The organism is Marimonas lutisalis, assembly GCF_005434965.1.
Lineage (GTDB): Bacteria > Pseudomonadota > Alphaproteobacteria > Rhodobacterales > Rhodobacteraceae > Marimonas_A > Marimonas_A lutisalis.
Window position 1 is genome coordinate 866,557 of sequence record NZ_SKCI01000001.1, and the last position, 54,232, is coordinate 920,788.

Consider the following 54,232-nt stretch of genomic DNA (forward strand, 5'->3'; position numbering starts at 1 on the left):
GAGCGCGCCCGGGCCCATGACCACCTTGAGCCTGTCCCACAAGGCACGCAGTTGATCCGGGTCATGTGCCAGCAAGCGCCAGAAATTGTTGACATAATCGGTGCCACGCGTGGCGCGGATGTCATCGAAGACCGCGCGCGCTGCGGGCGATGCCTGTTCGTCTGTGAGCGGGGAAAGAACTGCCATCTGGGGCCTCCTGAAAGCGGGATGTCAGGGCCGCAGTGGGCGGCAGGACGGGACAAATGTCAAACCATGCGAACAAAGAAAAACCGCCGCAGGCATGGCCGGCGGCGGTTCTCGTTCCTCGAAAGACGGGGTCGGCTCAGAAGCCGAGACCTTCGTATTTCTTCTTGAACTTCGACACGCGGCCGCCGGCATCGAGCAGGCGGGCGCTGCCGCCGGTCCAGGCCGGGTGCACGGTGGGATCGACGTCGAGCGACAGGGTGTCGCCTTCGTTGCCCCAGGTCGAGCGCATCTTGATCACGGTGCCATCGGTCATCTTGACGTCGATGAAGTGGTAATCGGGGTGGATATCCTTTTTCATCGTGCGGCTCCTTATGCTTCGGCGCCCGACTTGGGCTTGTAGTTGCTGTCCTCTGCGATCCGGGCCGATTTGCCGCGGCGCGAGCGCAGGTAGTAGAGCTTGGCGCGGCGAACGCGGCCGCGGCGCACCACCTCGATCGATTCGATGTTGGTCGAGTAGAGCGGGAAAACCCGTTCCACGCCTTCACCGAAGGAAATCTTGCGAACGGTGAACGATCCGGCAATGCCTTCGCCGTTCTTGCGGCTGATGCACACGCCTTCGTAGTTCTGCACCCGGGTGCGGGTGCCTTCGGTCACCTTGTAGCCAACGCGCACGGTGTCGCCGGCCTTGAAATCGGGGATCTGTTTCCCCAGCGAAGCGATCTGTTCCGCCTCGATTTGCGCGATCAGGTCCATTGACCTAACTCCTTGTAATGCTTGCGGTTTTTTCCGCAAAGGTGTTTGCGCCTCAGAGCTGCGATCTTCATCCGGGTCCGCCTCTGCGCCCGTCGCAGGTCAGGTCAACGTTTCTTGGCCTCTTCGTCTGCGCCGCGGCGGGGGCCGGGGAAGAACCCGGGCGCCATGGGACGGCGAAACGAAATCGCCGGGAAAGGGCAGGGCCGATTCCCGGACGTGCGCCCGTATAGTGCGCACAGTCCTTTTAGGCAAGGGTTAATGGGCCGCGCTCAGCCCCTGTCGCGGCGGTAGGCGGCCCAGAGATCGGGGCGGCGCCGGCGGGTGATCTCTTCGGCCTGCGCGCGGCGCCATTTCTCGATCTCGGCGTGGTTGCCCGAGAGCAGCACATCCGGGATCGCGCGGCCCTTCCATTCGGCCGGGCGCGTGTATTGCGGATGTTCGAGCAAGCCGTTGGAAAAGCTTTCTTCTTCGGTGCTGTCGGCATTGCCCAGCACGCCGGGCAGAAGGCGCACGGTTGCGTCGATCATCGCCTGCGCGGCGATCTCGCCGCCGGTGAGGACGAAATCGCCGAGCGAGACCTCTTCGATGTCGTAGTGATCGAGCACGCGCTGATCGACGCCTTCGAACCGGCCGCACAGCATGGTCAGCCCGGGCAGGGCGGCAAAGCGGCGCGCGGTGGCCTGGTCGAACGGGCGGCCGCGCGGTGAAAGATATATGAGTTTCAGGGGGTTGCGGGCAAGACTTCGAGCATGCTCGATCGCCGCCGAGAGCACATCGGCGCGCAGCACCATGCCCGCCCCGCCACCCGCCGGCGTGTCATCGACGTTGCGATGCTTGCCGATGCCGAAGGGGCGCAGGTCGACGGTTTCCAGTTGCCAGAGCCCGTCCTTCAGCGCGCGCCCGGTCAGGCTTTCACCCAAGACACCGGGAAAAGCGTTTGGAAACAGGGTGATAACCTGCGCCGTCCAGGCATGCGCAAGGCGGTTTTCCTCCATCAGGTCGCGCGGCTTGAGACTGGCCGTGATCGACTTGCGGCCATGGGATCTGGGGGTGTCGTTCATGGGGTTGTCATAGGGCAAAGCGGTGGATTTGCAAACAGATGGTTATCCCAACGTTTCGACGGGTTAACGCGATTTTTCGGCGAAAAATCGGGGGGTGATTTCCGGCTGACATCCGGCTGACATGCGTGCACCGCCGCAGTGCAGCGAAATCTGCGGCGCCAATACTTACCCGACCGCGCGGTAGGTGGCCGCCCCGGCAACGCCGAGACGCTCGGCAATTGCCCGCGGCAGGAGCCTGGACGTGGAAATACGCGGATACGCCAGTTCCGGGATGGTGCGGGTCTCGCCATAGAGGTCGAGATACTCCTGGAAGTTGTCAAAGGCGGTGCGGTCCGTGTGGTCGATATAGGTTTCCGCGGCGGTGCCTTCGGCCAGGATCAGATCGTGGTTTTCAGTTTCGACATGGAAGACGGTCTCGCTGTCGCCGAGCTCGGACAGCGGCACCCGGTAGATCGAGGTGCCGTTCACGAGTGTGCCGGCGGTGATAAGAAGCCCGTCGATAAACAGCGCATGATCGGCCGTCAGCGTCAGATCGCGATAGGGCAGCCCATCGCCAAGCGCGCCCGCGCGGATGCGGACGGGCATGAGGCGTTCGGCGGGGCCGAAGCGGGTCGCGATCGTCTGGCGGCCGATCCATTTGACGGGGACGGCGCGGCCGCTTGCCGTTTCGACCAGATCGCCGATGGCCAAGTCCTCGACAGCCACCTCTTGCCCGGGCGTGGCGATGCGGGTGCCTTCGGCAAAGCAGGAAATGTCGAACGCCACGCTGTCCAGATCGTATCCCAGGAACGTGTTTGCGCCGATAACGTCAAAGGATATCACCTGTTCGCCCCCGTTCGCGACGAACGCATCGGCGGTGAAGGTGAAGCTGAAGCCGCCGGTGTTCCCGTCAAAGCTGAAGTTCCCCCAGGACGGCATGGGGCTAACGGGCGTGTAACTGGTGGGATGGAGAGTTGGCGGGTAAACTGGAAAGAGATATGTCAGTGCCGTTCGCGAGATTGAAATTCCCCGACAGGGACACCGTCTCTCCGGGCGAGACATGCACGCTGTAGGTGTAGGTATCGGTGAGCGGATCGCAGCCGATGCTGTCCGCCCCTGTCATGGCGTCGAGCTCGATCATGGTCGTCGCTCAGCCCCGGCACCGGAAACACCGCGCGCGGCCGTTCTACAAAAAATCACTCGGCTCAAATGTGGACCTGTCACCTGAATTGCGCGCAGCTGGACTGCGCCACACGGCGTCACCGTATCGACAGCCACCTTGCCGCGCAAGCGCGCAGCGGCCGGACCGGGCGCGCCCGACGGCCGGCAGGACGTCGGGCCGCCAAATCATCATCGCGGGCCAATGAAAAAGGGCGCCCGAAGGCGCCCTGATCCGAACCGGTCGGGCCGCGGTCTATTCCGCGGCGACGGGCGCCTTGGCCAAGTTGCGCAGCACGTAGTGCAGCACGCCGCCATGCTCGATGTATTCGATCTCGATCGCGGTATCGATCCGGCACTTGAGCGTGATGGTTTTCACCGTGCCGTCGGCGAAGGTGATCTCGCAGGGTACCTCGGCCAGAGGCGTGATCGTGTCGAGCCCCTGGATCGACACCGTTTCCTCGCCGGTGAGGCCCAGCGATTTGCGGGTGTCACCGCCGGTGAATTCGAACGGAATCACGCCCATGCCAACGAGGTTCGAGCGGTGGATACGCTCGAAGCTTTCGGCGATCACGGCCTTGACGCCTAGGAGCGCGGTGCCCTTGGCCGCCCAGTCGCGCGAGGAGCCGGCGCCGTATTGTTCGCCACCGAAGACGACGAGCGGCGTGCCCTGATCCTGGTAGGCCATCGCGGCCTCGAAGATCGAGGTCTGCGCGCCATCGGGGCCCTTGGTGTAGCCGCCTTCGACGCCATCGAGCATCTCGTTGCGGATGCGGATGTTGGCGAAGGTGCCGCGCATCATCACCTCGTGGTTGCCGCGGCGCGAGCCGTAGGAGTTGAACTCCGACACCGGCACCTGGCGGTCGGTGAGGTACTTGCCGGCCGGGGTGTCGGGCTTGAACGACCCGGCGGGCGAGATGTGGTCGGTGGTGACCATGTCGCCGAGGACGGCCAGAACGCGCGCGCCGTCGAGATTGGTGATCTTGCCCGGCTCGGTGCCCATGCCCTGGAAGTAGGGCGGGTTCTGAATATAGGTCGAGGAAGCGGGCCAGTCATAGGTCTCGTCCCCGGTGGTTTCGACCGCCTGCCATTTCTCGTCGCCCTTGAAGACGTCGGCGTATTTCGACTGGAACGCTTCGCGGGTGACGGTTTCGTGCACCAGATCGGCGATTTCCTTCGATGTGGGCCAGATGTCCTTGAGGTAGACGTCCTTGCCGTCGGGCGTCTGGGCCAGCGGTTCGTTTGCGAGGTCGATGTTCATGTCGCCGGCCAGCGCGTAGGCTACGACAAGCGGCGGCGAGGCCAAGTAGTTGGCGCGCACGTCGGGCGAAATGCGGCCTTCGAAGTTGCGGTTGCCCGAGAGCACCGAGGTGGCCACCAGGTCGGCCTCGGCGATGGCTTCGCTGAGTTCCTTCTGGATCGGGCCCGAGTTGCCGATGCAGGTGGTGCAGCCATAGCCCACGAGGTTGAAGCCGATGGCGTCGAGATGTTCGGTCAGGCCAGCGGCATCGAGATATTCGGTCACCACCTGCGAGCCGGGGGCGAGCGAGGTTTTCACCCAGGGTTTGCGGGTGATGCCCAGCTCATGCGCTTTCTTGGCGACAAGGCCGGCGCCGATCATCACGTAGGGGTTCGAGGTGTTGGTGCAGGATGTGATCGAGGCGATCACCACCGAGCCGTCGCGCAGCTCGTACTCCTCGCCCTTGACCTTGATGGATTTGCGCGGGTCGATCAGGGCGTCGGGCGCCGGGCCTTCTGCGGCCATGTCGGTGGCGTCCTGGCCCTCGTCCTCGCCGCGATATTCGGCGACCACATCGAAGAAGGCGCGGGCGGCCTGATCGAGCGGCGTGTAGTCCTGCGGGCGTTTCGGGCCGGAGATGGCCGGCACGATGGTGCCCATGTCGAGTTCCAGCGTGTCGGTGTAGATCGGATCGTAATCCGCGCCTCGCCAGAAGCCGTTTTCCTTGGCGTAGGCTTCGACCAGGGCGATGCGGTCTTCGTCGCGCCCGGTCTGGCGCAGGTAGCGCAGGGTTTCGCCGTCGATCGGGAAGAAGCCGCAGGTGGCGCCGTATTCGGGCGCCATGTTGGCGATCGTAGCGCGGTCGGCCAGCGGCAGGTGATCGAGACCGGGGCCGTAGAATTCGACGAACTTGCCGACAACGCCTTTCTGGCGCAGCAGTTCGACAACCTTGAGCACGAGATCGGTGCCGGTGGTGCCTTCGACCATTTCGCCGGTCAGCTTGAAGCCGATGACTTCGGGGATCAGCATCGAGATGGGCTGGCCCAGCATGGCGGCTTCAGCTTCGATCCCGCCGACGCCCCAGCCCAGAACGGCCGCGCCGTTGACCATGGTGGTGTGGCTGTCGGTGCCCACCAGCGTGTCGGGATAGGCCACGGTTTCGCCGCCCTGGTCGCTGTCGGTCCAGACGGTTTGCGCCAGGTATTCGAGGTTCACCTGGTGGCAGATGCCGGTGCCCGGGGGCACGACGCGGAAGTTGTTAAAGGCCGACTGGCCCCATTTCAGGAACTGGTAGCGTTCCATGTTGCGTTCGTATTCGCGGTCCACGTTCATCTGGAAGGCGCGGGGATTGCCGAACTCGTCGATCATCACCGAGTGGTCAATCACCAGGTCAACCGGGTTGAGCGGGTTGATCTTCTGCGGGTCGCCGCCGAGTGCCTTGATGCCGTCGCGCATCGCGGCGAGATCGACCACGGCGGGCACACCGGTGAAGTCCTGCATCAGCACGCGGGCGGGGCGGTAGGCCAGCTCGCGGTTGGCCTTGCCGCCATTGGCCGCCCAGTCACCGAAGGCCTTGATGTCATCGGTGCTGACGGTCTTGCCGTCTTCGAAGCGCAGCATGTTTTCCAGCACCACCTTGAGCGCGGCGGGCAGGCGCGAGAAATCGCCCAGGCCGGCCTCTTGCGCGGCGGGGATCGAGTAATAGGCGACGGTCTGGCCGCCGGCACTGAGCGTGCGGCGGGTCTTGGCAGTGTCCTGTCCAACGATGATGGGCATGTCTCTCTCCCTGCGGAAAACGGTTGGGGATTCAATTCGGGGCTGCTTTTCGCCCATGAACGGCGGGGGTTCAAGGGGGATGCGTGGTTTTTTGTATACTATTGCACACAATTTTTCAAGCCCGGCCGGAGCAACCGGGCCACGATCACCGGTGTCTCGCAAAACGTTGATTGGTTATTACAGTCGCGAGCGCGTATCAGGGCAAAGGGGTGAGACCAAAGCAAGGGAACGGAAACCGGTGATGATGCGTGTTTGGGGATGGATGGCGGCGATCTGGATGGCCCTGGCGGGCGTCGTGGCCGCCGAGGAGCGCCCGCTGATCGTGGTGGAACTGTTTACGAGCCAGGGCTGTTCCAGCTGTCCGCCGGCGGATGCGTTCCTGCACGAACTCGCGAAGCGCGACGATGTGCTGGCGCTGAGCCTGCACGTGGATTACTGGGATTACATTGGCTGGAAGGACGTGTTCGCGCAGCCGAAATTCACCAAGCGGCAGCACTCCTATGCCCATGTCGGAGGCCGGCGGTCGGTTTACACGCCGCAGATGGTGATCCAGGGGCAGGATCACGTGGTGGGCAATCACCCGATGGACGTGACCGAACTGATCCGTCTGCACCAGGAGCGCGGCGTGGAGGTTGCGCTGGTGGCGCAGCGCAACGGCGGGCAGGTGACGATCCGTGCCGACGCGCGCAAGCCCGGCAAGATGCTGGTGCAGTTGGTTCAATATGCGCCGCAGGAGAAAGTGAAGATCAAGCGCGGCGAGAACGCGGGCCATACGCTGAGCTATGCCAATGTTGCGCGGGACTGGACCCAGCTTGGCCAGTGGGACGGGCGCGCGCCGCTGGAGATGACGGCAAAGCTGACGGGCAATCTGCCTGCGGCGGTGATCGTGCAGAGGATCGAGAACCGCGGATTCGGGGCGATCGCGGCGGCGGCGCGGGTCAAGTAGATGCGCGCCCGGGTTTCGGCGCCGTGTCGGGCACGGGAAAAACCAGGTCGTAGGCCCAGTTGAAGGCGAAGGCGTAGACCACGTAGAACCCGGCAAAGCTGAGGTCGATCAGGAAGGCCTCGAGCCAGCTGACCCCGAGATACCAGGCGATGAACGGCATCAGAAGCAGCAGTAGCCCGATTTCGAATAGCAGGGCATGGCCGACGCGCAGCAGGACCGATTTCCTTGTATGCCCGGCCAGCCGGCGCATCGCGTGGTCGAACCCGAGATTGTAGAGATATGTCCAGACCATCGCCATGGTGGCGCTGGCGACGACAACGACACCGATATGGAGCATTTCGAACCCCAGAAGGCGTGCGCCCAGCGGGGTGACCAGAATGAGCCCGAACAGCTCGAAGCTGATGGCGTGGCGGATCCGGTCTGGTGTGGTGCGCATGGCGGCCTTGGGCCTGTCCTGGGGCAGGGGCGGGTGTGTGCCGGCAGCATAGAGCGATGGGCACATGGTGCAAGCAGGCGCTGTCAGAGGGTGAGCATCAGCAGGGGCAGGCGGCGCCCGCGGATCGAGCCCGAGGGGGCATCGCCCACGCACCGTGCGCCCATCGCTCGATAGAACGGCAGGGCGCCGGGATCGGCCTCGATCCGGAGCGCGCGGGCGCCCCGGGCGCGCGCTGTCTGCGCGCTCCAGTCGAACAGCCGCCGCCCGAGACCGGTGCCGATACGGGGTGGATCGACGAAGAGTTTCAGAAGCTCGGCCGGGTCGGCCCGCAGGTCGACCTGGGCCAGTCCGACCGGTGTGCCGGCGGTTTCGGCCATGATGAGCGCGGTGGTCGCGAGGTCATCGGGCGTGAGGGTGAGTTCATCGCGGCAGGCGGCGAGGAACGCGGCGTCGTAGCCCCAGTGCCCCTTGGAGCGCAGGCAGAGGGCCGAGAGCGCGGCCAGGTCGGCGGGCATGGGCGTGCGCAGGGTGACGGGCATGGCCCTAGTTGCCCATCGCGATTTCATCGGCCAGCGCGTCGCGCAGGCGGAACCAGGCAGAGAAATCGGTGGTGAAGCTGCCCGAAGGCGCGTGCACCGCGGTGGCGATTCCGAGAAGGCGCAGCCCATCGGCCCCGTCCCAGAAAAGCGGCGCGCCGGAATCGCCCGGCATGGCCGAGCAGGCGGCCATCAGCCGCCCCGCCACGGCGAGCGGGCGGCCGCAATCGCGCGCGACCGACAGCACATGCGGGGTGAGCCCGGCATAGCCCGGCATGAAGGCGCGGCCCGCCCCGGCAAGGCGCAGCTTGCCCGAGAAGAGCCGCACGTGGCCGTGGGTGTCGCCCAGCGGCTGGTCGAGCACCAGAAGCGCCCAATCGCGGGTGGGATCGACGCGGAAGGGCGCGGCAGGGTCGAGCTGTGGCGGGAGCACGATGCGGGTGACACGCGCGACCGCGGACGACGTGCCGCGCTGGTACCCGGTGACGAAGCGCAGGCTACCTGCCGGGATCCAGCGTTTGCGCGCCCCGTTCCACAGGCAATGCGCCGCGGTCAGCGCCAGCCGGCGCGACACCAGCACCCCGGTGCAGTGCGAGCGGATGTCGGTGGAGGCGAAATTGACCCGGCCGACCGTGGTGAAGGGGGCCATGGTGGCATCGACCACCTCGCGCGCGCGGATCGCGTCGCAGCCCGCTGAGCGGGTTTCGCCCAGGCTGCAAATGGCATCGAGCGTGGGCTGGAAGGGGGCATCCTGCGCGGCAAGCGGCAGGGCGGATAGGAGAAGCGCGCCAAGTGCCCCGGCGAACCGACGCGCGGTTCGCCCGGGGGATGGTATGGCGGGTGGTTTCAGCGCTGGCTTCTGGCCATGAAGGCCAGCCGTTCGAACAGGTGCACATCCTGTTCGTTTTTCAGAAGCGCGCCGTGCAGCTTGGGCAGGGCGGTCTTGCCGTCGCGCTTGAGATCCTCGGGGTCGAGATCCTCGGCCAGCAGCAGCTTGAGCCAGTCGAGCACTTCGGACGTGGAAGGTTTCTTCTTGAGCCCCGGGGTTTCGCGGACTTCGTAGAACTGGGTCAGCGCCGTGGTCAGGAGCTTTTCCTTCACGCCGGGGTGGTGGACCTCGACGATCTGGCGCATCGTATCGTGATCGGGAAACGCGATGTAGTGGAAGAAACAGCGGCGCAGGAAGGCGTCGGGCAGTTCCTTTTCGTTGTTCGAGGTGATGATCACGATCGGACGCTGGCGGGCCTTGATCGTCTCGCCGGTCTCGTAGACGAAGAATTCCATCCGGTCGAGTTCCTGCAGAAGGTCATTGGGGAACTCGATATCGGCCTTGTCGATCTCGTCGATCAGCAGCACGACCTTTTCGTCGGCCTCGAAGGCCTCCCAAAGCTTGCCCTTCTTGATGTAGTTCTTCACGTCATGCACGCGCTCGTCGCCGAGCTGGCTGTCGCGCAGGCGGCTGACGGCATCGTACTCGTAAAGGCCCTGCTGGGCCTTGGTGGTGGACTTGATGTTCCATTCGATCATCCGAAGCCCCAGCGCGCCGGCGACCTGGCGGGCCAGCTCGGTCTTGCCTGTGCCGGGCTCGCCCTTGACCAGGAGCGGGCGTTCCAGTGTCACCGCGGCGTTGACCGCGACCTTGAGGTCATCGGTGGCGACGTAGGACTCGGTTCCTTCGAATTTCATCGGCGCGTTCCATTTCCTTTGTGCAGATTTCGGCGGCACCCTAATGCAGTCATAATCCTACCGCAATGCACTGATAAAAGGCGGTTCGGACCACAGCTTTCATAATCCTCCGGAAAGGTGTTTTCGGGTAGTGACAATCCCTTGGGAGGGGAGTAAGAGGCAGGCGCGAGAGGGGAGCCAATGAACCAACTTGGCAAAACTGAGGGAGCGGAGATGAAAGCGGAGAACTTTCTGCCAGAGGACTACCGTCCGGCCGAAGACGAGCCTTTCATGAATGAACGCCAGATGGAATATTTCCGGCGCAAACTGTTGGCCTGGAAGGCCGAAATCCTGGATGACAGCCGCGACACGATCGAAGGGCTGCAGGAAAGCACCCGCAACATACCGGACGTGGCCGACCGCGCCAGCGAAGAGACCGATCGTGCGCTGGAACTGCGCACCCGCGACCGCCAGCGCAAGCTGGTCGCGAAGATCGACTCGGCGCTGCGCCGCATCGACGAGGGCGAATACGGTTACTGCGAAGTGACCGGTGAGCCGATCAGCCTGAAACGACTGGACGCGCGCCCGATCGCGACGATGAGCCTGGAAGCGCAGGAGCGCCACGAGCGCCGCGAGAAGGTGCACCGCGACGACTGATCGCGGGCAGAGCGACGAAATGACCGGCGCCGGGGCTTTCGCTCCGGCGTTTTTCGTTTCACTGTGCGGGCATGAGTGAATTGCAGGGCATGACAGCCATCGTTGTGGGCGGTGGTATTGGCGGTCTGGCGGCGGCGCGGGCGCTGGCGTTGCGCGGCGCGCATGTGAGCGTGCTGGAGCAGGCGCCCGAGATCAGCGAAGTGGGCGCCGGCCTGCAGATCAGCCCCAACGGTTTTGCCGTGCTGCGCGCGCTGGGACTGGGCGAGGCGCTGGAGAGGCACGGGGCGGTGCCGGCCGGGGCCGTCCAGCTGAAGGATTACCGCGGCGCCGCGGTGGCGCGGCTGGACCTGAGCCTGCTGGAGAACCGGAACTACTATTTCATTCACCGCGCCGACCTGATCGGCCTTCTGGAGGAAGGCGCACGGGCGGCGGGTGTCAGCATCCGGCTGGGCAAGCGCGTGATCGAGATCGCCGACGGTGCGCGGCCGGTGGTGACGCTGGAAGGCGGAGAGACGCGGGACGCCGACTTGCTGGTCGGCGCCGACGGTGTGAAATCGAAGCTGCGCCCGGTTCTGAACGGCGAGGAGACACCGTTTTTCACCGGGCAGGTGGCCTGGCGGTCGGTGATTCCCAACAGCATGGGGCGCGGTTCCGAGGCCTGGGTGCATATGGGACCGGGGCGGCACCTGGTGAGCTATCCGCTGCGCAGTGGCACGCTCTTGAACCTCGTGGCGGTCGAGGAGCGGCGCGGCTGGACCGAGGAGGGCTGGAACCGGCGCGACGACGTGGCCAACCTGCGCGATGCCTTCGCCGATTTCGGCGCAGACGTGCAGACCATGCTGGGCGCGGTCGAGGAGACCTATCTGTGGGGGCTGTTCCGCCACGCGGTGGCGGAACACTGGCACGGGCAGGCGGTGGCGCTGCTGGGCGATGCCGCGCATCCGACGCTGCCGTTCCTGGCGCAGGGGGCGAACATGGCGCTGGAGGATGCCTGGGTTCTGGCGCATGCGCTGGCGCGTGCCGACACGGTGCCGGCGGGCCTGGCCGCCTATCAGGAGCGCCGTCGCCCGCGGGCCGAACGGGTGATCAACACCGCCACCGACAACGCGTGGAAATATCACCTGAAATTCCCGCCGCTGCGGTTTGCCGCCCATTCGGTTCTGCGGTTGGGCAGCCGGATCGCGCCGGGCCGGATGATGCGGCAGTTCGACTGGCTTTACGGGCATGACGTGACCAAAGGCTGATGCGGCCCGCCCCGGTGGGCGGGTTTGCGGGATCACGCGATATCGAAGCCCGGCGGCGCAAGGATGAAATGTTCGAACATGAACCCGGGGCTGACGGTGCAGCCCGCCAGCGTGTAATCGCCGGTGGTTTCGGCCCGCTGCCAGTGGCCCGGCGGCACGATCAGCTGCGGCGCCTGACCGGCAAAGAGATCGAGGCCGAGCATTTGATCGTGGCGCGGACCGGTATCCGAGGGCGCGGTGGACAGGAGTAGCGGCGCGCCGCGGTAGAAATGCCAGATCTCGGCGCTGTCGACCTTGTGCCAGTGGCTGCTTTCGCCGGCGCGGAGCAGGAAGTAGATGCAGGTACCGGCGGGACGATCCCAGCCATCGGCGACCCAGGTCTGGCGGTAATGCCCGCCTTCGGGATGCGGTTCGAGCCCCAGATGGGCGATGATCTCGTCGGCTTCGCTCATGCCAGCCTGGCCGCGAGATCGTTGAAATCGGCCGCGACGATATCCCAGTCGCCATCTGGGGCGAGATCGGTTGCCTGGTCCGGCCCGTGTTCGGTGAGGCGCGGCACGAAAGCGGTTCTGAGGCCTGCAGCACGCGCGGCATGCAGATCGCCATTGTGGGCGGCTACCATCATCACCTGGTCGGGCGGCAGGCGCAGCGCGGCGCAGGAGGCAAGGTAGACCTGCGGCTTGGGCTTGTAATCCTGTGCGATCTCGGCGCCGAGGATGCAATCCCACGGCAGGCGGGCATAACGCGCGAGCCGCGTCATCAAAGCGATCGAGCCGTTAGAGCAGGACGCGATGATGCGGGTTTCGCGCAGCTTTTCGAGGCCGGGCACGGTGTCGGGCCAGGGATCGAGCCGTTCCCACGCCGTGTTCAGGCTGTCGGGGGCGGTGACGCCAAAGCGCCGGGCCACGCGGTGCAGGTTTTCGAGATGCAGATCGTCGAGCGCCACGTAGCCGCGTCCACCTTCGCGGATGCGGGCCATGGCGGGATCATACTCGGCCCGCCAGGCATCGGCGAAGGCCAGCGCGTCGATACCGGGCAGGGTGGCGGCGACATCGCGCGCGACAGAGCTGCGCCAGTCGACGCAGGTGCCGAAGACATCGAAGATGAGGGCGTGAAGGGTCATAGCGGACGCTCGAAATAGCGGATGAAGGGCGCGTAGTCGGCGCCCATGTCGTTGAAGGGCTCACAGGGAACAAAGCCGAGCTTGCCGTAAAGTTCAATCGCTTCGGTGAGCCAGACGAGCGTATCGAGGATTGCGCGGCGATAGCCATCGGCGCGGGCCCGGGCCAGCGCCGCGCGCACAAGCGCGGCGGCAATGCCGCGTCCACGTGCATGAGGTTGGACGTAGAGGCGTTTGATTTCGCAGGTTTTCCCGCCGACGCCATGGGTCATGCAGCAGCCAACGGGCCGATGATCGAGATAGGCCAGGAAAATGGTTCCCTGCGGGCGAGCGTGCAGGCGCGGGAGGGAAAAGAGAAACGCCTCGAACGCGGCCGAGGCGTAATACGTTTCGATGATCTCGGGCTTTGCCACGCGCTGAATGAGGAAGTCGCGGTAGTTGCGGCACAGGTGCCGCACGGCGGCCTGTTCGGTGAGCGAGCTGACCTGGCGCAGGGCGATGTCATTCATGCGGGCGAGTCTAGCCGGAGGGGCGGGGTCGGAAAAGCGCCGCGTGGGTCTGCGCGCGATCTCTGCGCATCCGTGGCGTGCCGGCCACGGGGGCAGAAACGCAAACGCCCGCGCGGGTGGCGGGCGTCGCAATTGAGTATTTTTGCCAAGAAAGACCGTCGGTTACTTCAGGATCGAGCGACCGGCATATTCGGCGGTTTCGCCCAGGGCTTCCTCGATGCGGATGAGCTGATTGTACTTGGCCAGCCGGTCCGAACGGGCGAGGCTGCCGGTCTTGATCTGGCCGCAGTTCGTGGCCACGGCGAGATCGGCGATGGTGGCATCCTCGGTTTCGCCGGAGCGGTGCGACATCACGTTGGTCATGCGCGCGCGATGGGCCATGTCGACCGCTTTCAGCGTTTCGGTGAGCGAGCCGATCTGGTTGACCTTGACCAGCATCGAGTTGGCGCAGCCGCGTTCGATGCCCATCGCCAGCCGCTCGGGGTTGGTGACGAAAAGGTCGTCGCCCACCAGCTGGATCTTGTCGCCGAGCGCGTCGGTCAGCGCCTTCCAGCCGTCCCAGTCATCTTCGCTCATGCCGTCTTCGATCGAGATGATCGGGTAGTCGGCGCAGAGTGCCGCGAGATAGGCGACATTTTCGTCGGAGGAGAGCGTTTTACCTTCGCCGGCAAGGACATACTTGCCGTCCTTGAAGTATTCGGTCGCGGCGCAATCGAGCGCGAGATAGATGTCTTCGCCGGGTTTGTAGCCTGCGGTCTCGATGGATTTCAGGATGAAATCGAGCGCGTCGCGGGTGGAGCTGAGATTGGGGGCGAAGCCGCCTTCGTCGCCCACGCCTGTGGCGAGACCAGCGGCGGAGAGCTCTTTTTTCAGGGTGTGGAACACCTCGGCGCCCATGCGCACGGCATCGCGGATGTTGCCCGCGGAAACCGGCATGATCATGAATTCCTGGATGTCGATCGGGTTGTCGGCATGTTCGCCACCATTGATGATGTTCATCATCGGCACCGGCAGCATGCGGGCCGAGGTGCCGCCCACGTAGCGGAAGAGCGGTTGCGTGGTGAAATCGGCCGCGGCCTTGGCGGCGGCGAGCGAAACCCCGAGAATCGCGTTGGCACCCAGCCGGCCCTTGTTGGGGGTGCCGTCAAGCTCGATCATCGCGGTGTCGATCAGCACCTGTTCGGTAGCGTCCATGCCGACGAGTTCCTCGGCGATTTCGCCGTTCACGGCGGCGCAGGCTTCGAGCACGCCTTTGCCCATGTAGCGGGACTTGTCGCCGTCGCGGCGCTCGACCGCCTCGTAGGCGCCGGTGGAGGCGCCCGAGGGCACAGCGGCGCGGCCCATGGTGCCGTCTTCGAGGATCACGTCGACCTCGACCGTGGGGTTGCCGCGGCTGTCGAGGATTTCGCGGGCGTGGATGTCGATGATGGTGCTCATGGGGATCCCCTTGGGTGAAAACTGGCAGTTGGGGCGGCTTTTAATGGGACGGGGGAGCAAGGGGAAGGGCTGCGCGCGGTGTTTGCGCAAACGTGGGGTTATGTCGCGTTCGGGCTTTCCTTTCCGCGGTTCTGGGATAGGGTTTCGCGGGAAAGGACAACGCATGACCCTGATCACGACGCCCTATTGGTGGGACGGCGCTGCGGAATTGCCCGCGCCCTGCGAAAGAGCGCCCGAGCGGGTGGAGGTGGCCGTGGTGGGCGGCGGGTTTACCGGGCTCTCGGCCGCGCTGACGGCGGTGGAGAAGGGCGCGCAGGTGGCGGTGTTCGACGCGCTTCAGCCGGGGCAGGGCGCCAGCACCCGGAATGGCGGCATGATCGGCGCGCCGCACCGGCCGGAACTGGCGCGCGAGCTTGAAACCTATGGCCGCGATTTTGCCGGGCGGCTTGTGCGCGAGGGCGTGGAGGGGTTCGAGTATACCCGCGCCCTGCACGAGGCGGCGGACGTCTATCAGCCGACGGGCCGGGTGATGATGGCCTATACCAGGGCGCAGCAGGAGAAGCTGAAGCGGCAGGCCGATCTGCTGAACGGGCTGTCCGACCAGGGCATCGAGGTGCTGAGCGCGGACGAGATGCGGGCGCATGTGCGATCTGAGACGCATTTCGGCGGCATCTATTTTCCGCGCCACGGGGCGGTGCAACCACGGCTGGCGCATGATGCGATGAAGGCGCGGGCGATGGCCGCCGGTGTGGAGATCTGCGCCGAATGCGGTGTTCATGGGATCACGCCCGAGGGGGATGGATTTCGCCTGAGCACCGAAAAGGGCAGCACCTGGGCGCGCCGCGTGGTCTGGGCCGGCAATGGGTATACCGGGCGGGTGATGCCGTGGCTGGCGCGGCGGATTTTCCGCATCCCCAGTTTCATCATCGCGACCGAGGAACTGGCCCCTGGCGTGATCGACCGGCTGGCGCCGGGGCGGCGGATGATGGTCGAGACGCGGGCGCGGCATTCCTATTTCCGGCCCAGCCCGGACGGGAAACGCATCCTCTTTGGCGGGAGGGCGGCGCTGGTGCCGATTTCGCATGAAGAGGCGGCGAAACGGCTGCAGCGGACGATGACGGAGATCTGGCCCGAGGCGGCGGAGTGGAAGCTGACCCACAGCTGGCAGGGCTTTGTCGGGTTCACCTTTGCGCTGACCCCGCATGTGGGGAGCCACGAGGGCGTGCATTTCGCCTATGGCTATTGCGGCAACGGCGTGGCGCTGAGCCCCTGGCTGGGTCGCAAGGCGGCGCTGCGCGCGATGGGTGATTCCGAGGGCGCGACCGCCTTTGCCGAGATGCCGGTGCAATCGCGCTTCTATCACTGGGGCGGCTGGCCCTGGTTCATGCATCTGGCGAGCCCCTGGTGGCGTTTCGTGGTCGATAGCCGCGAGATGGCGCAGGCGCGGCGCGACCGGGCGGGCTAGGCAGGCCTTCAGAGAGCGCGCGCCGCCGCGCGGCGCGGCAGCGACAGGACGAGCGCGAGGCCGATGGCGGCCATGGTGGCCAGCATCAGGAAGGCCAACCGGTAGCTGTCGGTCGTGTCGAATATCCAGCCCACGGCGATGGGGCCCAGCGAACCGCCGATGGTGCCGAAGAACAGGATCGTGCCGAAAATCGCCCCATGCGCGCGCATGCCGAAATATTCGGCCACGGTGGGCGAGACCACGGTGAAGAGGCCGCCATGGCTGAACCCGTAGAACGCCACGACAAGGTAGAGCAGGCCATGCGCGGTGGTGGCGGCGAAGGCCAGCAGGCTGCCCAGCAGGATGGAAAAGCACATCAGGAAGGCACGCTTGCCGCCGATGCGGTCGGTCACGGTGCCGACGGTCAGCCGCCCGGCGATCGAGGTGGCGCCCAGAACCGAGAGCAGCGTGGAGGCGGTGGCAGTGCTCATCCCCAGGTCGGTGCCATGCACGGCAAGGTGCATGGGCACCGACATCATCGAGGGGAAAAACAGGAACTGGATCAGGCAAAGTGCCCAGAACACGCGGTCGCGGCGCACCTCAGCAAAGCTGTGGCCTGCGTCGGTGTTGGCGTTTTCGGGCGTGTCCCGTGGGGTTGGCGGGCTTTCCATCGAGCGGGCGGCGATGAGCAGCAGCACCAGCGCGGCGAGACCCAGAAACACCAGCGCCTGGCGCCAGCCATAGGCCAGAAGCAGCGCCGCGGCGATGGGGGGCATGGAGATCTGGCCGAGCGCCGTGCCGGTCTTGACCACACCCGACATGATGCCGCGGCGGCGTTCGAACCAGCGCGCGATGGTGCCGAGTGTGACCACGTCATGCGTGCCCAGGCCGAGCCCCATGAAAATGCCGAAGACCAGGAACATCTGCCAGGGCGCGGTGACCTGTGACAGGAGCAGGAAGCCCACGGCATAGGCCGTGCCGGTGACGGTCAGAACCACGCGCGGGCCGAAGCGGTCGTTCAGGCGGCCGCCGGGGATGGCCAGCACGCCCATCATGAAGAACGAGAGTGCCGAGGCGCTGGAAATCAGCGTGCGGGACCAGCCGAATTCTTCCTGCAGCGGGTTGAAGAAGAGCCCGAAGGAAAACAGCAGCCCGATGATGGTAAACTGCGTGAGGCACGCGCCGAAGACGACCCGTGTGCGTGTTTCGATGTGCGGCATGGCCGTCCCCCCTGTTGCGGGCGTATCGGAGCACGCGCCCGGGCAGGGGGCAAGCGGAACGTTCCGGCAAGACCGGCCTAGTCGACGATTTCGAAATCGTGGGTCAGGGTGGCCGTGGCCGCCATCATCGCCGAGGCCGAGCAGTATTTCTCGATTGAGAGGCTGATCGCGCGTTCGACCTTGGCCGGGTTAAGATCGCGGCCCTTGACGATGAAATGCATGTGGATCTTCGTATAGACCTTTGGCTCGGTCTCGGCCCGGGTGGCGTCGATCTCGACCTCGACGCCTTGGACGGGTTCACGCCCGCGTTCAAGGATATGCACAACGTCATAGGCCGAGCAGCCACCGGTGCCCAGAAGCAGCAGTTCCATCGGACTGGGCCCGGGTTTCAACCCTTCGTAGGGCGCGCCAAAGGCAATGGTGTGGCCGCTTTCGGTCTGGCCCAGGAAGGTGCGGTTTTCTGCCCATTTGACGCGTGCTTTCATCGGTACTCTCCCGCTTCGTCAGTGTGTCTGGCGCGCGACGCGGCGGTTGAGCCGGGCTTCGCGCAGGAAGGAATAGAGGCCCGCGCCGATGGTGATGGCGCAGCCGAGATAGGTGAGCGCGTCCGGCCGCTCGCCGAAGATCAGATAGCCGATGGCGAGGGCAAAGAAAATCCGGCTGTAGCGGAACGGGGCCACGACCGAGATTTCGCCGGTGCGCATGGCCTGCACGATGCAGTAATAGCCAGAGGCGCCCAGACTGGCGGCCGCGACCATCAGCATACTGGAGGAGAGCGACATCGGCACCGGGCCGCCCTGAAGCATCATCCATGCCGCGCCGGAGGGCACCAGCACGATCATCGCATAGGCCGCGATCCGGAGCGAGGGCGTGGAGGGCGGCATGAGGCGGGTGGAGACATCGCGCAGCGCCAGAAAGAGCATGCCCGCCACGGCCCAGAGCGCATTCGGATCGAACGCATCGGCGCCGGGGCGGATGATAACAAGCACGCCGGCAAAACCGATGGCAATGGCGCTCCAGCGCCGCCAACCGACCTTTTCGCCCAGAAGCACCACGGCCAGGCCAGTCACCGCCAGCGGCGTGGCCTGCAGGATCGCCGAGGGGAGCGCGATGCCCACGGTAGACAGCGCGGTGAGAAAGCAGAACGTGCCCAGCACGTCGACGGTGTTGCGCATCAGAAGCGTGGGCGCGAAGAAATCGGCGGCGAAGACGCGCTTGCCCTGATAGCGCAGCAGCGCGGAGAAGATCAGTGCTCCGCCCAAGCCCAGGAACATCAATACCTGGCCCTTGGGCATCGCCTCGGCGCCCAGTTTCACGCAGGCATCAGTGGCGGCAAAGAACGCCATGGCCGTGATGATGAGCGCGATGCCGCGCAGGTTTTCGGAGTGCATCGGGGGCCTTTCGGGTGCCGAATGTGGTCTCATTGGCCTCAAGCCACGGGATTGTCTAGGCCGATAGGGGAAAATCCCGATGGATTTGCCCGGGGGCCGTTGCGAGACCGCCGGCAATTCAGCCGGACCGGGCATCGGGGGACAGGTGCGACGCGGACCCGTTGCCGGGCTGGACACCGGAGCGGCGCAGCGAACCAGTCTGCCGCAAGACGGATGCCGCCTCCTGAAACCGGAAGCCCGGACCCCAAGGCGTGGCGGCATTCTGCCAAGGGATCGGCAAAGCTTCGCCGAGAGCGGCATTTGCCAAGTCCCGAACTCATTTCCGGCAAATTTTGAACAACATCTGGGAGCCTTTTGAAACCGTCATGAAATCGTTAACGAGGCCGACATGAGCGCGCAGTATTTCGGAGCCGTCACCGCCCTTCAATTCGACGTATCGTCCAGTGAGTTGTTCAAGGAGATCGTCAATGACCTTGATGTTGCCTTCCGGCCCTACGGTCTGGCCCAACACGGCCCGAACTGGTGCGGCGATAACATCGCGATCATCGGACGCGATAGTCTTCAACTCGTGCTTGGCTGGCTTCCCGCGAAATCGGATGGCGAGCCCAGCTACATGGTCCTGGCCGCAGGCCACGCGACGGATGGTGGAAATCTTCTTGTCACCCGCGAAACCTGCGAGTTTGTCAGAGACGTGTTGGTGGGCCATCTGGCAAGCTACCTGACGTTCGACACGGTCTTTCGCGCTGACGCGACTCAACCCGTGGACGCGAATCTGGTCACGATCGTTGCGGAAATCCTGGATCGGGATTGCGCGGCCACGCTGCCGGACAGTTTGCCCGACTTCGACGATCACCCGCAGATGTTCAAGGAGGCGGGCACGCGAGAGATTCTGCCACCGTCCACGGCGCTTGAACCCGCCCGGTATCCTGCCTTTCAAGAACTCAATGACGTTGCCAATGACAACTGGAAGACGGACGTTTCCTCCGAGGAAGAAGCCTCTTTGCCGAAGCGCCTGACGATCTGTGCGCTGGGGGCCACGATACTGATCCACACGCCTCCGGTTGGCGCGACGTTGTTGATCTATACGGCGCTCAGAGGGTTCTCCTCCTCCCAGCAGCAGCCCGGCCCGATCGCTGCCTGAGCCAGCGCGGAGTCGTGCGACACGCCGCCACCGACGGCAAGCGCATTTGACGAATCCCGGTCGGAGGGTTCGGCCCTTTCACGACGCCGGGACCTTGCGGCCAGGGCATGCCCTTGGTCGTGGGCGCGACCGCTTGCGGTGTTGCCTGGCGGTTCGCCGCGGGGACAAAACGGGGGAATTCTCGCCCGGTCACTTGCCGGGTTTGTTGATTGGCACACCATAGAGTTCGAGCCGGTGACCCTTGAGCCGGTACCCGAGTTTCTCGGCGATCTTTTCCTGCAGCGCTTCGATTTCGGGATCGACGAATTCGATCACTTCGCCCGAATTCATGTCGATCAGGTGATCGTGGTGGTCGCGTTCGGCGTCTTCATAGCGCGCGCGGCCATCGCCGAATTCCAGCTTGTCGAGGATGCCTGCCTCTTCGAAGAGTTTTACCGTGCGATAGACGGTGGCGATGGAAATGCCGGCGTCGCGGGCGCTGGCGCGGGCATAGAGTTCTTCCACGTCGGGGTGATCGTCGGAATCTTCCAGAACGGCGGCGATGGTGCGGCGCTGGCCGGTCATGCGCAGGCCCTTGGCTTCGCAGCGTTCGGTGATGGTTTCGGTCATGGTGGATGCTTGGCCCCGGGTCGTGCGTTTCGGAGTCACGGTTTAGCCGCATGCCGGGGCGATTTCCACCCGCTTGGGCAATCCGCGATTGACTTTGCGGGCCCGAGCCCCCATGTCCGCTGCAACCGACGTTTTCTGCCGCGTGAGCAGTCAAGCAACATCCGGGCGATACCGGAGCCGAAACGAAACGTCGCGGAATGTTCCCAAAATCACGCGTGGGGCCAGCCGCCGGGACGGCGAATGCGGGCACGAGGCCCCTTCGTCAGGCCAATGGCGCAACCACGAGCGGGCCGGCCCATGCGGGGCGCGGCCCCGAATTTGCATATGACGTGCCACCAGACGGTGCCGCGTTCGAAAGGACAAGATGAAAGATTTCAACGAACTGGGCCTGCCCAAGGCGCTGCTGGCGCGGGTGGCCGAAATGGGGCTGAAGCAGCCCACGCCCATCCAGGCACAGGCGGTGCCGCACGCGATGGCGGGCCGCGACGTGATGGGCCTCGCGCAGACCGGCACGGGCAAGACCTTTGCCTTTGGCCTGCCGCTGGTGGCGGCGATGCAGCGCGATGGCGGACGGCCCGGCAAGCGCGCCGTGCGGGGCCTCGTGCTGGCGCCCACGCGCGAGCTGGCCAAGCAGATCGCCGAGAGCCTGCGCGCGCTGGTCAAGGGCAGCCCGCTCAAGGTGGGGCTGGTCGTCGGCGGCGCCGGCATCGTCGGCCAGATCAACCGTCTGGAGCGCGGCACCGACCTGTTGGTGGCCACGCCGGGGCGGCTGATCGACCTGCTGGACCGCAATGCCGTGCGGCTGGATGCCACGGACTTCCTGGTGCTGGACGAGGCTGACCAGATGCTCGACATGGGGTTCATCCACTCCTTGCGCAAAATCGCGGCGCTGTTGCCGAATGAACGCCAGACCATGCTGTTTTCCGCCACCATGCCGAAGCTGATGGCGGAACTGGCGCAATCCTACCTGAGCGATCCGGTGCGGGTTCAGGTTTCGCCCCCGGGCAAGGCCGCCGACAAGATCGACCAGGTGGTGCATTTCGTCGAGAAACCCGGCAAGCTGGATCTGTTGATCGAGCTTCTCGACACCCACCGGGACGAGCGCGCGCTGGTTTTCGGCCGCACCAAGCACGGTTCGGAAAAGATCAAGCGGCAGCTGGAGAAGGCGGGTTTTGCCGCCGAGTCGATCCATGGCAACAAGAGCCAGGGCCAGCGTGACCGCGCCCTGACCGCGTTCAAATCAGGCGAGGCGCGGGTTCTGGTGGCGACGGACGTGGCGGCGCGTGGTCTGGATATTCCCGAGGTGCGCCATGTCTACAACTTCGACCTGCCCAACGTGCCCGACAATTACGTGCACCGGATCGGCCGCACAGCGCGCGCGGGCGCCGATGGCGCCGCGATCGCCTTTTGCGCGCCCGACGAGATGGGCGAGCTGAAGGCCATTCAGAAGGTGATGGGCATTTCCATTCCGGTCGCCTCGGGCGAGCCGTGGGAGCCGGTCGAGCCGCCGAAGCGGCAGGGCCGGGGCGGTGGCAAGCCCGCGGGCGGCACGCCTTCGGGCAACCGTCAGCGCCGGCGGCGCCGCCGCGGTGGCGCTGGCAAGGCGGCGCAGAAAGCCGCCTAAACCAGCAGCTGACCTTCCATCACGGGACAGGCCGCACCGGAAACGGTGACGGCCTGTTTTTCCGTGCGGATACCGATCTGCGACGGGCGGCCCATGTCCTCGCCCTGCCAGATCGTCAACTCCTGGTCGGCGCCGTCGATCTGCGCCAGCAAGGCGCCCAGTGTCGCCGCGGCCGAGCCCGTGGCGGGATCCTCGGGGATGTTGTCCAGGGGCGCGAACATGCGGGCATGGATCGCGTCCGCCCCGCGCCAGTAGACGAACTGCGCGAAATCCAGCGCGCCGGGGTATTTCGCATTGCCGGCGCGGAAGGCCGCGATGTCGCTTTGGCAGGCGGCCAGCGCCTCGCGCGAAGCGAGCTCGCTGATGGTGAAGGGCAGGCCCAGCGAGGCCATCACCGGGCCGTGCCGCGCGGTCTCGATCTGATTGGGATCGAGTGACAGCGCGGCTGCGATTTCCTCCACTGTCGGATGGGCGAGGGTTTCCAGCGGCCGGCGCGTGGTGAAACAGGCCTGCGTCGGCGTGGCATGGGCGGTGATCGGCCCCACGCCCAGTTCCAGCACCATTTCCGGCCCGTGCCCCATAACGGCCAGCGCCACGGCGGTGCCGATGGTGGGGTGGCCGGCAAACGGCACCTCCATCGTGGGGGTGAAGATGCGCACCCGGGCGGTATGGGCCGGGTCGGTGGGCGGGTAGACGAAGGTGGTTTCCGAGTAGTTGAACTCGGCCGCGATCCTTTGCAGCGCGTCCTCGGGCAGGGCGGTGGCATCGGGGATTACCGCCAGTTGGTTGCCGCCAAAGGGCGCGTCGGTGAAGACATCGAAGGTCAGGTAGCGGGTCATCGGATCACACCAGGTCCGGCTCGCGGCCGATGCGGTTGGCCAGGCGCGTGATGGTCAGGCCCTGCACGACGATCGAGAAGATCACGATGACATAGGTCACGGTCAGGATCATTGGTTTCCATTCGCCTTCGGGCAGCGACAGCGCCAGCGCCACCGAGATGCCGCCCTTGAGCCCGCCCCAGGTCATGATCGGGATCACACCGCGCGAGAATTCGCGGAAGGGCCGGAGCAGCAGCACCGGCACAGCCACGGCGGCGAGCCGCGCCAGAAGCGCCAGCGCGATCGACAGAACCGCGACCAGCAGGAAATCATCGAGCCCAGCCGATACCGCGAAAACCTCGAACCCGATGAGCAGGAAGAGCACCGCGTTCAGGATCTCGTCGATCAGCTTCCAGAAGGCATCGACATATCGGCGGGTCTCTTCGCTCATCCCGTGGCGCGCGCCGATATCGCCGATCAGCAGCCCGGCACAGACCGCCATGATCGGGGCCGAGAGATGCAAGTAGAGCGAGACCTGGTAACCGCCAAAGGCCAGGCCCAGGGTGATCAGCACCTCGAGCGAGGGATCGTCGATCCGCCGCATCAGCCGGAAGGTCAGCCAGCCCAGCAGGATGCCCATGACCGCGCCACCCACGGCCTCCTGCACGAAAAGCTTGATCGCTTCCTCGAGGCCGGCGCCGTGATGGTCGCCCGAGGGAAAGGCCAGCCCCAGCAGGACAAGGAAGACGACATAGCCCACGCCGTCGTTGAACAGGCTTTCCCCGGCAATCTTGGTCTCAAGGCTTTTGCGCAGGTTCGCCTCGCGCAGCACGCCCAGAACCGCGACGGGATCGGTGGGCGAAATCAGCGCGCCGAACAGCAGCGCGATCAGGATCGGCGCGCCGGTCAACCAGCAAAACCCCATTCCCACGATCACCGTCGAAAGCGCCACGCCCATCGTGGCCATCAGGAACACCAGCCGCCACTGTTCGCGAAGATCGGACAGTTTGACATGCAGCGCGCCCGCAAAGAGCAACAGGCCCAGCATCCCCTCCAGCAGCGCGTCGGAAAAGTCGATGCCGAGGATCAGGTTGCGCATGGTTTCGGCGATGATCAGCTGTGGCCAGATCAGATCGGTCACCAGAACGCCGAACGAGGCCAGCAGCGCCACGACAAGGATGCCGATGGCGGCGGGCAGCTTCAGGAAAAGATAGTTGATGGCCCCGAACGCGCCGGCCAGCACGATCAAGAGCGAAGTGATCTGAAGAAGGTCCATGGTATCGCACGCCTGTCCCTGGTGTCATTGACCTGCCCCTAGCATCTTGCGCCGCGCCTGCAAAGCGCGGGCGCATGTCCCATGGAGCATGCCGGGCCGTGTTCCGGCTCTTTCTTGGCAAAAATACTCATTTGCCTGACAGGGCGGTCCTGCCGGATGCCGATGGAGAAGCGCGCCATCGCTCCGGCGCAATGCCTGCGTGTGCTCAGCGCCGGGCGAGCTCGGCCCAGACCGGCAGGTGATCGGAGGCGACCCGGGCCGGGCGCCTGGAATGCGTGCCGTGATCCAGTGTCGAAAGCTCGCTCGAAATGGCAAAACGATCAAGCGGGGCGACGGGCCGGGGCGAGGGGAAGCTGGGCCGTTCGGGCAGGATCAGCAGCCCCGGCGTGGCAGCGTCAAGCGCCCGTGCAGGGCCCCATTCGTTGAAATCGCCCGCCAGCACCGTGGGCTGCGGCGCCAGCCGTGCCAGATGCCGCATGATCGCACGCAGCTGCATCAGCCGGTAGCGCCGCACCAGCCCCAGGTGCAGGCCGACCACGCGCAGGGGGCCGATCGCGGTCATCAGGTCGGCACGGATGGCGCCGCGCGGCTCAAGCCCCGGCAGGTCGATATGGGCGGTGTCCAGCACCTCAAGCTCCGGGCGCAGCAGCATCGCGTTGCCGTGCCAGCCAAGCGAGCCGCCGGGTTCGCCGAAATCGACGACGCGCCAGCCTTCGGACTCGGCCATCTCGTGGGGCAGGGCCGCCGGGCGGGGCGGCAGGCGCTTGTCGGCCTCCTGCAGAACGACGATCTGCGCGGCCAGGTCCTCGATCACCTGCAGCGACCGGTCGGGCCGGCGCCGCAGGTCGAGACCCACGCATTTCTGCAGGTTGTAGCTTGCAATTCTGACGCTGGCTGCCTTCATGGGGACTGTATGCAAGGCAAATGCGGGGTTGTCACGGGGTGTTGCGCGAACAGACATTGCTGACCAAGCTTATCTGGGCGGCGCTGCTCATTGCGGCGGCAGATGCGCTGTGGAACGGGCAGTTTTCGCTTCTGTTCATTGCGCTTGCCACGCTGGCGCTGTCGATGGCGCCGGTTTTCGTGGCGCGCTGGGCGGATGTGCATGTGCCCGCGACCTTCATGCTGGCGGTGGTAGCCTTCGTGGGGGGCACGCTGTTCCTTGGCGAGGTTTACGGCTTCTATGATCGGTTCTGGTGGTGGGACATCCTGATGCATGGCGGCAGTGCGGTGGGCTTCGGTCTGATCGGCTTCGTGCTCGTTTTCATGTTGTTCCAGGGGGACCGCTTTGCCGCGCCGCACTGGGTGGTGGCCGTTTTCGGCTTCTGCTTTGCCGTGGCGATCGGGGCGGCCTGGGAGGTGTTCGAGTTTGCCATGGACCAGCTGTTCGGCATGAACATGCAGAAATCGGGCCTGGTCGACACGATGACCGACCTGATCGTCGACATCATCGGCGCGCTTTTCGGCGCGCTGTCGGGCTGGCTCTACCTGAAAGGGCTGTACGCGCCGGGCATGCAGCGGCTGATCGACGAGTTCATCGAGCGCAACCCGCGCTACTTCACCCGGCTGAAACGCCCCGAGGTGCATAACGTCGGACGTAACGACGCGGATTGACCTTTCGCCGCGCATGCCCCCTTGATGGCGGGCATGGAGAGGAAAGACAGCATTGACGCCACGGGCGTTGCCGCGCTGGTCGCGTTCGCGTTCCTGCTGGGATTCAACCAGGTCGTGATCAAGGTATCGACCGGCGGGTTTCAACCGGTTTTCATGGCCGGGCTGCGCTCGGTCGGGGCCTGCGTGGCGATCCTTCTGTGGATGCGGATGCGCGGCATCACCATCCACCTGCCGCGCGAGGCCTGGGCCGGGGCGATCATGCTGGGGCTGCTCTTCACCTCGGAATTCGTATTCCTCTACCTCTCGCTTGACCGTACGAGCGTGGGGCGGGCCTCGATCATCTTCTACTCGATGCCAGTCTTCGTGGCGCTGGCGGCCCATGTGCTTCTGCCGGGCGAGCGGATCAACGGCAAGCGCGCGCTGGGGCTGATCCTGGCCATGGCCGGCGTCGCCTGGGTGATGGCCGACCAGGGCAGCGGCGAGGCGAGCCTGGGCGGCGATATCATGGCGCTGCTGGCGGCGATTTCCTGGGCCGGTATCGCGCTCGTGGTTCGGGTGACGCCCCTGTCGAAGGTCGCGCCCGAGATGCAGCTTCTGAGCCAGCTGACGATTTCGGCGGTGCTGTTGATGGCGCTGTCGCCCCTGTTCGGACCGTTCATCCGCGAGCTTTCGGCGATCCACTGGGCCGGGCTTGCCTTTCAGACGCTGGCGATCGCGAGCTTCGGCTACCTCTTCTGGTTCTTCCTGATGAAAATCTATCCGGCCTCCGGCGTCGCGTCGTTTTCCTTTCTGTCGCCCGTGTTCGGCGTGGTGCTGGGCTGGCTGATGCTGGACGAGGCGGTAGGGCCGCACATCATCGGCGGGCTGGTGCTGGTGGCGGTCGGGATCACCTTGATCAACCGCCGGTAAGGCCGGCCGCCGCCCCGGCGCGCCCACCCGCCCACCCCGCGCCGGGGCGGCGGCCGGCTCTGCGCGACGGGAAGTACGTGGCAGAAGGGGCGGGCCGGTTGAGTATTTTTGCCAAGAAAGAGCAGGGCAGGGTCCGTTTCAGGTGCCGCAGAAGGTTTGCTGCACCCGTTCATGCGGTTGCGGCGGTCGAGTGAGGTCGGCGGCGTCGGGCTGATCGGTAAAGGGCGCTGCGAGCACGCGGTTCAGCCGCTCGAACGGGGCGAAATCACCGCTCACCGCGGCCTCGATCATTTCCTCGACTCGGTGGTTGCGCGGGATGAAGACCGGGTTTGTGCGTGCCATTAGGGCCTCGGGCTGCGGTTCGGAGGCAAGCCGGGCCTGCCAGCGCACATGCCAGGCGTCGAAGGCGGCACGGTCGGTGAACTGGTCGCGGGCCTGTCCATCGGTCAGGGCGCGGAACGTGTTGGTGAAATCGGCGCCGTCGCGGGCCATCAGATCGAGAAGCCCGGTGATCAGCGTGCGGTCGGCCTCGACCGGGGCCGAAAGGCCGATCTTGGCGCCAAAGCGGGTGAGCCATTCCGCTTCGATCCTGGCGGGCATGGCGTGGACGGCCGCGGTGAAGCGCTCCACCGCGGCATCGGCATCATCATAAAGCGGCACGAGGCAGGTCGCCAGCTGCGCCATGTTCCAGACGATCACGTTGGCCTGGTTGTCATAGGCATAGCGGCCGTGCCGGTCGATCGAGGAAAACACCGTCTGCGGGTGGTAATCGTCGATGAAGGCGCAGGGGCCGTAATCGATGGTTTCGCCGGACAGGGTGGTGTTGTCGGTGTTCATCACCCCGTGGATGAACCCCAGTGACAGCCAGTGCGCCACAAGCGCCGCCTGCGCATCGATGACCGAGACCAGCAGATCGTCAGGCGTTTCGGCATCCGGGTAGTGCCGCGCGCGGGTGTAGTCGAAAAGCGCCTGCAAAGCCTCGAGATCGCCGCGGGCGGCGAAGAACTGGAACGTGCCCACGCGGATATGGCTGGCAGCCACGCGGGTGAGCACCGCGCCGGGCAGGGCGGTTTCGCGAAACACCGCATCACCGGTGGCGACAGCGGCCAGCGCGCGGGTGGTGGGCACGCCGAGCGCGGCCATCGCTTCGGAGACGACATATTCGCGCAGCACGGGGCCGAGCCAGGCACGGCCGTCGCCTCCGCGCGAATAGGGGGTGCGGCCGGCGCCCTTGAGCTGGATGTCGCGGCGCGTTCCGTCAGGCGCCTGCACCTCGCCCAGAAGAAGCGCGCGGCCATCGCCCAGCTGGGGCGAGAAGCCGCCGAACTGATGCCCGGCATAGACCTGCGCCAGCGGGTCGGCGCCGGGCGGCACCTCGTTGCCGGCAAAGATGCGCGCCATGTCGTCGTCGCTGCCGCGGGCGATGCCGAGCGTTTCGGCCAGCGCGTCGTTGAAGGCGATGAGCCGCGGGGCCGAGACCGGCGTGGCTGGCTGGCGCGAATAGAAGCGTGCGGGCAGTTGCCCGTAGCTGTTGGAAAAGGGGATCTGGATGCTCATGCGGGAAATATAACCTTTGGGCACATCTTTTCCAGCGCTTCGATGAAGGCCACCGGCCGGACGCGCTGATATCAGGCGGTACGGGTCATCAGGTGGTACTTTTCGCGCGCATCAAAGCCCGCGCGTTCATAGAGCCGGCGGGCGCGGGCATTGTCGCGGTCGATTTCGAGATGCAGCGCCTTGACGCCGTGCTGCGAGAGCGCGGGCAGGAGCGTGTGCAGCACCTCGGAGCCCATGCCGCGGCCGCGGACGCGCTCGCGGATGAAAAACTCGTCGACGAAGCCGTCGATGCCGCCCAGTTCGACCGAATAACCGAAGGAAATGACGATATAACCCACCGGGGCGCGGCGCGGTCCGATGAGGTAGGCCACGCCGTGTGGCGTGCCGTCGAGCAGCGGGGCGAGGGCGGCGCGGCGGGCCTCTTCGTCGCTGTCGATGCCTTCGAAGGCATGGTAGGCCGCGACCAGCGGTTCGAGCTTGTCGATATCCTCGGGGCGGGCGAGTTGCAGGGTGCTCATAGGCGGGCGAGCCTTTCGGTCAGCAGGGCGAAGAAGCCGTCGGCATCGACGTCGCCCATGAAGGTTGCGTTGGGTGCGCGCCCCGAGACGCGCCACCAGTCGGCGACGGTCATGCCCATGGTCAACTCGGATCGGGTCTCGATCTCGACATTGATGAAACGGCCCGAGAAGAGATCGGGCGCGATCAGGTAGGCGGTGACGCAGGGATCATGCAGGGGCGCGCCGGCGGAGCCGTATTTTTCCTTGTCGTAGCGCTCAAAAAAATCGGTCATCTGCGAGACGGCGACGCCGACCGCGTTGCCGAGTGCGCGGAAGGCATCGTTGCGGGGCTTGGTGACCAGCGCCTTGTGCGTGACATCGAGTGGCATGACGGTCAGTGGTGCGCCGGATTTGAAAACGATATTCGCGGCTTGCGGGTCGACGTAAATGTTGAATTCGGCCGCGGGCGTGATGTTGCCGACTTCGAAATAGGCGCCCCCCATCAGCACGATTCCGGCGACGCGTTCAATAATGTCGGGCGCCTTTTCGAAGGCCATGGCGATATTGGTGAGCGGGCCCAGCGGGCAGAGCGTGACGGTGCCGGGGGCGTGGGCGCGCAGCGTGTCGACAATGAAATCGACCGCGTGCTGATCCTGCAGCGGCATCACCGGATCGGGCAGGTCGGGGCCGTCGAGACCGGTCTTGCCGTGCACGTGCTCGGCGGTGACCAGATCACGGCCCAAGGGGCGGTCACAGCCAGCGAAGACCCGGGTGTCGGGCCGGCCGGCCAGTTCGCAGACAATGCGGGCATTCTTCGAGGTGAGCGGCAGCGGCACGTTGCCGGCGACGCAGGTGATGCCCAGTACCTCGATCTTGTCGGGGCTGGCCAGGGCCAGCAGGATCGCGACGGCGTCGTCCTGGCCCGGGTCTGTGTCGATGATGATCTTGCGCGGTGGCATGGGCCCCTCCCTTTATGCGGGGAGAGTGGCAAGCGGGGGCGGGGAAGTCCATAAGCGGAATGCGACCGGGCGGCGGATTGCCGGGGCCGGAACGGAAAACGGGGCGCCGGGAGGTGGCGCCCCGCCTGTGGCGACGGATGTCTGGGAGGTTATCCGTCGAAATCGACCTGTTCGATCAGCTTGAGCGCGGCCGGGCGCAGGGCGGCGAGATCCATCAGGTTCACATCATCGGGCGTGAAACTGCCCCAACTGGCAACCAGCGCGTCGGGCTCGGCGCCCGGGGCGATGGGATATTCGTAATTCGCCTCGGCATAGATTTTCTGCGCCGTGGGCGAGGTCAGGAATTCGATCATTTTCAAGGCGTTGTCGCGGTTCGGTGCAGCGGCCGTCATGGCCACGCCTGAAATGTTCACATGCGCGCCGCCATTCTCGAAGGTGGGAAAGGCAAGCCAGACCGCCTCGGCCCATTCCTTCTGCTCGTCATCCTTCAGCATTGCGCCCATGTAATAGGTGTTGCCGATGGAGATGTCGCATTCGCCGGCCCAGATCGCCTTGACCTGGGCGCGGTCGTTGCCCTGCGGTTTGCGCGCGAGGTTGGCTTTCACGCCTTCGAGCCAGGTCTTGGTGGCCGCTTCGCCGTGATGATGCAGGTAGGCCGCCACAAGTGCCACGTTGTAGGCGTGAGTGCCCGAGCGGGTGCAGATACGACCCTTCCATTTCGGATCGGCAAGGTCCTCGTAGGTGGTGATTTCCCCTTCGGCGACGCGATCGCGGCTGGCATAGATCACCCGTGCGCGGGTGGTCAGGCCCCACCAGTGGCCGTCGGGATCATGGAACGCGGCCGGCACGTTGGCCGAGAGCGTTTCCGAGGTGACCGGCTGGGTCAGCCCTGCCTCGACGATGGCCGCGAGCCGCGAGATGTCCACGGTAAAGGCGAGGTCGGCGGGCGAGCGCTTACCTTCCGCCTTGAGGCGTTCAACCATGCCTTTCTCGAGGTAGGCGACGTTGACGCTGATGCCGGTTTCCTCGGTGAAGGCGTCGGTCAGCGGTTTCAGGAGTTCCGGCTGGCGGTAGGAGTAGATGTTGACCTCCTGGCCAAGGGCCGGCGTGGCGGCAAGCGTGGCGAGAAAGGCGAGGCGAGCGAACATGTCGATCTCCGTGGGTTGGTGTTGCGTCGCAGGTGTTAAACCTGAGTTTAATTGTCGGGTCAATACCTGTGTAAGTTAGTCAGGTATTTGTGATCCCTGGCTGCGCCCAGGCCGAGATTGGGGGCGCTGCCCCCAAGCTCCCGGGATATTTAAAGCAAGATGAATCTTGGGATTCCAAGGAGTTAGCCTGCGTTCTTTTCCTCGGCCTTGGCTTCGTTCCAGAGTGCGTCCATTTCCTCGAGATCGCTTTCGTCCGGCGTCTTGCCGCGGTCTGCGAGCCGCTCTTCGATGCGGCGGAAGCGACGGGTGAACTTGGCATTGGCCGCGCGCAGCGCCGATTCGGGGTCGATTTCCAGGTGACGGGCGAGGTTGGCGATGACGAAGAGCAGGTCGCCGAATTCCTCGAACACCTCTGCCTCGGTCATGGTCTCGCGCGCCTCGTGCAATTCGCGCGCTTCCTCGACGATCTTGTCGATCACCTCGCTGGTCGAAGGCCAGTCGAAGCCCACGCGCGCCGCGCGTTTCTGCAGCTTGACCGCGCGCAGAAGGGCGGGCAGGCCGACAGCGACGCCGTCGAGCACGCCGTGCTGTTTCTTTGCGGCGCGTTCCGCCGCCTTGATGGTTTCCCAGTCGCGGGTCTGTTGTTCGGCCGACTTGTCGCGCGATTCATCGCCGAAGACATGCGGATGGCGCGCCACCATCTTGTCCGACATCGTGTCGGCGACCTCATCGAAGGTGAACAGGCCCGCCTCGGCCGCCATCTGGGCATGGAAGACCGATTGGAAGAGCAGGTCGCCCAGCTCTCCCTTCAACTCGTCCCAGGCCTCGCGCTCGATCGCGTCAGCGACCTCGTAGGCCTCTTCGATCGTGTAGGGGGCGATGGTGGCGAATGTCTGTTCGATATCCCAGGGGCAGCCGGTTTCCGGATCGCGCAGGCGCCGCATGATTTCCAGAAGGCGCGGCATGCCTCCATGGGGGTCGTGGATCAGATCGTCATTGGGCATTGCGCGGGACTCCTTTCCGGGGTTCTAGTTGTGGCCGGGGACAGGAAGGGAGTCCAGAGATGGCCGTAATCAACCGCATTGCCGGCTTTGCCGGGGAAATGGCTGGGTGGCGGCGCCACCTGCACATGCATCCCGAACTGGGGCTGGAGTGCCACGGCACGGCGGCTTTCGTGGCGGCGCGGCTGCGTGAGTTCGGTGTGGACGAGATACATGAGGGCATCGCGGAAAGTGGCCTGGTGGCCGTGATCGAGGGCAAGGGGCCCGGTCCGGTGACAGGGCTGCGCGCCGACATGGACGCGCTACCGATGGAGGAGGCCACCGGCGCGGACTGGGCCAGTACGGTGCCCGGGCGGATGCACGCCTGCGGCCATGACGGGCACACGGCGATGCTGTTGGGGGCGGCGAAATACCTGGCGGAGACGCGCAATTTCAGCGGCAAGGCGGTGCTGATCTTTCAGCCGGCCGAGGAAACCATCGGCGGCGGGCGGATCATGGTGGAAGAGGGCATCATGGACCGGTTCGGCATCAAAGAGGTGTATGCGCTGCACACCGATCCCTTCGGGGGGCTGGGTGAGTTTCGCACCTGCCCGGGCCCGATCATGGCGGCGGTGGACGATTTCGAGATTCACCTGACGGGCAAGGGTGGTCATGCGGCCTATCCAGATACCTGCATCGACCCGCTGCCGGCGGCCACGGCGATTGCCCAGGCGATGCAGACTATCGTCAGCCGCAACCGTCCGCCGCTCGAGGCGTTGGTGGTGTCGGTGACGCAGATTCATGCCGGAAGTGCGATGAACATCATTCCCGAAACCGCCTATCTGGCCGGCACGGTGCGCAGCTTTGCCCCCGCGATGCGCGACATGGCCGAACGCCGGATCGGTGAGATCGTGGCGGCCCAGGCCGCGGTTTTCGAGGTGGAGGGGCGGCTGGACTACCAGCGCAACTACCCGGCGACGGTGAACCATGCCGCGCAGGTGGACAAGGCGGCCGAGATCGCGCGCGACGTGGCGGGGCCAGACAACGTGCTGACCGCGCTGCCGCCCGAGATGGGGGCCGAGGATTTTTCCTACATGCTGGAGGCGCGGCCGGGGGCGTTCTTTTTCCTCGGGCAGGGGGCGGGGCCGTCGGTGCACCACCCAGAGTTCGATTTCAACGACGAGGTGGCGCCGATCGGGGCGAGCTTCTTTGCACGGCTGATCGAACGGCATCACCCGGTCGGCTGAGGCTTGCCGCGGGGGCCGGATTGGGATTGAGTGAAGCAAGGACAACAAGGGAGCGCCGCAAATGGCCGTGATCAACCGTATTGCCGGTTTTGCCGAGGAGATGACCGCGTGGCGGCGGCACATTCACGAGAACCCGGAACTGGCCCGGGATTGCCACGAAACCGCGGCCTATGTCGTAGAACGGCTGAAGGAATTCGGCATCACCGAGATCACCACGGGCTGGGCCGAAAGCGGTGTGGTCGCCGTGATCGAGGGGCAGGGCGAGGGCCCGACGATCGGGTTGCGTGCGGATATGGACGCGCTGCCGATGACCGAGATCACCGGGCTCGACTATGCCTCGAAGGTCCCCGGCAAGATGCATGCCTGCGGCCATGACGGGCATACCGCGATGCTTCTGGGGGCGGCGAAATACCTGGCGGAGACGCGCAATTTCGCGGGCCGCGCGGTGCTGCTTTTTCAGCCGGACGAGGAAGGCGGCGGTGGTGGCGAGGCCATGGTGCAGGAAGGCGTGATGGAGAAATACGCCATCGACGAGGTCTATGCGATCCATAATGGACCGGGGCTCGAAGCGGGGATGATCGCGCTGGCGCCGGGGCCGTTGATGGCGGCGGTTGACAGTTTCTATATCGATATCCAGGGCCGGGGCGGGCATGGGGCGATGCCGCATGAATCGGCCGATCCTGTCGTGGCCGCGGTGGGAATTGTTCAGGCAATTCAAACGATTGTCAGCCGCAACAACGATGCGCAGAAACGCCTGGTGGTGTCGGTGACGAAGATCGATACGGGCACGGCCACCAACATCATCCCCGACACCGCGCATATCTGCGGCACGGTGCGCACCTTCGACCCGGAAGTGCGCGACTTGGTCGAGCGCCGCATGGGCGAGATCGTGGCGGGCCAGGCGGCCAGCTTTGGCGTGGAGGTGAAGCTGAATTATGACCGCGGCTATCCACCGACAGTAAACCACGAGAAACAGGCGATTTTCGCCGCCGAGGTGGCGCGCGACGTGGTGGGTGAGACGCTGGTGGATGACAATGCCACGCCGCTGATGGCGGCCGAGGATTTCTCCTACATGCTGGAGGCGCGGCCCGGCGCTTATGTCTTTGTCGGCAATGGCGTGGACGGGGCGATGGTGCATCACCCAGCCTACGATTTCAACGACGAGATCGCCCCGGTGGGCGCGTCCTTCCTGGCCCGGCTGGTGGAAAAGGCCGCGCCGCTTTAAACAAGGCTGAAGGCAGCGTCCCGCGCGGTTAACGCGATTTTTCCGCGAAAAATCGGGGGGTGACTCCCGGCTGGCATCCGGCTGACATGCGTGCACCGCCGCAATGCGGACTGTTTTGCGCACAGAGTGTTTAACCCATCGCGCGGTGCGTGGAGCCAGGACAGATGCGAGGGGCCAGCCCCTCGCGCTCCCCGGGATATTTTTTGCAAGATGAACGACGGGGCATCGGGTTCTCGGTGCCCCATATTTCATCTTGCCTTAAATATCCCGGGGGTTTGGGGGCAGAGCCCCCAACGCCTGCGCGGCCGAACGGCGCCGGGCCCCGCATTTCAGGCGTGCCGTTACCAGGTTTCGCCGAAAGGGCGCAGGTCAAGCTCGAAGCTCCAGGCCTGGCGTTCCTGGTTTGCCAGCATCAGCGCGGCGTCGGCCACGCCCTCGGCGGTCAGAAAGAAGCTTTCGGGCTTGTCGGGGAAGCGGGCAAGCGCGCGGGGCTTGTCGACGATGCCGTCGAGGATCAGGTAAGCCACGTGGATGTTCTCGGGGCCAAGCTGACGGGCGAGTGACTGGGCGATGGAGCGTTGCGCGGCCTTGGCGGCGGCGAAGGCGACCGAGCCGGGGCGACCGCGCAGCGCGGCGCCGGCACCGATGACGAGGATCGTGCCCCGCCCGGCGGCGCGCATGTCGGGCAGGGCCGCCTGCGCGGCGTGGAAAAGGCCGAGCGCGTTGACGGCGAAATTGTCCTGCAGAGCCTCGGGGCCGAGATCGTCGATGGTGCCCCAGATCGCGTTGCCGGCATTGTAGACGAGGGTGCTGGGCGGGCCCATCTGTGCGCGGATCGTGGCGATCGTATCGGCGACTGCGCCTGCATCGGTCACATCGCAGGCATAGCCCTGCGCGCCGTCGATTTCGGCGGCCATGTCCCGCATTTTCGCGCCGTCGCGGGAACAGAGCGCCGTGGCGTGGCCTGCGGCGGAAAAGCGGCGCGCGAGGGCCAGGCCGTTGCCGGGGCCCACGCCGAGGATCGCGCAGACGGGTTTACCTGTGGTCATTCGGGGCTCCTTTCGCGGTGAATGCGCTTGACCTTGAGCCTGAGGGTGCCAAGCATTGGCGGCAACGACAAGGGGAGGCCGCGATGGCGCTGGAAGATGCAAAACACATGGTGGACCAGGCGTTCACCCGCGACAGCCACCGGGGGCATTCCTTTGAGAATACCTTTGCCGGGGCGACATCCTTTTTGCGCCGGCGCTACAGCAAGGACCTGACCGATGTCGATATCGCGGTCACCGGTATCCCGTTCGACATGGCGGTGACCAACCGCCCCGGCACCCGGCTGGGCCCGCGCGCGATCCGCGAGGCGAGCGCGCTCCTGGCGCCGGATCCGCCCTATGGCTGGGGATTCAGCCCGGTCGAGGAGTTCAACATCGTCGACTATGGCGACCTGGCCTATGACTATGCCGATATCCCGGCCTTTCCGGGCGCGGTGCAGGCGCATATCGAGGGGATCCTGAAGGCCGGCGCAGCCAGCGTGTGCCTGGGCGGGGATCATTACATTTCTTTCCCGATCCTGAAGGCTTATGCCGAGAAGTTCGGGCCAATCTCGCTGATCCAGGTGGATGCGCATACCGATACCTGGCCCGATGACAACATGGAGCGCGTCGATCACGGCACGATGTTCTACAAGGCGGTGAAATCGGGCATCGTCGATCCTGCAAGCAGCGTGCAGGTCGGTATTCGCACGGTGAACGAAGAGACGCTGGGCGTGAACATCATCGACGCGCGCGAAGTGCATGAAAAGGGCCCGCAAGTCGCCGCCGCGAAGGCGCGCGAGATCGTCGGCGACCGGCCGGTTTACCTGAGTTTTGACATCGACGGGCTGGACCCGGCCTTTGCCCCCGGCACGGGCACGCCGGTCTGGGGTGGGCTGTCGAGCGGGCAGGCCTCGATCCTGCTGCGTGACCTGGCGGGGATCAACCTGGTGGGGGGAGACGTGGTGGAAGTGTCACCGCCCTTCGATACTTCGGGCGCCACGGCGGTGGCGGGCGCGCATGTGGCGATGGAGATCATCTGTCTGTGGGCCTGGACGCGGCGCGGAAACGGATAGCCTGCGCGTGGCTGCCAGCGGTCGACAGATGAGTAGTTTTGGCAAGATGAAGCAATGGGTTGGAAGATGATCTTTGCGTGGATCCTGTTGGCGGCGATCGTGGCGTTCGGCGCCTGGGTGCGCCTGGCGCCCAGCGATCCGGCACGCTGGCACCGGATGCCGGAAAACGTGGCCGACAAGACATTCGAGGGCGGCGCGATGCGCGTTGTCCAGGCCGGGCCCGGGGCGCTGGCGCGGCTGGACAAGATCGCGCGCGCCTGGCCGCGCACACGAGTTCTGGCCGGGTCGGTGGACGAGGGCATGGTGACCTATGTCACCCGCACGGCGCTGTGGGGCTTTCCCGATTACACCACCGTGCGGCAGGTGGGCGACCGGCTGGAGCTTTATGCGCGGCTACGATTTGGGCGCGGCGACATGGGCGTCAACCGGGCGCGGCTGGAGGCCTGGCTGGCCCAGTTGTGAGCTGAGGCAGCCATCGGAGATCTTGCGCCACATCGGTACATTTAGGCTCATCTGGCATTGCGCCATGAACATCTTGCCATCGACCTGCAGGCAGATGGTTTCGCCCAGTTCGACGCGCGCGCCGCTTTTGTCGGTGCAATAGCAATCGACCGTCTTGCCACCGATCGTGGCGTCGGCGAACGCGGGCATGGGAAGCGCCGCTAGTATCAGGGCCAACCTGCGCATATCTAACACTTATCACGAGGCGCGGCCTTGACCAAGGCCGGGCAATAGGAGACAGGAACGGCCATGGTGCCCTTGGACAGATTGCAGCAGATAACCGGACGGTTCGAGTTTCTCGAGGCGAAGATGGCCGAGGGGGGGGCGGATATTGCCAAGCTGGCCAAGGAGTATTCCGACCTGAAGCCGGTGGTCGAGGAGATCGGCGAGTATCGCCGGCTGCTGGACGATATCGCCGAGGCCGAGGCGATGCTGGACGATCCGGAGATGAAAGCGCTGGCCGAGGAGGAACTGCCGGAACTGCGTGCACGCCTGCCCAAAGTGGAAGAGGCGCTGCAACTGGCGCTTCTGCCCAAGGACGAGGCGGATGCGCGCCCGGCGCTGATCGAGATCCGGCCCGGTACGGGCGGGGACGAGGCGGCGCTGTTTGCGGGGGACCTGTTGCGTATGTACCAGCGCTATGCCGAGGCGCGGGGCTGGAGATTCGAGATCCTGGAGCAGAGCCTGACCGAGCTGGGCGGGATCAAGGAGGTGGTCGCGCGCGTCAGCGGCGACAACGTCTTTGCGCGGCTGAAGTTTGAGAGCGGCGTGCACCGGGTGCAGCGCGTCCCCGAAACCGAGAGCGGCGGGCGGATTCACACCAGCGCGGCGACGGTGGCAGTGCTGCCCGAGGCGGAGGACGTGGATATCGAGGTGGATCCGGGCGACATCCGCATCGACACGATGCGTGCCAGCGGGGCCGGGGGGCAGCACGTGAACACCACCGATTCGGCGGTGCGGATCACGCATATCCCGAGCGGAATCGTGGTGACGAGTTCGGAAAAATCGCAGCACCAGAACCGGGCAATCGCCATGCAGGTGCTGAAAACGCGGCTTTTCGACATGGAGCGCCAGCGCGCCGCCGATGAGCGTGCGGCGGACCGCAAGGCGCAGGTGGGCAGCGGCGACCGCAGCGAGCGGATCCGGACCTACAACTTTCCGCAGGGGCGGATGACCGACCACCGGATCAACCTGACGCTTTACAAGCTGGACCAGGTGATGGCGGGGGACCTGGACGAGGTGATCGACGCGTTGATCGCGGATCACCAGGCCAGCCTGCTGGCGGAGATGGCGGAGTGAGCGGCACGGTCCGCGACATGACCAAAGCCGCACGCGAGGCGCTGGAGAAGGCCGGTATTCCCGGGGCGGCGCGCGAGGCGCATATCCTGGTGGCCATTGCCACGGGCATTCCGCGTGACCGGCTGAGCCTGTCGATGCAGGATGCGGTGGAGCAGGCGCAGTGGGATGCGTTGAACGGGATCCTGCCCGAGCGGCTGGCGAGAAAGCCGTTGTCGCATATCCTGGGACAGCGGGACTTTTTCAAACACAACTTCAAGGTCTCGCCGCAAGTGCTTGATCCGAGGCCGGAAACTGAAGTTTTGGTTGAGCTGGCGCTGGCCGCGCCCTTTGCGAGTGTCCTGGACCTTGGCACCGGGTCGGGTGCGATCGTGATCTCGCTTCTGGCCGAGCGTCCGACCGGGCAGGCGGTGGCGACCGACCTGTCGCCCGCGGCGCTGGACGTGGCCCGCGAAAATGCCGAACGGATCGGCGTGGCCGACCGCTGCACTTTCCTTTTGTCTGATTGGTTCGCGGCGGTCGACGGGCGGTTCGACCTGATCGTGTCGAACCCGCCCTATATCGCGGCCGATGAAATGAAGGGACTGGCGCCCGAACTGGCGCATGAGCCGCGCCTGGCGCTGACGGACGAGGGCGACGGGCTGAGCGCCTACCGCGCGATCACCGCAGGCGCGCCAGCGCATCTGGAGCCGGGCGGGCGGCTGATGGTGGAGATCGGGCCGACGCAGGGGGCGGCGGTGGCGGAGATGTTTCGCGCGGCGGGGCTTGAAAACGTCGCCGTGCATCCCGATCTTGATGGAAGAGACCGCGTTGTAAGCGGTCGAATGCCACAAAAGCGCGACTGAATCGCAACGAATGCGGCGAAAAACCGCGTGAATTGCCCGGGAAACGGGCAGTTAGCTCTTGTTAATCGGAGCGTGGCATGTTTACTCACATGTATCAGCGCGGTGAAAGCGATGCTCGCCCTCCCCCTGATACCAAGCCAGAAAAGTTTCGATCCGGAAGCATTCAAGGCGCCTGCGGCGCAAGACCGGGAAACAAAGGCCAGACAGTTAACTGGACCAAGGACAACATGAGATCATCGAAATCCCGCTCGCGGTCGAAGAGCAACCGCAACCGCCCGTCCGGCAATATCGTTAACCGTGTGTTCGACAGTTCCGGGCCCGAGGGCAAGGTGCGCGGCACGCCGCAGCAGATCATCGACAAGTACAACCAGCTGGCCCGCGATGCGCAGCTGGCGAATGACCGCGTTGCGACCGAGAACTTCCAGCAGCACGCCGAGCACTACCTGCGGATGCTGAGCGAAGCCCAGCGCGAGCAGGATGCCCGCCGCGAGGAGCAGGAGCGTCAGAACCGCGACCGCCAGGCCGAGCGCGACCGCGAGCGCGCCCAGCGGCAGGAACGCGAGATGAACGGTGGCCAACTGGTCGAGGATCCGGGCGCGCGGCCGCAACCGGACGTGATCGAGGCCGGCGGCAGCGATGACAGCGGTCTGGTGGAAACGCCCGAGAGCGGCGCGGAGAAGCCGCGCAGCCGGAAGCCCCGGAAAGACAAGGCCGAGGCCGACACCGAGGCGAAGGCGGCCGAGTAGGCCTGCCACGGTCTTCGCGCGTCAGCCTTCGAGGCTGCGCGCGAGGGCGCAGAATTTCTCAAGCGAGACGGTTTCGGCGCGGTCGGTGGGCGCAATGCCCGCCGCGATCAGCCGATCCTCGATATCCGGGGCAAGGCCCTTCAAAGCCGCGCGCAGCATCTTGCGCCGTTGGTTGAAGGCCATCGCCACGACCTTTTCCAGCAGTTTCGGATTGGCCGGGTAGCGCGGTTCGGGCAGGGCCGTGAGGTGCACCACCGCCGAGGAGACCTTGGGCGGGGGGGTGAAAGCCTGTGGCGGCAGGTTCATCACGATACGGGCGTTGCTGCGCCACTGGGCGAGGATGGCAAGCCGACCGTAAGCCTTGGAGCCGGGCTGGGCCACGATGCGCTCGGCCACCTCGCGCTGGAACATCAGCGTGAGGCTGGTCCAGAAGGGCGGCCATTTATCCGGGGTGAGCCAGCGCACCAGAAGCTCGGTGCCGACGTTGTAGGGCAGGTTGGCGGCCACGCGAATAGGCGGCGTGAGATGTTCCAGCGGGTCGATCCTGAGCGCATCACCCTCGATCACCGTCAGGCGGCCGGGATAGGCGGCGGCGATCTCATTCAGCGCCGGCAGGCAGCGGGCATCCTTTTCGATCGCCAGAACGTGACGCGCGCCTTCGGCCAGCAGGCCACGGGTGAGCCCCCCGGGACCGGGGCCGATTTCCAGCACGTCGCATTCGCCCAGATCGCCGGCCGAACGGGCGATCTTGGCGGTGAGGTTGAGATCCAGCAGGAAGTTCTGCCCCAGCGATTTGCGCGCCGAAAGGCCGTGCGACGCGATCACCTCGCGCAGGGGGGGCAGGGTGTCGATCGCGCTCATCGCGTGCTTCCGGCCATGCGCCAGGCCATGCGCAGCGCCTCGATCGTCGAGGACGGGTTGGCGATGCCCTGGCCGGCGATGTCAAACGCCGTGCCGTGATCGGGCGAGGTGCGGATGAAGGGCAGGCCGAGCGTGACGTTCACCCCGCGGTCGAAATCGAGCGTCTTGATCGGGATAAGCGCCTGGTCGTGATAGGCACAGATCGCCGCGTCATAGCGGGTGCGGGCGGCGGCGTGGAACATCGTATCGGCGGGCAGCGGGCCGGTCAGGTCAAAGCCGTCGGCGCGCATCCGGTCGAGCAGCGGGATCATCATCTCGATTTCCTCGCGGCCCATGGCGCCGCCTTCGCCGGCATGGGGGTTCAGACCGGCCACGGCGATGCGCGGCGCGGCGATGCCGAACTGGCGTTTCAGACCGTCATGGGTGATGCGGATCGTGGTTTCCAGCAGGTCGCGGGTAAAGCGTTCGGGCACTTCGGACAGCGGGATGTGGATCGTCGTGGGCACGACGCGCAGCTGATCGGAGGCCAGCATCATCACGACGTGGTCGATCCCCGCCAGCGCGGCGAGGTATTCGGTATGGCCCGGATAGAGAAAGCCGGCGCCGTCCTTGAGCGCCTTCTTGTGAATCGGTGCGGTGCAGACCGCGCCCGCGGCGCCGCTCTGCGCGAGGTCCACGGCGCGGGCGATCACGTCGATCACGCCCTGGGCGTTGGCGGGGTCGGGCCGGCCCGGGGTGGCGGGGCCGGCGAAATCGTGTCGCAGCACGGGCAGGGCGGTTTGCATGGCCGCGGCGGCGGCCGCGGGCGTGTCGATTTCGGCCACCGGGCAATCGGCGGGCAGGTGGCGCGGGTCGCCCATCCAGGCGAGTGTGATCTCGCCCCTGAGCGCGGCCCAGGCCTTCATGGCAAGCTCGGGGCCGATGCCCGCGGGCTCGCCGCAGGTCAGGACGATCGGCGCGGGGCTCATTTCTCGATGATGCGCGCCTCGGCCCGAAGCTCTTCGAGATAGCCGCGGGCAAAGCTGTCGAGCCGGCGGTTCTGCAGGCTGAGCGTCACGTCCTCGCGCGAGATGCTTTCGGCGATGGCGGGGGTGCGGCCGCAGAGCATCAGGAAGACCAGCGTCTGGCCGCCCGCACGGGTGAGATTGGTCGAGACCTCGTGCTTGTCGAGCTTGGCCAGTTCGATGGCGATGTCGGTGGGGATCTCGGCGGGGGCCTTGGAGCCGCGTTCGAGCACCTGTTCCGGCTGGCCCTTGGCGACGCCGTAGAGATCATCACAGGTATCGACGCTGTCGCGGATTTTCTGCGCGGTGGCCAGCGCGCGTTCGCTGCGGCCGCCGTCAATGTAATAGGCGGCATATTCGATCGCGGCGTATTCGGGCGCCTGCGGGGCGCCTTCCTCGATCTCGCGCATCTGGAAGAGCGCGATTCCGCCCTGGATCGGGATGGGTTGCGTGACCTGTCCGGGGGCGAGGCCCAGAACCATGGTTTGCACCTGCGGCGGCAGGTTGGTGATGGGCATCCAGTTCAGCCGCCCGCCGCGCCCGCGCGATCCGGACGCCGAATAGCGCCGTGCGGCGGAGGAAAAGGCCGAGACCGACGTGATCTGCGAGATTTCCTGCGCACGGGCCTGGGCTGCGGCCTCGCGTCCCGGCTGGGCAGGCAGGATGATTTCCGACAGGAGCACGCGCACGCTGCCGGCACCGGTCGAGCTGAGCGCACGGTCGACCTGCGCTTCGGAGATCTGCACGCGGGGGGCGAAGCGGGCACGCACCAGCTGGCGCCAGGCGACACCGGCGGCAACGAAATCGCGGAAGGTCTGTTCGGCGACACCGCCGCCTTCGAGCGCGCGCAGGAACTGCTCGGCGGTCATGTTGGCGCGTCCGGCGAATTCCTCCATGCCGGCCGCGATATCGTCCTGGGTTGGGCTGATGCCGCTGGTTTTGGCGGCTTCGAGCTTGAGCCGCTCTTCGATCAGCTGGCGGCGGGCCTCCGCTACGGGGTCGCCCGGGGCGCGGAACAGTTGCAGCATCCGGGCGCGCTGGTTCAGCTCGTACTGGGTGATGACGCTGTCATTGACGCGGATGGCCGGGGCAAACAGGTTCTGCGCGGCCACAGGCGCGGCCAGGCCGGCCATGGTGATCAGCGCCAGCGCGAAAAGCGCCGCCAGCCGCGTGAGAAGGTTCATGCTCTGCAAAGTTCTGCCCATGGTTCTGCCTAGTTCCTGCAAGTCCGGGTGTAGCTCTTGTCCTGTGTTTCGGCGCTAAAGCCATTGATCCCGATCGTAAAGCTGAAATCCGTCGATGGTTCGAGGATAGCGGATGAGGTGAAGCGACGCGAGACCGAAAGATCAACCGTGACGCATTCATTTCGGTATTGCAGCCCCACGGCGGCCTCGGCCGCCTTGTTCGAGACCACGTCGTAGCGCATGTTGGCGTTGCCCGACCAGTGGCGGCTGATCCGGTAGAGCCCGTCCACCGACCATTCCGAAATCGTCGCGGGGCGGTTTTCCAACGGGTCGAACCCGAGCCACCCATAGCTGGCCCCGACCGCCAGGCGCGGGGTTTGCCAGGTGCCGCGCGCCTCGCCCTTGGAGAGGTTGAGGTTGGAATCGAACAACGCGCGGGCGGTCAGCGACAACCCGTTCGTCGACATCACCTGGCCGGCGACCAGCAGGGCCGAGGTGGTGCCGCGCAGCCCCGAACTGGTCGAGAAGTTGGGGTCCGCGGTTTCGCGCGTGATCTGGCCCAGTGTCAACCGCGAGGTCCAGCCCTGTGGGCCCATGCGGGTCCAGTGCAGGCCGTAGGCGGCCACGAGCCCGCGCTCGCGCCGATCGGGGGCGGGAAAGCGCGAAAGCGACAGGAGGTTGCCTTCGTCGAATTCGACCCGGGTGCTTTCATCGTTGGCGACGTCGAGATGCGACCCGCCGGTCCATCCCAGCTGAACCATCGGCTCGATCACGTGGAGAGCGCCGTTGCGGGTGACCTTCTGCATCGGCCAGCGCAGCGACACGGCGGCCATCGGCGTGACCTGCGTGGCCTGGGACGGGCGGGCGGCATCATCGGCAGTATAGAACTGATCGAAGGCGACGCCGGCCTGAATACCGGTGCGCAGACCCATCGCCAACGTCCAGTCGCGCCGCCAGAGCGCCGTGGCGTTGAGCCGGGTGACATCGCGGCCATCGACGATGGTATCGGCATCGGGCCCGTCGATATCCGTGTCCGAGTAGCGGAAATGCGAGTGCAGGGCGGCGCCGAGCCGCAACTCGCCGCCTGTGAGCCGCGGGAAGTGGCGGGCTTCATACGAAAAATCGCCGATCAGCGAAGGGATCGTCGAGGCATCTTCGCCCAGCCGCAGCGAGTGATAATGCGCCAGCGACGCAAGCAGGGCTTCATCGCGGCGGGTCCGGCTGAGGCGCAGTTCGCTCGCCATCGTGTCGTTGTCGGAATAGCCATAGTCGAACAGGTAGGTCTTGTCGCTGACCACCTGGAGGTCGAAGTCGAGTTTGAAATCGTTGCGCAGGTTGAAATGGCCCTTGCCGTAAACGTAGGAGCGCAGCGCGGCGGTGCCGAGATTGTCGCTGGAAACGGCGCCGTTGAACTCGATCCGACCGTTGCTGAAGGCCTGGCGGTAGCGCAGTTCGAGCGTGCGGGAGTTCTGGGTGAGGAACGGGACGATGGTCAGGTCGCGATGATCGCCCAGGCGGATGAAATAGGGAACGCGGATCCCGCTGCCCAGCTGCGAATTGCCGGAAAAGCTGGGGATCAGGAAGCCGGTGGCGCGCTCCAGCGTGGGATCGGGCAGGCGCAGGCGCGGCAGGTAGAAGATGGGCACGTCGAGCACCCGGAACTGCGCATCGTCGAAATAGAGCTGTCGTTCGAGCTGGTCATGGATGACGCTGCGCGCCCGGATCTGCCAGAGCGGCGGGGTATCGGCACCACACACCCGGCAGGAGGTGACCGCGGCCTTGTAGAGCTGGGAATAGCGGCCGTTGTAGCGGCCCAGTTGCAGCGCGGCGAGTTGCAGTTGCTGGCTGAGCACCATGCGCGCGCCAGTGAGCAGCCCGTTGCGATAGGCGGCATCGATCTCGGCGCCATTAGCGAGGATCAGGGCCTCGGCCCCCTCTTGCGTGATGGTGATCGGCCCCTCGATGGTGAGGGTATCGGCTTCGCGGTCATAGATGATGCGGCTCGCCTGGATCCGGGCGTCGCCGTGCAGGGCTTCGACATTGCCTTCGGCCACGAGTCGGGTCTTGCCGTCGAGATAGACCTTGTCGGCCACCAGAACCGAGGGGCCCGTGTCAGTCGCGGTTTCGTCAATCGGTGCGGTGGTATCGTCCGGGGCCTCGTCGGGGGGCTGGGCGCGGGTGGCCAGAGGCAGCAGGCACAGCGCCAGGGCGAGGCAGGCGGCAATCAGAGGAGAGAGACGCATGGTCAGCCATCCTCCGTATGCAGGAGCAGGCCGAGGCCCAGAAGCACCGAGGCGACGGGCGGCGCCCAGGCGGCCAGCATCACCGGGATCTGTCCGTTTTCGCCCAGGATTTGCGCGAAGTTGCGGATGTAGTAGAGCGTGAAACCCAGCATCAGCGAGATCAGCACCGCCACGCCCGTGCCGCCGCCACGCGCATGGCGCATGGTGAAGGCCGCGCCGATCAGCACCATCGCGGTGAGAAAGAGAGGTCGGGCCAGCTCCATCTGCAGCCAAACGGTGTGACGGCGGGCCGAGAATCCCGACTCTTCGAGCTGGTCGATATAGTCGGGCAGGTCCCAGATCGAGATCGCGCTGGGTGAGCCGAAGCTGTTGCGGATGCGTTCCTGCGTCAGCGTCGATGGCAGGGTGAAGTTCTCGTGTTCGACTGCGCTGCCCTCGGGGTTCTGCCCCGGCGCCAGTGGCCAGACCTTGGCCTCGCGCATCGACCATGCCCCGTCGATCAGCTTGGCTTCGCGGGCCTCGATCCGTCGCAGGGGGCCGCCTTGGGGCGAGTAGGTAATAAAGGTCAGATCATAGAGCACGGTCGCGTCCGGATTGGCCGAGGTGGCGCGGATCACCGTCTGGCCTTCGGGTCCGCCCTGGCGCAGCCAGAGCCCTTCGTAGGAGATCGACAGGATGTCGGTGCCGCCGGAAGCGAATTTCTGAAACAGCTCCTGATAGCGCTTTGAGGTGGCCGCGACGATTGGGTTGAAGGTGCTGACAGCCAGGACCCCAATGAGCAGCGCAACGGTGACCGGCGCGGCCAGCGCCTTGAGCCCAGAACGCCCGGTGGCGCGCACCACCACCAGTTCGGAACTGCGCGCCAGCCCGATGAACAGCGCCACGGTGGCCAGGATCATGATTAAGGGCAGGATCGTATCCAGCCCGCTTGGCGCGTTGAGCAGCGTGAGGATCATCATGTCGGAAAAGGCCGCGGTCGAGCTGTCGAGCTTGCGCACCTGTTCGATCAGGTCGACAAGTGCCTGCAACAGGAAGAACACCGCGAAAATGCCGAGGAACATCCAGAGGAACTTCCGCGCGAAATAGAGGTGCAGGGTCATGCCGGCACCTCGTCCTGTAGCGGGAAGGCGCGCCGCGACCGGCGTGGGCGCGCCGCGAGCCATAGCAGGACAACGGCGGCGCAGATGCCCGCGACGGGCGGCAGGTAGAGTAGCGGCCAGCGGTCGGGTTCGGCCAGCACCGGGTCGGTGACGAAGCCCTCGACCAGTTTGAGCGAGACCAGCAGGAAGATCGCGCCGACGATCTGTTTCCACACGCCGAAGCGGCTGAAACCGCCGACAAGAAGCGAGGAAAAGCCGATCAGCGCCGCGGCAACGCACAGGAGCGGCTGGGTGAAGCGCAGGTGAAGCTGTTCCATCGCGCGGCCCAGCGTGCTGCCCGCGCGTTCGGCCTCGGCCGCGGGATCGCGCAGCAAATCGAGGGTCGCGGCATGTTCGAGGCGGAAGGGCTGTATCGGCGCGGTACCGACCAGGCTGCTGATATCGTAGGAGAAATCATCGAAATGCGTGGAGATGAGCCGGCCGGTCTGGTTGTTGAGCGCCTGTGACAGCCCGTCGATCATCACCAGTTTGGAGCTGTCGCCATCGCGCACGAGGAACGCTTCGCGCGCTGTGTAGGTGTAGGTGGTGCCTTCGGTGCCGCGGCGGCGATCCGACAAGAAGACATCGCGCAGCGCGCCCTCGGGGGTGATTTCGCGGATGTAGAACGTCACCCAGGGAGAGGGATGCAGAAAGGCGCCTTCGGTCAGGAGCTTGGCAGTGACATTGCGCGATATCTCGATCTCGCGCTCTTTCAGCTGCGCGGTGGACATTGGCACCAGCAGGTGGGTGAGCACGGTCATCATCCCGGCCACGATCAGCCCGAACACGGCCACGGGCCGCGCCAGCCGCCACGGCGAAAAGCCGGTGGCCTGCATCACCGTCAGCTCGCTTTCGGTGTTCAGCCGGTTGGTCACGTAGATCGCCGCGGCAAAGCCCGCGACCGGCAGCACCAGGCGGATCACGTTGGGCAGGGTGAGCGCGGTGAACTCGGCGAAGACCCAGGCCGTCTGTCCTTCGCCGATCAGCACGTCGAAGAGCTTGACCGCGCGGTTGATCCAGTAGACCGAAACGAGCACGAGCGAAAAGAACCCGAACAGCACCATGAGTTGCGACAGTATGTACCTGTCGAATCTGGCCAAAATGCACTCCCCCCGGGGCAACAAGATATTGCGTGGACATTACAGGAAAGCGGCAGGGGTGGTAAACTGCTATCTGGCCAAGTCGGCGGCTCCGCGCTAGGTATTCTGGCAGGATATTCACACGGGAGCCGCGCGCCATGACACAACCGATTAGTTTCACCTTTGCCGAGACCGAAGTCGACGCGATCGCCGGGGCCGAGGGCCGGGTCGCGGTTCTGGTCGATGAGGGCGGACGGCTCGATATCGTTGCGCGGCGGGCGAACCGGCTGACCAAGGGCGCGGTGAAGCGCCTGATCGAGGGGGAACGCTTTGCCAAGGCCAAGCCGGGCGACGTGCTGAGCCTGGCCTATCCTGTCGGCATGGCCGCCGAGGCGCTGGACGTGGTCAAGCTGGCCCGGCGCCCCAAGGTGGAGGAGGCGCGCAAGGCGGGGGTGGAGCTGGCCAAGCGCATGGGCAAGGCCGACCTTGTGCTGGCTGCGGGCAGCAACACGCGCAGCGACGAGATCGTGACCGGGTTGGCGCTGCGCGCCTACGGGTTCGACACGCACAAGACGGCCGAGCCCGAGCCGCGCGGCGCGGTGACGGTGATGTGTTCGAAACCTGACGAGGTGAAAGCCGACTGCGCCGCGCCGCTGGCGGTGGCCGAGGGCGTGCATTTCACCCGCGACCTGGTCAACGAACCGGCCAACCACCTGACCACGACCAGCTTTGCCGAGCGGCTGAAGGATATGGAGAACCTTGGCCTGAAAGTCGAGGTGCTGGAAGAGGCGGAGTTGGAAAAGCTGGGGATGGGCAGCCTTCTGTCGGTCGGTCAGGGCAGCGACAGCCCGTCGAAAGTTGTTGTCATGCAATGGCTTGGCGGCAAGAAGGGCGAAAAGCCGCTGGCGCTGATCGGCAAGGGCGTGGTGTTCGACACGGGCGGCATTTCACTGAAACCCGCCGCCGGCATGGAAGACATGACCATGGACATGGGCGGCGCCGGGGTGGTGTCGGGCGTGATGCGCGCGCTTGCGCTGAGGAAGGCCAAGGCCAATGTCGTGGGCGTGGTCGGGCTGGTCGAGAACATGCCCTCGGGCCGCGCCACGCGTCCGGGCGACGTGGTGACCTCGATGAAGGGCGACACGATCGAGGTCATCAACACCGATGCCGAGGGGCGGCTCGTCCTGGCGGATGTGATGTGGTACGCGCAGGACCGGTTCGAGCCGGTGGGCATGGTCGACCTGGCCACGCTGACCGGGGCGATCATCATCGGGCTGGGGCATGAGAATGCCGGGGTGTTTTCCAACAATGACGATTTCTGCAAAAGCTTCCTGAAGGCGGCCGAGGCCGAGGGCGAAGGCGCCTGGCGGATGCCGCTGGGCCAGGCCTATGACGGCATGCTGAAATCGCGCATCGCCGACATGAAGAACGTGGGTGGCCGGCCCGCGGGGTCGATCACCGCGGCGCAGTTCCTGCAGCGTTTCGTCAAGGAGGACACGCCCTGGATCCACCTCGATATCGCGGGTGTCGCCAGCGTGAAAACCGACACCGCCTATGCGCCCGAGGGCGCGACCGGCTGGGGCGTGCTGGCGCTGAACCGGCTGGTGGCCGACAATTACGAGGGATAACAAAGCCTTATGGGCGAGGTATTCTTCTATCACCTGACGCGCCGCCCGCTCGAGGCGGCGCTGCCCGAGTTGCTGGAACGCTCGCTCGGCCGGGGCTGGAAGGTGCTGGTGCGCGGCACCGATGCGGCGCGCATGGATTGGTTGGACCAGAAGCTGTGGCTGGGCCCCGAGGACCGGTTCCTGCCGCATGGACAGGCGGGTGGCGCGCACGATGCGATGCAACCGGTGCTGCTGACCACCGCCGGGGACAATGCCAATGCGGCGGCCTGCCTGATGGCGGTGGACGGTGCCGAGGTAAGCGCCGAGGAAGTGGGCGCGCTGGACCGGGTCTGCGTTCTGTTCGATGGAAATGACGACAGCGCGCTGGCCCGCGCGCGGGCGCAGTGGAAGGCGCTGACCGATGCGGGATGCGCGGCGCAATACTGGTCGGAAGAATCGGGCCGCTGGGAGATGAAGGCGCAGAAGGGCGGCTGACCCGGGCGGGTCTGCCGGTTTCGGGGGCAGGAGCGAGGGGCCAGCCCCTCGCGCTCCCCGAGGTATTTTCGGTCAGATGAAGACCGGATCGTGATTTGTGGGCGCTAGATGCCCAGCCGGTCGCGCAGCGCGTACCATGTCATCGCCAGGGTCAGCAGCGGCGTACGCATCGCCGGTCCGCCCGGGAAGGGCCGGCTGGGAATGCGCGAGAGCGTGTCGAACCCGTCGGTTTCGCCCTGGATCGCGCGGGCCATGACCTGCCCGGCATGGGTGGCACTGCCCACACCGTGACCTGAATAGCCCGAGGCCGACAGGATGTTGGGCGCGACGCGCGCGACGTAGGGCAGCCGCCGCATGGTGATGGCGAGCGTGCCGCCCCAGGTGTAGTCGAAGGGGATGTCGGCGAGATGGGGAAAGATCTCGGCCATCGGTTTGCGCACGGTGCGGCCGATATCGGGGAAGCGGTAGCCATAGCTTTCGCCGCCGCCGAAGAGGAGCCGCTTGTCCGGCGTCAGGCGGAAATAGTTTACCACGAATTTCGTGTCCGCCACCGCGACGTCGCGGGCCAGGACGCGGGCGGCATCATCGCCCAGGGGGGGCGTGGCGGCGATGAAATTGTTGATCGGCATGACCCGGGCCGCGACCTTGCGGTTCAATCCGCCGAGATAGCCGTTCGCCGCGAGGATCACGTGTTCGGCCCGAACCTTGCCGGCATCGGTGCGGACTTCGATCGGGCTGCGGCCCTCTGTGATCGTATGCACGTGGGTGCCTTCGTGAATGCGCGCGCCGGCCGCAGCCGCGGCGCGGGCGAGACCGATTGCATAGTTCAGCGGGTGCAGGTGACCGGCGCCCATGTCGAGCGTGCCGCCCACGTATTTCGGAGACGGGCAGACCGCCTGCATGCCGTCGCGGTCGAGCGGGGTGATCTGGTCATAGCCGTAACGGGTTTGCAGGTGCTCGGCATAGGCGTGTTCATGTGCGACCTCGCCCCTGGTGAAGCAGGCATGCGCCACGCCCGGTTTCAGGTCACAGTCGATCGCGTGCTCGGCCACGAGTGATTTGACAAGCGCCTTGGCATCCTGGGCCAGCGACCAGAGTTTCGCGGCATCGTCCGGCCCCAGCATTCTTTCCAGCTCGGTCTGTTCCACGCGCTGGCCCGAGCCCAGCTGCCCGCCGTTGCGGCCGGAGGCGCCAAAGCCCACGCGGTGGGCATCGACCAGGACCACATCGCGGCCCGCCTGCGCGAGGTGCAGCGCCGCCGAGAGCCCGGTGAACCCGCCGCCGATGACGCAGACATCGGCCCGGGTTTCGCCCTTGAGCATGGGAAAGCGTGGCAGGTCCTGCGCGGTGGCGGCATACCAGCTGGCGGGATACTCGCCGCGTTTGTCGTTGGAAAAGAGCAGGTTCATACGTTCAGCAGCAGATGTTCACGCTCCCACGGGGAAATCACCTGCAGGAATTCCTCGTATTCGGTGCGCTTGACGATGGAGTAGACGCGGGCGAAATCGGGGCCCAGCACCTCGTGCAGCTTTTCGGCCTCGTCGAAGATGTCGAGCGCGGCACCCATTTCGCGCGGGATGTCCTCTTCGCCCTCATAGGCGTCGCCCTTGTATTGCTTGTCGGGGCGTTCTTCCTCGAGCATGCCGAGATAGCCGCAGGCGAGGCTGGCGGCGATGCCGAGATAGGGGTTGCAGTCCATCCCCGCGAGCCGGTTTTCCACCCGGCGCGAGTCAGGCCCCGACAGCGGGATGCGGATGCCGGTGGTGCGGTTGTCGCGGCCCCATTCCAGGTTGATCGGCGCGGCATGTTCGCGGACGTAGCGGCGATAGGAGTTCACGTAAGGTGCAGTGAGCGCGATGGCCGAGGGCATGTGGTTCTGCAACCCGGCGATGAAGTGGAAAAAGGCATCCGTTTCACCCCCTTGCGGGCCGGAGAAGATGTTCCTGCCGGTTTCGATATCGATCACCGAGTGGTGGATATGCATGGCGCTGCCCGGCTCGTCGGCGATGGGCTTGGCCATGAAGGTGGCGAAACAGTCGTGCCGCAGCGCCGCCTCGCGGATGAGGCGCTTGAAGTAGAACACCTCGTCGGCCAGTTTCACCGGATCGCCGTGGCGCAGGTTGATTTCCAGTTGGCCGGCGCCGCCTTCCTGGGTGATGCCGTCGATCTCGAAGCCCTGGGCCTCGGCGAAATCGTAGATGTCGTCGATCACCGGGCCGAATTCATCGACCGCGGTCATCGAATAGGCCTGGCGCGCCGCTGCCGGACGGCCCGAGCGGCCCATCATCGGCTCGATCGCCTTGGCGGGATCTAGGTTTCGGGCCACGAGGTAGAATTCCATCTCGGGCGCGACCACCGGTTCCCACCCCTGTTTGCGGTAAAGGTCGACCACGCGCTTGAGCACGTTGCGCGGTGCGAAGGGAATGGGATTACCCTTGCGATCAAAGGCGTCGTGGATCACCTGCAGCGTCCAGTCGCCCGTCCAGGGGGCGGCGGTGGCGGTGTCGATATCGGGCTTGAGGATCATGTCGCGTTCGATGAAGCCCTCGTCGCCGGCGGCTTCGCCCCAATCGCCCGTGATCGTCTGATAGAAGATCGAATCCGGCAGGTGGAAATAGGCCTGGCGGGCGAATTTCGAGGCCGGCACCGCCTTGCCGCGGGCAATGCCGGGCAGGTCGGCGATAATGCATTCGACCTCGTCCAGGCGGCGATCGGTGAGGTACTCCTGCGCGGCCTCGGGCAGGGTGGATTGCCAGTCGTTGCTCATTTGGAATGCTCTTTGAAAAGGGTAATCATCATCTCGGCGAAGGCGGCGTTGTCGGTGGGATCGTCGAGCTGCGCCGCGGCGCGGTCGATCAGCTCGGGCGGGACGAGGCCGCCGGCGCGGTGGCGGATCAGGCCGTCGATCATGGCCGAGGTGAATTCGGGATGGGGTTGAATCGTCAGTATCGTGTCCCCAATCATCAGCGCGGCATTGGCGCAGAAATCGTTCGAGCCGATCACCTGCGCGCCCGGGGGCAGTTCGACCACCTGGTCCTGGTGCCACGCGTTGAGGTGCATAGGTTTGCCATTGATCGTGTACTCACGCCGCCCGACCGACCAACCCCCTTGAAATTTCTCGACTTTTCCGCCGAGCGCCTGGGCGATGATCTGGTGGCCGAAGCAGACGCCGATGAGGGGAAGGCCCGAGTCGCGGATGGCGCGGATCAGCTCTTCGAGGGGGGCAATCCACGGGTGATCTTCGTATGCGCCGTGTTTCGAACCGGTTATCAGCCAGCCATCGGCGGCCTCGGGGCCCGGGGGAAACTCGCCATCGACCACATTATATGTTTTGAAATCAAAGCCCTGGCCCGAAAGCAGGCGGCGGAACATGGCGTCGTAATCGCCAAGCTCGCCCTGAACCTCGTCGGGGGCGTGGCCGGTTTGCAGGATGCCGATTCTCACGGGTATCTCCGGATTTGATCAAATTTTGCGGCCCGTTGCGGAACGGGCGGCGCGGGGTTCAGACGGTTTCGAGATAGGGTTTCCATTGCTCCTCGGCGGGGATGGATTGCATCCCCTCCAATTCCTGCCGCTTCGTATAGCACAGGTTGGTGATGAGGTCTTGGGGGAGAATGCGGGCGATCATCGGGTCGCGTTCGAACACGTCGATGGCGCTAGCCCAGTCCGGGGCCAGCCCGTCGAGATCGAGATCATAGGCATTGCCGGTGATCGGCGCGGGCGGCTCGGCGCCGTCTTCGATCCCGGCGAGCGCGGCGCCCAGGATCACCGCAAGCGTGAGATAGGGGTTGATGTCGCCCCCCGAAACGCGGTGTTCGATCCGCCGCGCGGCGGGCGGGCCCGAGGGCACGCGGATCGCGGCGGTGCGGTTGTCATAGGCCCAGGCCGCGCCGGTGGGGGCGTGGGCGCCGGGTTCGAACCGTGCATAGGAATTGGCGTGCGGCGCGAAGATCAGCGTGGCACCGTGCAGCGTGTTCAGGCAGCCCGCGATGGCATGGCGCAGAAGCGGCGAACCATCGTCGCCGCCATTGTCGAAGATGTTGTTGCCATCGGCATCGAGCACCGAGAAATGCACGTGCATGCCGTTGCCCGCATCGCCCGCGAAGGGCTTGGCCATGAAGGTTGCGGCCATGCCGTGACGCCGGGCAAGGCCACGCACCAAATGTTTGAAAAGCCATGCATTATCGGCGGCGCGCATCGCCTCGCAATGGTTGATGTCAACCTCGAACTGGCCCAGACCCGCCTCGGAAATCGCGGATTGCGCGGGGATGTCCATGACCTCGCAGGCCTCATACAGCGCGCTGAACCAGGCATCGAAGGCGTCGAGCTGCCTGAGCGACAGGATCGCCTGGCCCTGGATCGGGCGGCCAGAGAGCGGGTTGATCGGCGGGGCGAGCGCCGCGCCGCTGTCATCGACGAGGTAAAACTCCATCTCGGTCGCGGCCTGCACGGTCCAGCCGCGATCGGCATAGCGTTTGAGGACCGCCGCCAGCGCGTGGCGCGGATCGCCCTCAAAGGGCGTGCCATCGTCATGGAACATCCACATCGGCACCAGCGCCGAGCGGTTTTCCAGCCAGGGCATCGGCATCGGGCCGCGTTCGGTGGGTTTCAGCACGCCATCGGCGTCGCCGGTGTCGAAGACCAGCGGGCTGCCCTTGATATCGGCGCCCCAGATGTCGACGTTGAGCACCGAATAGGGCATGCGCACGCCATCGCTTTCAAGCTTGGCGGCGGTTGCGGCGGGCAGGCGTTTGCCACGCATCTGGCCA

The 54,232-nt window shown here is 65.6% G+C and carries 56 protein-coding genes (2 of these 56 running past the window's edge); 17 read left to right on the forward strand and 39 right to left on the reverse strand.

Annotation, left to right across the window (positions count from 1 at the left end):
* The 7 genes from E0501_RS04080 to acnA form a co-directional block, all read right to left on the reverse strand.
* Positions 1–186: the start of a carboxymuconolactone decarboxylase family protein gene (locus E0501_RS04080; protein ID WP_137700054.1), read on the reverse strand. The gene continues 210 nt to the left of window position 1, outside the view; the window shows 186 of its 396 coding nt (coding positions 1–186); it begins with the start codon at positions 184–186; the stop codon falls past the left edge of the window.
* 136 nt (positions 187–322) lie between these two features.
* Positions 323–544 (reverse strand): 50S ribosomal protein L31, encoded by a 222-nt coding sequence (gene rpmE, locus E0501_RS04085; RefSeq protein WP_137700055.1) that lies wholly within the window; start codon positions 542–544, stop codon positions 323–325.
* Positions 545–555: 11 nt separating this feature from the next.
* Positions 556–939: a 50S ribosomal protein L19 gene (rplS, locus tag E0501_RS04090; protein WP_137700056.1), complete on the reverse strand. Its 384-nt coding sequence runs from the start codon at positions 937–939 to the stop codon at positions 556–558.
* Positions 940–1,208: 269 nt separating this feature from the next.
* Complete coding sequence (gene trmD / locus E0501_RS04095; protein WP_137700057.1) at positions 1,209–2,000, reverse strand: tRNA (guanosine(37)-N1)-methyltransferase TrmD; 792 nt, start codon at positions 1,998–2,000, stop codon at positions 1,209–1,211.
* 165 nt (positions 2,001–2,165) lie between these two features.
* Entirely contained in the window at positions 2,166–2,918 is a 753-nt protein-coding gene (locus E0501_RS04100) for a Hint domain-containing protein (protein ID WP_235857740.1), read from the reverse strand.
* A gap of 4 nt (positions 2,919–2,922) precedes the next feature.
* Complete coding sequence (locus tag E0501_RS21465; protein WP_235857741.1) at positions 2,923–3,120, reverse strand: hypothetical protein; 198 nt, start codon at positions 3,118–3,120, stop codon at positions 2,923–2,925.
* A 273-nt stretch (positions 3,121–3,393) separates the two neighbouring features.
* A complete protein-coding gene (gene acnA, locus E0501_RS04105) occupies positions 3,394–6,153 on the reverse strand; it encodes an aconitate hydratase AcnA (RefSeq protein ID WP_137700059.1) in 2,760 nt (919 codons plus the stop codon).
* A gap of 241 nt (positions 6,154–6,394) precedes the next feature.
* Here acnA and E0501_RS04110 point away from each other — a divergent pair, with 241 nt between their 5' ends.
* Positions 6,395–7,099 carry a DUF1223 domain-containing protein gene (locus E0501_RS04110; protein WP_137700060.1) on the forward strand — a complete coding sequence of 235 codons (705 nt, stop codon included), beginning with the start codon at positions 6,395–6,397 and terminating at the stop codon, positions 7,097–7,099.
* Here E0501_RS04110 and E0501_RS04115 read toward each other — a convergent pair.
* The 4 genes from E0501_RS04115 to E0501_RS04130 form a co-directional block, all read right to left on the reverse strand.
* The gene (locus tag E0501_RS04115) at positions 7,092–7,535 is read right to left on the reverse strand and encodes a PACE efflux transporter (RefSeq protein ID WP_137700061.1); all 444 of its coding nucleotides are present in this window, start codon (positions 7,533–7,535) and stop codon (positions 7,092–7,094) included. The two genes, E0501_RS04110 and E0501_RS04115, sit on opposite strands and share 8 nt — an antisense overlap.
* Before the next feature lie 83 nt (positions 7,536–7,618).
* Positions 7,619–8,074, reverse strand: coding sequence for a GNAT family N-acetyltransferase (locus E0501_RS04120; protein WP_235857742.1), 456 nt, complete (start codon positions 8,072–8,074; stop codon positions 7,619–7,621).
* A gap of 4 nt (positions 8,075–8,078) precedes the next feature.
* The gene (locus E0501_RS04125) at positions 8,079–8,720 is read right to left on the reverse strand and encodes a trypsin-like serine peptidase (protein ID WP_137700062.1); all 642 of its coding nucleotides are present in this window, start codon (positions 8,718–8,720) and stop codon (positions 8,079–8,081) included.
* A 197-nt stretch (positions 8,721–8,917) separates the two neighbouring features.
* Entirely contained in the window at positions 8,918–9,757 is an 840-nt protein-coding gene (locus E0501_RS04130) for an AAA family ATPase (protein WP_137700063.1), read from the reverse strand.
* Between the two features lie 213 nt (positions 9,758–9,970).
* Between E0501_RS04130 and dksA the strand changes: the two genes are divergently transcribed.
* Positions 9,971–10,393: an RNA polymerase-binding protein DksA gene (dksA, locus tag E0501_RS04135; RefSeq protein WP_137700064.1), complete on the forward strand. Its 423-nt coding sequence runs from the start codon at positions 9,971–9,973 to the stop codon at positions 10,391–10,393.
* Positions 10,394–10,464: 71 nt separating this feature from the next.
* The gene (locus E0501_RS04140) at positions 10,465–11,637 is read left to right on the forward strand and encodes an FAD-dependent monooxygenase (protein WP_193555872.1); all 1,173 of its coding nucleotides are present in this window, start codon (positions 10,465–10,467) and stop codon (positions 11,635–11,637) included.
* Between the two features lie 32 nt (positions 11,638–11,669).
* On the opposite strand, the gene E0501_RS04145 is transcribed toward E0501_RS04140, so the two are convergent.
* From E0501_RS04145 to eno, 4 genes are all read right to left on the reverse strand, one after another.
* A complete protein-coding gene (locus E0501_RS04145) occupies positions 11,670–12,089 on the reverse strand; it encodes a cupin domain-containing protein (protein WP_137700065.1) in 420 nt (139 codons plus the stop codon).
* A complete protein-coding gene (locus E0501_RS04150) occupies positions 12,086–12,760 on the reverse strand; it encodes a haloacid dehalogenase type II (RefSeq protein ID WP_137700066.1) in 675 nt (224 codons plus the stop codon). Before E0501_RS04150 ends, E0501_RS04145 begins: the two co-directional genes overlap by 4 nt.
* Positions 12,757–13,266, reverse strand: coding sequence for a GNAT family N-acetyltransferase (locus E0501_RS04155; RefSeq protein ID WP_137700067.1), 510 nt, complete (start codon positions 13,264–13,266; stop codon positions 12,757–12,759). The genes E0501_RS04150 and E0501_RS04155 overlap by 4 nt, the downstream gene beginning before the upstream one ends.
* Positions 13,267–13,428: 162 nt before the next feature.
* Complete coding sequence (gene eno / locus E0501_RS04160; protein ID WP_137700068.1) at positions 13,429–14,703, reverse strand: phosphopyruvate hydratase; 1,275 nt, start codon at positions 14,701–14,703, stop codon at positions 13,429–13,431.
* A gap of 163 nt (positions 14,704–14,866) precedes the next feature.
* On the opposite strand from eno, the gene E0501_RS04165 reads away from it, so the two are divergent.
* Entirely contained in the window at positions 14,867–16,168 is a 1,302-nt protein-coding gene (locus E0501_RS04165; protein WP_161594549.1) for an NAD(P)/FAD-dependent oxidoreductase, read from the forward strand.
* An 8-nt stretch (positions 16,169–16,176) separates the two neighbouring features.
* Here E0501_RS04165 and E0501_RS04170 read toward each other — a convergent pair whose 3' ends face one another.
* The 3 genes from E0501_RS04170 to E0501_RS04180 form a co-directional block, all read right to left on the reverse strand.
* The gene (locus E0501_RS04170; protein ID WP_137700070.1) at positions 16,177–17,367 is read right to left on the reverse strand and encodes an MFS transporter; all 1,191 of its coding nucleotides are present in this window, start codon (positions 17,365–17,367) and stop codon (positions 16,177–16,179) included.
* A gap of 77 nt (positions 17,368–17,444) precedes the next feature.
* Positions 17,445–17,852, reverse strand: a complete 408-nt coding sequence (locus E0501_RS04175; RefSeq protein WP_137700071.1) for an OsmC family protein — start codon at positions 17,850–17,852, stop codon at positions 17,445–17,447.
* An 18-nt stretch (positions 17,853–17,870) separates the two neighbouring features.
* On the reverse strand, positions 17,871–18,758 hold the full coding sequence (locus tag E0501_RS04180; RefSeq protein ID WP_161594550.1) for a DMT family transporter: 888 nt from the start codon (positions 18,756–18,758) through the stop codon (positions 17,871–17,873).
* A gap of 388 nt (positions 18,759–19,146) precedes the next feature.
* On the opposite strand from E0501_RS04180, the gene E0501_RS04185 reads away from it, so the two are divergent.
* Positions 19,147–19,899 (forward strand): hypothetical protein, encoded by a 753-nt coding sequence (locus E0501_RS04185; RefSeq protein WP_137700073.1) that lies wholly within the window; start codon positions 19,147–19,149, stop codon positions 19,897–19,899.
* Between the two features lie 189 nt (positions 19,900–20,088).
* Here the strand turns inward: E0501_RS04185 and E0501_RS04190 are convergent, their stop codons facing one another.
* Positions 20,089–20,508 carry a Fur family transcriptional regulator gene (locus E0501_RS04190; RefSeq protein WP_137700074.1) on the reverse strand — a complete coding sequence of 140 codons (420 nt, stop codon included), beginning with the start codon at positions 20,506–20,508 and terminating at the stop codon, positions 20,089–20,091.
* A gap of 364 nt (positions 20,509–20,872) precedes the next feature.
* Between E0501_RS04190 and E0501_RS04195 the strand changes: the two genes are divergently transcribed.
* The gene (locus tag E0501_RS04195) at positions 20,873–22,132 is read left to right on the forward strand and encodes a DEAD/DEAH box helicase (protein WP_137700075.1); all 1,260 of its coding nucleotides are present in this window, start codon (positions 20,873–20,875) and stop codon (positions 22,130–22,132) included.
* Here E0501_RS04195 and E0501_RS04200 read toward each other — a convergent pair.
* From E0501_RS04200 to E0501_RS04210, 3 genes are all read right to left on the reverse strand, one after another.
* A complete protein-coding gene (locus E0501_RS04200; protein WP_137700076.1) occupies positions 22,129–22,971 on the reverse strand; it encodes a PhzF family phenazine biosynthesis protein in 843 nt (280 codons plus the stop codon). The two genes, E0501_RS04195 and E0501_RS04200, sit on opposite strands and share 4 nt — an antisense overlap.
* A gap of 4 nt (positions 22,972–22,975) precedes the next feature.
* Entirely contained in the window at positions 22,976–24,226 is a 1,251-nt protein-coding gene (locus E0501_RS04205; RefSeq protein ID WP_137700077.1) for a cation:proton antiporter, read from the reverse strand.
* Between the two features lie 205 nt (positions 24,227–24,431).
* On the reverse strand, positions 24,432–25,130 hold the full coding sequence (locus E0501_RS04210; protein ID WP_137700078.1) for an endonuclease/exonuclease/phosphatase family protein: 699 nt from the start codon (positions 25,128–25,130) through the stop codon (positions 24,432–24,434).
* Positions 25,131–25,186: 56 nt separating this feature from the next.
* On the opposite strand from E0501_RS04210, the gene E0501_RS04215 reads away from it, so the two are divergent.
* Complete coding sequence (locus tag E0501_RS04215) at positions 25,187–25,840, forward strand: hypothetical protein (RefSeq protein WP_235857743.1); 654 nt, start codon at positions 25,187–25,189, stop codon at positions 25,838–25,840.
* Between the two features lie 33 nt (positions 25,841–25,873).
* Positions 25,874–26,749 carry a DMT family transporter gene (locus tag E0501_RS04220; RefSeq protein ID WP_137700080.1) on the forward strand — a complete coding sequence of 292 codons (876 nt, stop codon included), beginning with the start codon at positions 25,874–25,876 and terminating at the stop codon, positions 26,747–26,749.
* 138 nt (positions 26,750–26,887) lie between these two features.
* Here E0501_RS04220 and E0501_RS04225 read toward each other — a convergent pair whose 3' ends face one another.
* The 5 genes from E0501_RS04225 to mazG form a co-directional block, all read right to left on the reverse strand.
* Entirely contained in the window at positions 26,888–28,306 is a 1,419-nt protein-coding gene (locus tag E0501_RS04225) for a protein adenylyltransferase SelO (protein ID WP_137700081.1), read from the reverse strand.
* 71 nt (positions 28,307–28,377) lie between these two features.
* A complete protein-coding gene (locus E0501_RS04230) occupies positions 28,378–28,824 on the reverse strand; it encodes a GNAT family N-acetyltransferase (RefSeq protein WP_137700082.1) in 447 nt (148 codons plus the stop codon).
* Positions 28,821–29,762 carry a nucleoside hydrolase gene (locus tag E0501_RS04235; protein WP_137700083.1) on the reverse strand — a complete coding sequence of 314 codons (942 nt, stop codon included), beginning with the start codon at positions 29,760–29,762 and terminating at the stop codon, positions 28,821–28,823. The genes E0501_RS04230 and E0501_RS04235 overlap by 4 nt, the downstream gene beginning before the upstream one ends.
* A 149-nt stretch (positions 29,763–29,911) precedes the next feature.
* Positions 29,912–30,910 (reverse strand): Fe(3+) ABC transporter substrate-binding protein, encoded by a 999-nt coding sequence (locus tag E0501_RS04240; protein ID WP_137700084.1) that lies wholly within the window; start codon positions 30,908–30,910, stop codon positions 29,912–29,914.
* 182 nt (positions 30,911–31,092) lie between these two features.
* Positions 31,093–31,914 (reverse strand): nucleoside triphosphate pyrophosphohydrolase, encoded by an 822-nt coding sequence (mazG, locus tag E0501_RS04245; protein ID WP_137700085.1) that lies wholly within the window; start codon positions 31,912–31,914, stop codon positions 31,093–31,095.
* A 59-nt stretch (positions 31,915–31,973) separates the two neighbouring features.
* On the opposite strand from mazG, the gene E0501_RS04250 reads away from it, so the two are divergent.
* Entirely contained in the window at positions 31,974–33,137 is a 1,164-nt protein-coding gene (locus tag E0501_RS04250; protein ID WP_137700086.1) for a M20 aminoacylase family protein, read from the forward strand.
* 61 nt (positions 33,138–33,198) lie between these two features.
* Positions 33,199–34,362 carry a M20 aminoacylase family protein gene (locus tag E0501_RS04255; RefSeq protein ID WP_137700087.1) on the forward strand — a complete coding sequence of 388 codons (1,164 nt, stop codon included), beginning with the start codon at positions 33,199–33,201 and terminating at the stop codon, positions 34,360–34,362.
* Between the two features lie 341 nt (positions 34,363–34,703).
* Here E0501_RS04255 and E0501_RS04260 read toward each other — a convergent pair whose 3' ends face one another.
* The gene (locus tag E0501_RS04260) at positions 34,704–35,411 is read right to left on the reverse strand and encodes an SDR family NAD(P)-dependent oxidoreductase (RefSeq protein WP_137700088.1); all 708 of its coding nucleotides are present in this window, start codon (positions 35,409–35,411) and stop codon (positions 34,704–34,706) included.
* Positions 35,412–35,494: 83 nt separating this feature from the next.
* On the opposite strand from E0501_RS04260, the gene speB reads away from it, so the two are divergent.
* On the forward strand, positions 35,495–36,463 hold the full coding sequence (gene speB, locus E0501_RS04265; protein ID WP_137700089.1) for an agmatinase: 969 nt from the start codon (positions 35,495–35,497) through the stop codon (positions 36,461–36,463).
* Between the two features lie 54 nt (positions 36,464–36,517).
* Positions 36,518–36,925, forward strand: a complete 408-nt coding sequence (locus tag E0501_RS04270; RefSeq protein ID WP_137700090.1) for a DUF1499 domain-containing protein — start codon at positions 36,518–36,520, stop codon at positions 36,923–36,925.
* Here E0501_RS04270 and E0501_RS04275 read toward each other — a convergent pair.
* A complete protein-coding gene (locus E0501_RS04275) occupies positions 36,857–37,114 on the reverse strand; it encodes a hypothetical protein (protein ID WP_235857744.1) in 258 nt (85 codons plus the stop codon). The genes E0501_RS04270 and E0501_RS04275 overlap by 69 nt on opposite strands.
* A gap of 99 nt (positions 37,115–37,213) precedes the next feature.
* Between E0501_RS04275 and prfA the strand changes: the two genes are divergently transcribed.
* The 3 genes from prfA to E0501_RS04290 all read left to right on the forward strand — a co-directional run bounded on the left by prfA (position 37,214) and on the right by E0501_RS04290 (position 39,851).
* Entirely contained in the window at positions 37,214–38,263 is a 1,050-nt protein-coding gene (gene prfA / locus E0501_RS04280) for a peptide chain release factor 1 (protein ID WP_137700092.1), read from the forward strand.
* Complete coding sequence (prmC, locus tag E0501_RS04285) at positions 38,260–39,105, forward strand: peptide chain release factor N(5)-glutamine methyltransferase (RefSeq protein WP_328591464.1); 846 nt, start codon at positions 38,260–38,262, stop codon at positions 39,103–39,105. Before prfA ends, prmC begins: the two co-directional genes overlap by 4 nt.
* Positions 39,106–39,332: 227 nt before the next feature.
* Positions 39,333–39,851: a DUF4167 domain-containing protein gene (locus tag E0501_RS04290; RefSeq protein ID WP_137700093.1), complete on the forward strand. Its 519-nt coding sequence runs from the start codon at positions 39,333–39,335 to the stop codon at positions 39,849–39,851.
* A 21-nt stretch (positions 39,852–39,872) separates the two neighbouring features.
* On the opposite strand, the gene rsmA is transcribed toward E0501_RS04290, so the two are convergent.
* Genes rsmA through lptF form a run of 6 tightly spaced genes read right to left on the reverse strand, consistent with a single transcriptional unit; the run spans position 39,873 to position 47,382 of the window.
* Complete coding sequence (rsmA, locus tag E0501_RS04295; RefSeq protein WP_137700094.1) at positions 39,873–40,712, reverse strand: 16S rRNA (adenine(1518)-N(6)/adenine(1519)-N(6))-dimethyltransferase RsmA; 840 nt, start codon at positions 40,710–40,712, stop codon at positions 39,873–39,875.
* Complete coding sequence (gene pdxA, locus E0501_RS04300; protein ID WP_137700095.1) at positions 40,709–41,680, reverse strand: 4-hydroxythreonine-4-phosphate dehydrogenase PdxA; 972 nt, start codon at positions 41,678–41,680, stop codon at positions 40,709–40,711. Before pdxA ends, rsmA begins: the two co-directional genes overlap by 4 nt.
* The gene (locus E0501_RS04305; protein ID WP_137700096.1) at positions 41,677–42,900 is read right to left on the reverse strand and encodes a peptidylprolyl isomerase; all 1,224 of its coding nucleotides are present in this window, start codon (positions 42,898–42,900) and stop codon (positions 41,677–41,679) included. The genes pdxA and E0501_RS04305 overlap by 4 nt, the downstream gene beginning before the upstream one ends.
* Before the next feature lie 29 nt (positions 42,901–42,929).
* Entirely contained in the window at positions 42,930–45,143 is a 2,214-nt protein-coding gene (locus E0501_RS04310; RefSeq protein WP_137700097.1) for an LPS-assembly protein LptD, read from the reverse strand.
* Between the two features lie 2 nt (positions 45,144–45,145).
* Positions 45,146–46,243: an LPS export ABC transporter permease LptG gene (gene lptG / locus E0501_RS04315; protein ID WP_137700098.1), complete on the reverse strand. Its 1,098-nt coding sequence runs from the start codon at positions 46,241–46,243 to the stop codon at positions 45,146–45,148.
* Complete coding sequence (gene lptF / locus E0501_RS04320) at positions 46,240–47,382, reverse strand: LPS export ABC transporter permease LptF (RefSeq protein WP_137700099.1); 1,143 nt, start codon at positions 47,380–47,382, stop codon at positions 46,240–46,242. The genes lptG and lptF overlap by 4 nt, the downstream gene beginning before the upstream one ends.
* 137 nt (positions 47,383–47,519) lie before the next feature.
* Between lptF and E0501_RS04325 the strand changes: the two genes are divergently transcribed.
* Together E0501_RS04325 and E0501_RS04330 are read left to right on the forward strand one after the other, a co-directional pair.
* The gene (locus E0501_RS04325; protein WP_137700100.1) at positions 47,520–48,989 is read left to right on the forward strand and encodes a leucyl aminopeptidase; all 1,470 of its coding nucleotides are present in this window, start codon (positions 47,520–47,522) and stop codon (positions 48,987–48,989) included.
* A 9-nt stretch (positions 48,990–48,998) separates the two neighbouring features.
* A complete protein-coding gene (locus tag E0501_RS04330) occupies positions 48,999–49,463 on the forward strand; it encodes a DNA polymerase III subunit chi (protein WP_137700101.1) in 465 nt (154 codons plus the stop codon).
* Between the two features lie 104 nt (positions 49,464–49,567).
* Here the strand turns inward: E0501_RS04330 and E0501_RS04335 are convergent, their stop codons facing one another.
* The 4 genes in view from E0501_RS04335 to E0501_RS04350 are tightly spaced (at most 58 nt apart) and all read right to left on the reverse strand, a layout consistent with a single transcriptional unit that may run on beyond the window.
* A complete protein-coding gene (locus E0501_RS04335) occupies positions 49,568–50,872 on the reverse strand; it encodes an NAD(P)/FAD-dependent oxidoreductase (RefSeq protein WP_137700102.1) in 1,305 nt (434 codons plus the stop codon).
* A complete protein-coding gene (locus tag E0501_RS04340) occupies positions 50,869–52,230 on the reverse strand; it encodes a glutamine synthetase family protein (protein ID WP_137700103.1) in 1,362 nt (453 codons plus the stop codon). The genes E0501_RS04335 and E0501_RS04340 overlap by 4 nt, the downstream gene beginning before the upstream one ends.
* Positions 52,227–52,907 carry a type 1 glutamine amidotransferase gene (locus E0501_RS04345; RefSeq protein WP_137700104.1) on the reverse strand — a complete coding sequence of 227 codons (681 nt, stop codon included), beginning with the start codon at positions 52,905–52,907 and terminating at the stop codon, positions 52,227–52,229. Before E0501_RS04345 ends, E0501_RS04340 begins: the two co-directional genes overlap by 4 nt.
* A gap of 58 nt (positions 52,908–52,965) precedes the next feature.
* Positions 52,966–54,232 carry the 3' portion of a glutamine synthetase family protein gene (locus E0501_RS04350; protein WP_137700105.1) on the reverse strand. It continues 50 nt past the right edge of the window, so only the last 1,267 of its 1,317 coding nucleotides appear in the window; its start codon lies beyond the right edge, outside the window; its stop codon occupies positions 52,966–52,968.

Excerpts from the sequence above, each read along its gene's own strand:
- E0501_RS04250 (WP_137700086.1), top strand. The coding sequence starts at position 31,974 with ATGGCCGTAATCAACCGCATTGCCGGCTTTGCCGGGGAAATGGCTGGG.
- E0501_RS04120 (WP_235857742.1), bottom strand. The coding sequence starts at position 8,074 with ATGCCCGTCACCCTGCGCACGCCCATGCCCGCCGACCTGGCCGCGCTC.
- eno (WP_137700068.1), bottom strand. The coding sequence starts at position 14,703 with ATGAGCACCATCATCGACATCCACGCCCGCGAAATCCTCGACAGCCGC.
- pdxA (WP_137700095.1), bottom strand. The coding sequence starts at position 41,680 with ATGAGCCCCGCGCCGATCGTCCTGACCTGCGGCGAGCCCGCGGGCATC.
- E0501_RS04325 (WP_137700100.1), top strand. The coding sequence starts at position 47,520 with ATGACACAACCGATTAGTTTCACCTTTGCCGAGACCGAAGTCGACGCG.
- E0501_RS04180 (WP_161594550.1), bottom strand. The coding sequence starts at position 18,758 with ATGCACTCCGAAAACCTGCGCGGCATCGCGCTCATCATCACGGCCATG.
- rplS (WP_137700056.1), bottom strand. The coding sequence starts at position 939 with ATGGACCTGATCGCGCAAATCGAGGCGGAACAGATCGCTTCGCTGGGG.
- E0501_RS04190 (WP_137700074.1), bottom strand. The coding sequence starts at position 20,508 with ATGACCGAAACCATCACCGAACGCTGCGAAGCCAAGGGCCTGCGCATG.
- acnA (WP_137700059.1), bottom strand. The coding sequence starts at position 6,153 with ATGCCCATCATCGTTGGACAGGACACTGCCAAGACCCGCCGCACGCTC.
- E0501_RS04290 (WP_137700093.1), top strand. The coding sequence starts at position 39,333 with ATGAGATCATCGAAATCCCGCTCGCGGTCGAAGAGCAACCGCAACCGC.
- E0501_RS04255 (WP_137700087.1), top strand. The coding sequence starts at position 33,199 with ATGGCCGTGATCAACCGTATTGCCGGTTTTGCCGAGGAGATGACCGCG.
- E0501_RS04100 (WP_235857740.1), bottom strand. The coding sequence starts at position 2,918 with ATGCCGTCCTGGGGGAACTTCAGCTTTGACGGGAACACCGGCGGCTTC.
- E0501_RS21465 (WP_235857741.1), bottom strand. The coding sequence starts at position 3,120 with ATGATCGAGCTCGACGCCATGACAGGGGCGGACAGCATCGGCTGCGAT.
- E0501_RS04205 (WP_137700077.1), bottom strand. The coding sequence starts at position 24,226 with ATGGACCTTCTTCAGATCACTTCGCTCTTGATCGTGCTGGCCGGCGCG.
- E0501_RS04110 (WP_137700060.1), top strand. The coding sequence starts at position 6,395 with ATGATGCGTGTTTGGGGATGGATGGCGGCGATCTGGATGGCCCTGGCG.
- rpmE (WP_137700055.1), bottom strand. The coding sequence starts at position 544 with ATGAAAAAGGATATCCACCCCGATTACCACTTCATCGACGTCAAGATG.
- E0501_RS04310 (WP_137700097.1), bottom strand. The coding sequence starts at position 45,143 with ATGCGTCTCTCTCCTCTGATTGCCGCCTGCCTCGCCCTGGCGCTGTGC.
- E0501_RS04170 (WP_137700070.1), bottom strand. The coding sequence starts at position 17,367 with ATGCCGCACATCGAAACACGCACACGGGTCGTCTTCGGCGCGTGCCTC.
- E0501_RS04200 (WP_137700076.1), bottom strand. The coding sequence starts at position 22,971 with ATGACCCGCTACCTGACCTTCGATGTCTTCACCGACGCGCCCTTTGGC.
- E0501_RS04305 (WP_137700096.1), bottom strand. The coding sequence starts at position 42,900 with ATGAACCTTCTCACGCGGCTGGCGGCGCTTTTCGCGCTGGCGCTGATC.
- E0501_RS04275 (WP_235857744.1), bottom strand. The coding sequence starts at position 37,114 with ATGCCCGCGTTCGCCGACGCCACGATCGGTGGCAAGACGGTCGATTGC.
- rsmA (WP_137700094.1), bottom strand. The coding sequence starts at position 40,712 with ATGAGCGCGATCGACACCCTGCCCCCCCTGCGCGAGGTGATCGCGTCG.
- lptG (WP_137700098.1), bottom strand. The coding sequence starts at position 46,243 with ATGACCCTGCACCTCTATTTCGCGCGGAAGTTCCTCTGGATGTTCCTC.
- mazG (WP_137700085.1), bottom strand. The coding sequence starts at position 31,914 with ATGCCCAATGACGATCTGATCCACGACCCCCATGGAGGCATGCCGCGC.
- dksA (WP_137700064.1), top strand. The coding sequence starts at position 9,971 with ATGAAAGCGGAGAACTTTCTGCCAGAGGACTACCGTCCGGCCGAAGAC.
- E0501_RS04155 (WP_137700067.1), bottom strand. The coding sequence starts at position 13,266 with ATGAATGACATCGCCCTGCGCCAGGTCAGCTCGCTCACCGAACAGGCC.
- E0501_RS04165 (WP_161594549.1), top strand. The coding sequence starts at position 14,867 with ATGACCCTGATCACGACGCCCTATTGGTGGGACGGCGCTGCGGAATTG.
- E0501_RS04330 (WP_137700101.1), top strand. The coding sequence starts at position 48,999 with ATGGGCGAGGTATTCTTCTATCACCTGACGCGCCGCCCGCTCGAGGCG.
- E0501_RS04140 (WP_193555872.1), top strand. The coding sequence starts at position 10,465 with ATGAGTGAATTGCAGGGCATGACAGCCATCGTTGTGGGCGGTGGTATT.
- E0501_RS04340 (WP_137700103.1), bottom strand. The coding sequence starts at position 52,230 with ATGAGCAACGACTGGCAATCCACCCTGCCCGAGGCCGCGCAGGAGTAC.
- E0501_RS04185 (WP_137700073.1), top strand. The coding sequence starts at position 19,147 with ATGAGCGCGCAGTATTTCGGAGCCGTCACCGCCCTTCAATTCGACGTA.
- trmD (WP_137700057.1), bottom strand. The coding sequence starts at position 2,000 with ATGAACGACACCCCCAGATCCCATGGCCGCAAGTCGATCACGGCCAGT.
- E0501_RS04210 (WP_137700078.1), bottom strand. The coding sequence starts at position 25,130 with ATGAAGGCAGCCAGCGTCAGAATTGCAAGCTACAACCTGCAGAAATGC.
- E0501_RS04195 (WP_137700075.1), top strand. The coding sequence starts at position 20,873 with ATGAAAGATTTCAACGAACTGGGCCTGCCCAAGGCGCTGCTGGCGCGG.
- E0501_RS04235 (WP_137700083.1), bottom strand. The coding sequence starts at position 29,762 with ATGCCACCGCGCAAGATCATCATCGACACAGACCCGGGCCAGGACGAC.
- E0501_RS04335 (WP_137700102.1), bottom strand. The coding sequence starts at position 50,872 with ATGAACCTGCTCTTTTCCAACGACAAACGCGGCGAGTATCCCGCCAGC.
- prfA (WP_137700092.1), top strand. The coding sequence starts at position 37,214 with ATGGTGCCCTTGGACAGATTGCAGCAGATAACCGGACGGTTCGAGTTT.
- E0501_RS04260 (WP_137700088.1), bottom strand. The coding sequence starts at position 35,411 with ATGACCACAGGTAAACCCGTCTGCGCGATCCTCGGCGTGGGCCCCGGC.
- speB (WP_137700089.1), top strand. The coding sequence starts at position 35,495 with ATGGCGCTGGAAGATGCAAAACACATGGTGGACCAGGCGTTCACCCGC.
- E0501_RS04125 (WP_137700062.1), bottom strand. The coding sequence starts at position 8,720 with ATGGCCCCCTTCACCACGGTCGGCCGGGTCAATTTCGCCTCCACCGAC.
- E0501_RS04225 (WP_137700081.1), bottom strand. The coding sequence starts at position 28,306 with ATGAGCATCCAGATCCCCTTTTCCAACAGCTACGGGCAACTGCCCGCA.
- E0501_RS04175 (WP_137700071.1), bottom strand. The coding sequence starts at position 17,852 with ATGAAAGCACGCGTCAAATGGGCAGAAAACCGCACCTTCCTGGGCCAG.
- E0501_RS04230 (WP_137700082.1), bottom strand. The coding sequence starts at position 28,824 with ATGAGCACCCTGCAACTCGCCCGCCCCGAGGATATCGACAAGCTCGAA.
- E0501_RS04115 (WP_137700061.1), bottom strand. The coding sequence starts at position 7,535 with ATGCGCACCACACCAGACCGGATCCGCCACGCCATCAGCTTCGAGCTG.
- E0501_RS04240 (WP_137700084.1), bottom strand. The coding sequence starts at position 30,910 with ATGTTCGCTCGCCTCGCCTTTCTCGCCACGCTTGCCGCCACGCCGGCC.
- E0501_RS04150 (WP_137700066.1), bottom strand. The coding sequence starts at position 12,760 with ATGACCCTTCACGCCCTCATCTTCGATGTCTTCGGCACCTGCGTCGAC.
- E0501_RS04220 (WP_137700080.1), top strand. The coding sequence starts at position 25,874 with ATGGAGAGGAAAGACAGCATTGACGCCACGGGCGTTGCCGCGCTGGTC.
- E0501_RS04130 (WP_137700063.1), bottom strand. The coding sequence starts at position 9,757 with ATGAAATTCGAAGGAACCGAGTCCTACGTCGCCACCGATGACCTCAAG.
- E0501_RS04145 (WP_137700065.1), bottom strand. The coding sequence starts at position 12,089 with ATGAGCGAAGCCGACGAGATCATCGCCCATCTGGGGCTCGAACCGCAT.
- E0501_RS04270 (WP_137700090.1), top strand. The coding sequence starts at position 36,518 with ATGGGTTGGAAGATGATCTTTGCGTGGATCCTGTTGGCGGCGATCGTG.